The organism is Kitasatospora sp. NPDC050463 (genome assembly GCF_040655255.1).
Classification (GTDB): domain Bacteria; phylum Actinomycetota; class Actinomycetes; order Streptomycetales; family Streptomycetaceae; genus Kitasatospora.
Genome location: NZ_JBFAJO010000061.1, coordinates 1 through 55,940 on the forward strand (window position 1 = coordinate 1; position 55,940 = coordinate 55,940).

The following is a 55,940-nucleotide window of genomic DNA, read 5'->3' on the forward strand; positions in this document are numbered from 1 at the left end:
CCGGACACCGGTACGTCCTCCCAGGTCCCGATCCGATCGGGCGGGCGCCGCTTCGTGGGCGCGGTGCGGCGCCTGGGGTCAGCGCTCCTCGCGGAAGTCGACGTGCCGGCGCGCGGCCGGGTCGTACTTGCGCAGCACCAGCCGGTCCGCGTCGGTGCGGCGGTTCTTGCGGGTCACGTACGTGAAGCCCGTCCCGGCCGTGGACCTCAGCTTGACGACGGGGCGCAGTTCGCTGCGAGCCATGGGTCCTCCTCATGGAAAGGGCGGCCCGGCGGGGCCGGCCCGGTGCCAGGCCGAAGCCGTGCACCGAAATGGAAGTCGTTTTCGTGTCATCCCAACGCGGTCGCCGTCCGGCCCATTCCCGGGACGCCACGGATCCGGCCGCAGGCCGTCGGCCGTGCGCGACCGCGCACGCGCCGGGGCTCGCGATGCGCCACCGGCTCCGATCGCCCGCTCGGCGGCGCGCCCGCCCGGCCCCAGCCCGCCGGGCGCCCGGTCGGATCCGCTCGGCGGGCGGATCGTGGAGCGGCTCCGTAGGCTCGACGCATGTCTGATGCGTACGCGGGCCGGCGGGAGCGTCTGAGGGAGCACTGCAGTGCGACCGGGGCCGATGCGGCGCTGATCACCCGGGCGGCGAACGTGCGGTACCTGACCGGGTGCCCGCCGTGCGGCGCGACGTTGCTGCTCACCCGGGAGCGGGTGCTGCTGGCGCTGCCGGACGACCTGCCGCCGGACGACACCGGTGAGCACCTGATCGCCGACGACGTCACCCGGGTACCGGTGGCGGCGGGGGCGGACACCGCGCTGGCGGCCGCCGCGGCCGCGGCCCGGTCGGGGGTGGCCGACCTGGCGGTGGAGGAGCACGACCTGACCGTCACCCGGCACCGGGCGGTGGCGGGTCTGGCGGAGGGTGTCCGGCTGACCGACCTCAGCCGGGCGGTCGAACGGCTGCGGGTGGTCAAGGACGAGCACGAGATCGCCGACCTGCGGATCGCGGCCGAGATCGCCGACCAGGCGCTCGGCGAACTGCTGGAGTCGATCCTGGTCGGCCGGACCGAGCGGCACCTGGCGATGGAGCTGGAGCGCCGGATGATCGACCACGGTGCGGACCGGGCGGCCTTCCCGGTCTCGGTCGGGACCGGCAGCCACTCCGGCCAGCAGTCCCACCAGCCCACCGACCGGCGGGTGGAGGAGGGGGACTTCCTCACCGTCGTCCTCGGCGCCCAGTACCGCGGGTACGGCGTGTCCACCGCCCGGACCTTCGTGATCGGCGCGGCCCCCGCGCCCTGGCAGGTCGAGCTGCACCGGCTGGTGTTCCGGGCGCAGCGGGCCGGGCGGGAGGCCCTCGGCCCGGGCGTCGAGCAGTACGTGCCCGACCAGGCCGCGCGGGAGATCCTCCACGCGGCCGGGCACACCGAGAGCTCGCCGCACCCCGTCGGGCACGGCATCGGGCTGGAGATCCGGGAGGCCCCGCGCCTCGGGCCGTCGGACATGGGTAAACTGGACAGCCGCGTGCCGGTCACCGTCGGCCCAGGGGTTCACCTCCCGGGCAGGGGCGGTGTCCGGATCGAGGACACGCTCGTGGTGCGCCCCCTCGAAGAGGGCGGGCCCGAGCTGCTCACCATCACCACCAAGGAGCTCCTCGCCCTGTGACCCGCGGCTGCCCGGAGGCGGCCGCAGGCGGCAGGACGCACCCCTTGGTTCCTTGACAGCTATATCCAGGAGTAAGTGCGCCCGTGGCTTCCACGAACGATCTCAAGAACGGCATGGTTCTCAAGCTGGAGGGCGGCAAGCTCTGGTCCGTCGTCGAGTTCCAGCACGTCAAGCCCGGCAAGGGCCCGGCCTTCGTGCGCACCAAGCTCAAGGAGGTCCTGACGGGCAAGGTCGTCGACAAGACCTTCAACGCCGGCACCAAGGTCGAGACCGCCAACGTCGACAAGCGCGGCATGCAGTTCTCGTACAAGGACGGCGAGAACTTCGTGTTCATGGACACGGACACGTACGACCAGACCACGATCGAGCCCGCCGTCGTCGGCGACGCCGCGAAGTACCTGCTGGAGGGCTTCGAGGCCCTGGTCGCCATGTACGAGGGCGCCCCGCTGTACATCGAGCTCCCGGCCTCGGTCGAGCTGACCATCTCCCACACGGAGCCGGGCGTCCAGGGCGACCGCTCCACCGGTGGCTCCAAGCCGGCCACCCTGGAGACCGGCGCCGAGATCGCCGTCCCGCTGTTCATCGTGACCGGTGAGAAGATCAAGGTCGACACCCGCGACGGCAGCTACCTCGGCCGGGTGAAGTAAGTCCGTGTCGGCCGCACGCAGCAAGGCCCGTACGCGAGCCTTCCAGATCCTCTTCGAGGCCGACCACCGCGGGGTCGACCCGCAGCGGGTCCTCGCCGACTGGGTGGCCCGCGCCCGGGAGCCCAAGCCGGACGAGGGCACCCCTCAGGTCGGCGAGTACACCATGGAGCTGATCGAGGGGTACGTCCAGCACGCCCGCCGGATCGACGACCTCATCTCCCAGTACGCGGTGGGCTGGACGCTCGACCGGATGCCGATCGTGGACCGCAACGTCCTGCGGCTCGGTGCGTACGAGCTGATCTGGGAGGACGGCGTCCCGGACGCGGTCGTCCTGGACGAGGCCGTCGAGATCGCCAAGGAGTTCTCCACGGACGACTCCCCGGCCTTCGTCAACGGCCTGCTCGCCCGCTTCCTGGAGCTCAAGCCGAGCATCCGCCGGTAGCAGCACTCCGACGTACGGCCGCCGGATCCCGTCAGGGGTCCGGCGGCCGTCGTGCGTTCGGGCCCGGGGCGGTATGTTGGGGGCCTACTCGCCAGTAACCTGGTGCGCCGGTGACCCCGCTCGCCGGCGACCCCGCAGCGAAGGGCAGGCCACCCCCCATGACCACGGCGATCCGCAGCGAGTTCGACCAGGGCATCGCGCTCACCCGGCACCCGGCCGAGCCGGGCCGCTACGACGGCGACCTGGGCGCCGGCTGGCAGATCGGCGGCGGCGTCAACGGCGGGCTGCTGCTCGCCATGGCGGGCCACGCCCTCTCCCTGGAGCACGGCGAGCACGCCGACCCGGTCTCGATCAGCGGTTACTACCTCTCCGCCTCCCACCCCGGCCCGGCCACCGTCCGCACCGAGGTGCTCCGCACCGGCCGTTCGCTCTCCACCGGCACCGCCTCGCTCAGCCAGGACGGCGTGGAGCGGCTGCGGGTGGTCGCCACCCACGGCGACCTCGCCGACGCCGACGCCGGCGGCGACGTGCGCACCACCGCGCAGCCGCCGCAGCTGCCGCCGCCGGACCAGTGCATCGGCGTCGAGCACGCCCCCAAGGAACTGATCGCGCAGGCCGCCCTGCTGGAGCGGTTCGACCTGCGGCTCGACCCGGCCACCATCGGCTGGGCGCTCGGGCAGCCCTCCGGCCACGGCCGGATCCAGGGCTGGTTCCGGCTCGCCGACGGTCGCGAGCCCGACCCGCTGCTGCTTCTGCTGGTCGCCGACGCGCTGCCGCCGGTCACCTTCGATCTCGGCATGCCCGGCTGGGCCCCGACCGTCGAGCTGACCGTCCACCTGCGGGCGAAGCCGGTGCCGGGCTGGCTGCGCGTCACCCACGCCACCCGCAACGTCGCCGGCGGCTACTTCGAGGAGGACGCCGAGGTCTGGGACGAGTCCGGCCGCCTCGTCGCGCAGTCCCGCCAGCTCGCCCGGGTCCCGCGCCCGGTGTGACCGACGCGCCCGGTGTGACCGACGCGCCCGGTGTGACCGACGCGCCCTGACGGGACCTGCCCGTCAGGGCGCGGTCTGGCGCTGCGGCGGCGCGACACGCCCGCCTCACGGTCGGTTACATTCCTGTGACACGCCGTACGTGTGCGACACGCGGGGCTGGGGAGGACAACGGTCGACGGCACCCCCGCCGCCGACCGCCACCGCCCCAGGAGCCTCCGATGAGCCGCAACGGCCGCGCCCGCCGCACCCCCGACTGCACCGCCGCCGGCCCCCGCCCGCGCACGCGGTCGCGGCACGAGCGGCGCCGGGCGGACAGCGCCGACCAGGCCTTCGTCATCGGTGTCCTGACCAGCGCCGCCGACTTCGAGCGTGCCGGAGCCTGGCGCCTCTCCGACGCGCCGGACTTCGAGAGCTACCTGCGGGACACCGCCGAGCTGCTCGACGAGGCCCGGCGCGGCTTCGACACCGTCCGGGTCCGGATGTTCCACCCGCAGGACTTCGAGGAGTTCTGCCTGCTGCACGGCCTCGACCCGGCCGAGCCGGGCGCCCGCGACCGCTACCTGGTCAACCCGCCGCTGCAGACCCAGCTCCTCGCCTACCAGGGCGAGGAGCTGATCGGGGACTTCGTGCCCCGGCTGGTCCGGGCCCGGGATAACGGGCTGACGCTGCGCCACGCGGACCTGCTGCTGGACGGCGGGCTCTACGAGGAGCACGGCCGCGCGGTGCGGGAGACCTACCAGCGCGGCGCCGAGGTGTTCCGGCGGATGCTGGTCGGCGCCGGCAGCGGGGTGTACGAGCTGCGCCTCGCGGTGGACGCCCCGGGCGGCCGGCTGACGGCCACCGCCCGGGTGCTCCAGTGGGAGGACGGCGTGGTGCGGGTCAACGACGAGGACCTGGAGCTGATCTGCGCGGTGCTCTGCGCGGGCCTGGCCCGGGAGCTGCCGGCCCTGGCGGTGCTGCACGGCACGCGGGGTTCGGCGGTGGCCGGCGCCGGCGGGCCCCGCGACGGCGCCGCCGACCAGTGCTTCCACCGGGCGGCGTGGGCCTGGGCCAGCGGCGGGCGGGACTGGGCGCCGACTGCGGCGCCGGTGCGGCTGGACGGCGTGGCGGCGGAGCCCGGCTACAGCCTGGGCACGGTCCGCTGAACCGCCCGGGAATCCCTCGGCCCGGCGCCCGCGGCGCCACGCGCGACGGCGCGGCCCCCGGACCGGGGGTCGCGCCGTGACGTTTCTGCTGGGCCCTGCCTGTTCCTGCTGAGGGAGCCGGTGCGGGCGAGCCTCAGCTCGCCTCCTCCTCGCGCACCGCACGGCGCGCGTCGGGGTTGAGGACACCCCAGGAGATCAGCTGCTCGGTCAGGATCGACGGCGACTGGTCGTAGATCACGGCCAGGGTGCGCAGGTCGTCCTGGCGGATCGAGAGCACCTTGCCGTTGTAGTCACCGCGCTGGCTCTGGATGGTCGCCGCGTAGCGCTGCAGCGGCCCGGCCTTCTCGGAGGGGACCTGGGTCAGTCTCTCCAGGTCCAGGACGAGGCGCGGCGGCGGCTCGGCCGCACCACCGGGCGTGCCGCCGGGCAGCAGCTCCTGCACCGGGACGCCGTAGAACTCCGCCAGCTCGGCCAGCCGCTGCACGGTGACCGCACGGTCACCGCGCTCGTACGAACCGACGACGACTGCCTTCCAGCGCCCCTGGGACTTCTCCTCGACACCGTGCAGGGAGAGCCCCTGCTGAGTGCGGATCGCTCGGAGTTTGCCTCCGAGTTGCTTCGCGTAGTCGCTGGACATTGATCTCCCCGGACGAGATTGCTTCGCGTTCAGTGGTGGGTCACGGGCGATTGTCGCCGCCGTTACCGGTGGGTTCGACGTCAGTCTCGTAACTCACTGTGAGGTTACGTAGAGTGAGGTAGCTGCGTCAAGCCGAATGGGGCAGTCGTGCGAATGGCCCGCATCGGCGGTGCGTCGAGGACGTTAACCCGGTGAAGCGGAATTATGGACGCCGGTTTGCCCTCGGCCACGCTGGTACGATGACCGGAGCCCGCGCCGCGTCGGCGGGGGCGTTCCAGGCATCCTTTAAGGCCCGTCCAGTGAGGCGGGGAAGGAGGTCCGCTTCGGCATGACCACACATCACGAACCGACGCCGCGCCCGCCGCACCAGGTGCTGGACGGCACGGACATCGCCCGGGTGATCACCCGGATAGCGCACGAGATCGTCGAGCGCGCCAAGGGCGCGGAGGACGTCGTGCTGCTCGGCATCCACACCAGGGGTGTGCACCTCGCCCGCCGCCTGCGCGACCGGCTGGCCCAGATCACCGGCCGGGAGATCCCGTTCGGGACCCTGGACATCACCATGTACCGGGACGACCTGCGGCTGAAGCCCGCCCGCGCCCTGGAACACACCGAGATCCCCGCCGGCGGCATCGACGGCAGGCTCGTCATCCTCGTCGACGACGTGCTCTTCTCGGGCCGCACCATCCGCGCCGCGCTCGACGCGCTCAGCGACATCGGCCGCCCGCGCGCCGTCCAGCTCGCCGTCCTGGTCGACCGCGGCCACCGCGAGCTGCCGATCCGCGCCGACTACGTGGGCAAGAACCTGCCCACCTCGCTGCGCGAGGCCGTCCAGGTCCGCCTCGCCGACAGCGACGGCGTGGACGCCGTCCTGGTCGGCGACCGCGACACCGCGGCCGCGTCGCGGCCCCCGCGCAGTGAGCGCAGCTCGCAGGCCCTGGCCTCCCGGCCGTCCGAACCGCACCTCCCGGAGTAACCCGCGTGAAGCGCCACCTCGTCTCCGCCGCCGATCTCTCCCGCGACGACGCGCTGCTGATCCTGGACACCGCCGAGGAGCTGGCCCAGCTCTCCGGCCGGGCCGTCAAGAAGCTGCCTACGCTCCGTGGTCGAACAGTCGTCAACCTCTTCTTCGAGGACTCCACCCGGACCAAGACCTCCTTCGAGGTCGCCGAGAAGCGGCTCTCCGCCGACGTCATCAACTTCTCCGCCAAGGGCTCCTCGGTCTCCAAGGGCGAGAGCCTCAAGGACACCGCGCTCACGCTGCAGGCCATGGGCGCCGACGCGGTCGTCATCCGGCACCACGCCTCCGGCGCGCCGGCCCGGCTCGCCCAGTCCGACTGGCTGCACGGCAGCGTCATCAACGCCGGTGACGGCACCCACGAGCACCCCACCCAGGCGCTGCTCGACGCCTTCACCATGCGCCGCCACCTCAACGCGGGCCTCGGCCGCGACCTCGCCGGTCGGCGGGTGACCATCGTCGGCGACGTCCTGCACAGCCGGGTGGCCCGCTCCAACGTCCACCTGCTCACCACCCTCGGCGCCCAGGTCACCTTCGTGGCCCCGCCGACGCTGCTGCCGATCGGTATCGACAACTGGCCCTGCGAGGTCAGCTACGACCTGGAGCGCGTGCTCCCCAAGACCGACGCGCTGATGATGCTCCGGGTCCAGCGCGAGCGGATGAACGCCGCCTTCTTCCCGACCGAGCGCGAGTACAGCCGCCGCTACGGCCTGGACGGCAACCGGATGGCGCAGCTGCCCGAGCACGCCATCGTGATGCACCCGGGCCCGATGGTCCGCGGCATGGAGATCACCGCCGAGGTCGCCGACTCGCCGCGCTGCACCGTGGTCGAGCAGGTCGCCAACGGCGTCTCCGTCCGGATGGCCGTCCTGTACCTGCTGCTCGGCGGCGCCACGCTCGCCGACGCCGCCCCCCGCACCGACTCCGTGGAGACCGCTCAGTGACCACCTACCTGATCCGCAACGCCCAGATCCTCGGCGGCGCCCCGCAGGACCTCCACCTCGCCGACGGCGTGGTCAAGGAGATCGGCACCGCCCTCGCGGTCGAGGCGGACATCGAGATCGACGCCACCGGCCTGATCGTCCTGCCCGGCCTGGTCGACCTGCACACCCACCTGCGCGAGCCCGGCCGCGAGGACGCCGAGACGGTGCTCACCGGCACCCAGGCCGCCGCGATGGGCGGCTTCACCGCCGTGCACGCGATGGCCAACACCTTCCCGGTGGCGGACACCGCCGGTGTGGTCGAGCAGGTCTGGCGGCTCGGCCAGGAGTCCGGCTACTGCGACGTGCGGCCGGTCGGCGCCGTCACCGTCGGCCTGGAGGGCAAGAAGCTCGCCGAGCTGGGCGCGATGCACGACTCGGCCGCCGAGGTGCGGGTCTTCTCCGACGACGGCAAGTGCGTGGACGACGCGGTGATCATGCGTCGGGCGCTGGAGTACGTGAAGGCCTTCGACGGGGTCGTCGCCCAGCACGCCCAGGAGCCGCGGCTCACCGAGGGCGCCCAGATGAACGAGGGCCAGGTCTCCGGCGAGCTCGGGCTCGGCGGCTGGCCGGCCGTCGCCGAGGAGGCGATCATCGCCCGTGACGTGCTGCTCGCCGCGCACGTCGGCTCCCGCCTGCACGTCTGCCACGTCTCGACGGCCGGCTCGGTGGAGATCATCCGTTGGGCCAAGGCCAAGGGCTGGAACGTCACGGCCGAGGTCACCCCGCACCACCTGCTGCTCACCGACGAGCTGGTCCGCTCGTACGACCCGGTGTACAAGGTGAACCCGCCGCTGCGCACCGCGGCCGACGTCCAGGCGCTGCGCAAGGCGCTCGCGGACGGCACCATCGACGCCGTGGCGACCGACCACGCGCCGCACCCGTCCGAGGACAAGGACTGCGAGTGGGCGGTGGCCGCGATGGGCATGGTCGGCCTGGAGACCGCGCTCTCCGTGGTGCAGCAGACCATGGTCGACACCGGCCTGTTGAACTGGGAGGGCGTCGCCGACCGGATGTCGCACCGCCCGGCCCGGATCGGCCGTCTCGGCGGCCACGGGCGACCCGTCTCGGTCGGTGAGCCGGCGAACCTGGTGCTGTTCGATCCCGCGTACCGTGGTGCCGTGAATCCCGACAGCTTCGCCACCCGCAGCCGCAACACCCCCTACCGCGGTCTGGACCTGCCCGGACGGGTGCACGCCACCTTCCTGCGCGGCACCGCCACCGTGCTGGCCGGCGAGCTGGTCGAGCAGGGCGGGCTCGCGTGAGCGCCTTCGCCCTGCTCGCCCAGGAGAAGGCCAAGGTCACCGACTGGCCCGCCTACATCGGCTGGGCCGTCGGCCTGCTGCTGGTCATCGGGCTGGTCTACTGGCTGATGCGCCAGGGCTGGAACTGGCGGCGCACCCTGCAGTCCGGCATCCCGCCGCTGCCCGCCGTGCCGGCTCGCGCCGGCCGGACCATCCTGGAGACCAGCGGCCGGTACCACGGCACCACCACCGCCGGGAACTGGCTGGACCGGGTCGTCGCGCACGGCCTGGGCACCCGCAGCCGCGCCGACCTGACCCTCGGCGCGGACGGCCTGCTGGTGCAGCGCCCCGGCGACGTCGACTTCTGGATCCCGGCCGAGCACCTGACCGGTGCCCGGACGGACTCCGGGATCGCCGGCAAGGTCGTGCCGTCCGGACTGCTCGTCGTCACCTGGACGCACGAGGGCACCGCGCTGGACTCCGGCTTCCGGGCCGACCACCCCGACGAGCACGCCGCCTGGGTCGAGGCGATCGCTCACCTTGCAACACGTACGCAGACGAAGACGGAAGAGGCCGCTCAATGACCGCACCTGCCCCCACCACGCAGCGCCAACGGCGGGACCGCGTCCCCGCCGTGCTCGTCCTGGAGGACGGCCGGACCTTCCGCGGCCAGGCCTACGGCGCGATCGGCGAGACCTTCGGCGAGGCCGTCTTCAACACCGGCATGTCCGGCTACCAGGAGACCCTGACCGACCCGTCGTACCACCGCCAGGTGGTCGCGATGACCGCCCCGCAGATCGGCAACACCGGCTGGAACGACGAGGACGACGAGTCCCGCCGGATCTGGGTCGCCGGCTACATCGTCCGCGACCCCGCCCGCGTCGCGTCCAACTGGCGCTCGCGCCGCTCGCTCGACGAGGAGCTCGTCAACCAGGGCGTCGTCGGCATCAGCGGCATCGACACCCGCGCCCTCACCCGCCACCTGCGCGAGCGCGGCGCGATGCGCTGCGGCATCTTCTCCGGCCCGGCGCTGGCGGACGACGCCGCCCTGCTGGCCAGGGTGCAGCAGTCGCCCGAGATGAAGGGCGCCGACCTCTGCCCCGAGGTCGCCACCACCGAGGCGTACGTGGTGCCCGCCATCGGTGAGAAGAAGTTCACCGTGGCCGCGCTGGACCTCGGCATCAAGGCGATGACCCCGCAGCGGATGGCCGAGCGCGGCATCGAGGTGCACGTGCTGCCGGCGAACTCCACGCTGGAGGACGTCTACGCCGTCAACCCGGACGGCGTCTTCTTCTCCAACGGCCCGGGCGACCCGGCCACCGCCGACCACCAGGTCGCCGTGGCGCAGGGCGTGCTGGAGCGCAGGACCCCGTTCTTCGGGATCTGCTTCGGCAACCAGATCCTCGGCCGCGCGCTGGGCTTCGGAACCTACAAGCTCAAGTACGGCCACCGCGGCATCAACCAGCCGGTGCAGGACCGCACCACCGGCAAGGTCGAGGTCACCGCGCACAATCACGGCTTCGCCGTGAACGCACCGCTGGACAAGGTGAGCGACACGCCCTTCGGCCGGGTCGAGGTCTCCCACGTCTGCCTCAACGACGACGTGGTCGAGGGCCTCCAGGCGCTGGACGTGCCCGCCTTCAGCGTGCAGTACCACCCCGAAGCGGCAGCCGGCCCGCACGACGCGGCCTACCTCTTCGACCGGTTCGTCGCGCTCATGCGGGGCGACGACAAGCACAGTGTTGAGCTCATGGAGGGCCAGCGTGCCTAAGCGCACCGACATCAAGTCCGTCCTGGTCATCGGGTCCGGCCCGATCGTGATCGGCCAGGCCGCCGAGTTCGACTACTCGGGCACGCAGGCCTGCCGGGTGCTCAAGGCCGAGGGCCTGCGGGTCATCCTGGTCAACTCCAACCCGGCCACGATCATGACCGACCCGGAGATCGCCGACGCCACCTACGTCGAGCCGATCACCCCGGAGTTCGTCGAGAAGATCATCGCCAAGGAGCGCCCCGACGCCCTGCTGCCGACCCTCGGCGGGCAGACCGCGCTCAACACGGCGATCTCGCTGGACGCCAACGGCGTGCTCGCCAAGTACAACGTCGAGCTGATCGGCGCCAAGGTCGACTCGATCCACAAGGGCGAGGACCGCGAGCTCTTCAAGGGCGTCGTCGAGGCCGTCAACGCCAAGATCGGCCACGGCGAGTCCGCTCGCTCGGTGATCTGCCACACCATGGACGAGGTGCTGGCCGGCGTCGACACGCTCGGCGGCTACCCGGTCGTGGTCCGGCCCTCCTTCACCATGGGCGGCGCCGGCTCCGGCTTCGCCCACGACGAGGACGAGCTGCGGCGCATCGCCGGCCAGGGCCTGACCCTGTCGCCGACCACCGAGGTGCTCCTGGAGGAGTCCATCCTCGGCTGGAAGGAGTACGAGCTGGAGCTGATGCGCGACAAGAACGACAACGTCGTGGTCGTCTGCTCCATCGAGAACTTCGACCCGATGGGCGTGCACACCGGTGACTCGATCACCGTCGCCCCGGCGATGACGCTGACCGACCGCGAGTACCAGATCCTGCGCGACGTCGGCATCGAGGTCATCCGCGAGGTCGGGGTCGACACCGGCGGCTGCAACATCCAGTTCGCGGTCAACCCCGAGGACGGCCGGGTCATCGTCATCGAGATGAACCCGCGCGTCTCGCGCTCCTCGGCGCTGGCCTCGAAGGCGACCGGCTTCCCGATCGCCAAGATCGCGGCGAAGCTCGCCGTGGGCTACACCCTGGACGAGATCCCCAACGACATCACCGAGCAGACGCCGGCGTCGTTCGAGCCGACCCTCGACTACGTCGTGGTGAAGGTCCCGCGGTTCGCGTTCGAGAAGTTCCCGAGCGCCGACGCGACGCTGACCACCACCATGAAGTCGGTCGGCGAGGCCATGGCCATGGGCCGCAACTTCCCCGAGGCGCTCAACAAGGCGCTCCGCTCGCTGGAGAAGAAGGGCTCCCAGTTCACCTGGGCCGGCCCCGTCGGCGACAAGGCCGCGCTGCTGGAGAAGGCCGTGGTGCCCACCGACGGCCGGATCAACACCGTCATGGAGGCCATCCGGGCCGGCGCCACCGCGGAGGAGGTGTTCGAGGCCACCAAGATCGACCCGTGGTTCGTCGACCAGCTCTTCCTGCTGGACGAGATCGCCGCCGAGCTGACCGAGGCCGGCGAGCTCACCCCCGAGCTGCTGCGCCACGCCAAGCGGCACGGCTTCTCCGACCAGCAGATCGGCGAGATCCGCGGCCTGCGGTCCGACGTGGTCCGCGAGGTCCGGCACGCGCTCGGCATCCGTCCGGTGTTCAAGACCGTCGACACCTGCGCCGCCGAGTTCGCCGCCAGGACCCCGTACTTCTACTCGTCCTACGACGAGGAGAACGAGGTCGCCCCGCGCACCAAGCCCGCGGTGATCATCCTCGGCTCGGGCCCCAACCGCATCGGCCAGGGCATCGAGTTCGACTACTCCTGCGTCCACGCCTCCTTCGCGCTGGCCGAGGCCGGGTACGAGACCGTGATGGTCAACTGCAACCCGGAGACCGTCTCCACCGACTACGACACCTCCGACCGGCTCTACTTCGAGCCGCTCACCCTGGAGGACGTGCTGGAGATCGTCCACGCCGAGCAGCAGGCCGGACCGCTGGCCGGCGTGATCGTCCAGCTCGGCGGCCAGACCCCGCTGGGCCTGGCCCAGGCGCTCAAGGACAACGGCGTGCCGATCGTCGGCACCCAGCCCGAGGCGATCGACCTCGCCGAGGAGCGCGGCGCCTTCGGCCGCGTGCTGCGCGACGCCGGCCTGCCGGCCCCCAAGCACGGCACCGCCTTCTCCTTCGAGGAGGCCAAGGCGATCGCCGACGAGATCGGCTACCCCGTGCTGGCCCGCCCGTCCTACGTGCTCGGCGGCCGCGGCATGGAGATCGTCTACGACGAGCCCTCGCTCGCGTCCTACCTGGAGCGGCACGCCGGTCTGATCTCCGAGCACCCGGTGCTGATCGACCGCTTCCTCGACGACGCGGTGGAGATCGACGTCGACGCGCTCTACGACGGCACCGAGCTCTACCTCGGCGGCGTCATGGAGCACATCGAGGAGGCCGGCATCCACTCCGGCGACTCCGCCTGCGCGCTGCCCCCGATCACCCTCGGCGGCTACGACATCAAGCGGCTGCGCGCCTCCACCGAGGCGATCGCCCGCGGAGTCGGCGTCCGCGGTCTGATCAACATCCAGTTCGCCCTCTCCGGCGACATCCTGTACGTGCTGGAGGCCAACCCGCGCGCCTCCCGCACCGTGCCGTTCACCTCCAAGGCCACGGCGGTGCCGCTGGCCAAGGCCGCCGCCCGGATCTCGCTCGGCGCCACCGTCGCCGAGCTGCGCGCCGAGGGCCTGCTCCCGGCCGAGGGCGACGGCGGCACCCTGCCCGCCGACTGCCCGATCTCCGTCAAGGAGGCCGTGATGCCGTGGAGCCGCTTCCGCGACATCTACGGCCGCGGCGTGGACACCGTGCTCGGCCCGGAGATGCGCTCCACCGGCGAGGTCATGGGCATCGACAAGGTCTTCGGCACGGCGTACGCCAAGTCGCAGGCCGGTGCCTACGGCGCGCTGCCGACCAAGGGCAAGGTCTTCGTTTCCGTCGCCAACCGCGACAAGCGCAACCTGGTCTTCCCGGCCCGCGCGCTGGTCGGCCTCGGCTTCGAGCTGCTCGCCACCGCCGGCACCGCCGAGGTGCTGCAGCGCGGCGGCATCCCCGCCACCGTGGTGCGCAAGCACAGCGAGGGCGAGGGCCCGAACGGCGAGCGGACCATCGTCCAGCTGATCCACGACGGTGAGGTCGACCTCATCATCAACACGCCGTACGGCACCGGTGGCCGCCTCGACGGCTACGAGATCCGCACCGCCGCCGTCGCGCGCGCCGTGCCCTGCCTGACCACCGTCCAGGCCATGGGCGCCGCCGTCCAGGGCATCGACGCGCTGCTGCGCGACGAGGTCGGGGTGATGTCGCTCCAGGAGCACGCCCAGCTGATCAACGCCGGCCGCACGAAGTAGCACCACCGCAGTGGGGGGCACCGAACCGCCGGGTGCCCCCCACTGCCATGCCCACCCACCTCCGGCCTCCGGCCGGGGGACGCCAAGGCCCGCCACCGCCACCCCGCCGACGGGCTGCGCCCGCACCCTTTGGAGGCCCGTTTTGTACAAGCTCCTGTTCGACCACGTGTTCAAGAAGATGGACCCCGAGAAGGCCCACCACCTGGCCTTCTTCTGGGTCCGGCTGGCCTCCTCGGTGCCCGGCCTGCGCACCCTCGTGCGGCTGGTGCTTGCACCGCGCGACCGGGCGCTGCGCACCACCGCCCTCGGCCTCGACCTGCCCGGCCCGTTCGGCCTGGCGGCCGGCTTCGACAAGAACGGCGTCGGCATCGACGGTCTGTCGATGCTCGGCTTCGACTACGTCGAGATCGGCACCGTCACCGGTGAGCCGCAGCCCGGCAACCCGGCCCCGCGGCTGTTCCGCCTGGTCGAGGACCGCGCGCTGATCAACCGGATGGGCTTCAACAACCAGGGCTCGGCCCGGGTCGCCGCCCGCCTCGCCCAGCGCCCGCACACCAGCTCCACCCCGGTGGTCGGCATCAACATCGGCAAGACCAAGGTGGTCGAGGAGGCCGATGCGGTCGCCGACTACGTGAAGTCCACCGAGCGGCTCGCCAAGTACGCCGACTACCTGGTGGTCAACGTCAGCTCGCCGAACACCCCGGGGCTGCGCAACCTCCAGGCCGTCTCGCACCTCGGCCCGCTGCTCGCCGCCGTCCGCGAGGCCGCCGACCGCTCCACCGCGCACCACGTGCCGCTGCTGGTCAAGATCGCCCCCGACCTGGCCGACGAGGACGTGGACGCGGTCGCCGACCTGGCCCTGGAGCTGGGCCTGGACGGCATCATCGCCACCAACACCACGATCGGCCGCGAGGGCCTGCGCGAGAGCGCCGCCCGGATCGAGGAGATCGGCATGGGCGGCCTCTCCGGCGCCCCGCTCAAGGCCCGTGCGCTGGATGTGCTGCAGCGCCTGCGCGCCCGCACCGAGGGCCGGCTCACCCTGGTCTCGGTCGGCGGCATCGAGACCGCCGAGGACGCCTGGCAGCGCATCGTCCACGGCGCCGACCTGGTCCAGGGCTACAGCGCCTTCGTCTACCAGGGCCCGTTCTGGTGCCGGCGCATCCACCAGGGCCTCTCCGCCCGCGTCCGGGCCGGCGGCTTCCGCGACCTGGCCGCCGCCGTCGGCAGCGCCAAGGCCTCCTGACCGCGCCGAGGCCTCCTGAACCGGCGCAGCGGGCCGCCGCAGCGCCCGAATCCCCCCACCCACGCCGTACGCCCTGGAAGGACGTCATGACCCTCGCCCCCTTCGGTGCCCGCCTGCGCCACGCCCTCGACACCCGTGGCCAGCTCTGCGTCGGCATCGACCCGCACGCCGCCCTGCTCGCCGCCTGGGGGCTGGAGGACTCCGTGGCGGGCCTGGAGACCTTCAGCCGCACCGTGGTCGAGGCCCTCGCCGACCGGGTCGCCGTGCTCAAGCCCCAGGCCGCCTTCTTCGAGCGCTTCGGCTCCAGGGGCGTCGCGGTGCTGGAGAAGTCCGTCGAGGAGGCCCGTGCGGCCGGCGCGCTGGTCCTGATGGACGCCAAGCGCGGCGACATCGGCTCCACCATGGCCGCCTACGCCGAGGCCTTCCTCGCACCGGGCAGCCCGCTCTTCTCGGACGCCGTCACCGTCAGCCCCTACCTGGGCTTCGGTTCGCTGCGCCCGGCGCTCGACCTGGCCGCGCGGAGCGGCGCGGGGGTGTTCGCGCTGGCGCTCACCTCCAACCCGGAGGGCGCCGAGGTGCAGCGCGCGACCGGCGCGGACGGCGAGTCCGTGGCGGCCTCCGTGCTGCGCCAGCTGGCCGCCGAGAACGCGGGTGCCGAGCCGCTCGGCTCCTTCGGTGCGGTGGTCGGCGCGACGCTGGCCGACGCCGGCGTCGACCTGGACGTCAACGGGCCGCTGCTGGCCCCGGGAATCGGTGCCCAGGGCGCCACGATGGCGGACCTGCCGCGGGTCTTCGGCGCCTCGGTGCGCAACGTGGTGCCGAGCGTCAGCCGGGACGTCCTGCGGCACGGCCCGTCGCTGCCGGCCCTGCGGGAGGCGGCGGAGCGCTTCGTCCAGGAGTACGCGGACGCCGTGAAGTAGCGGGCGCCGGAACGCCGTCGGAGGTCGCGGAACGGCCACCCGAGACGTGGCGTGATGTGCTGCGATGGCGCGACGGGGTGGCGCGGGACCTCACGACGTGACGTGAGCGCGGTCACATCGGTGGCGTCAAAGGTCCGCAATCGCGGTCATTTTGCCCGGGAAAGTCCTGGTCGGCCTTGGCTGACCAGGACTTTTCGTGTTCTTTTCCTGACGTGGCGCCGCAATCCGGGTAGTGTCCGGCGATAGGTCATCGAAGAGCGGCGATTCCCGTTGCTCTCGCAGGTCAGAGCCATGAGGTTCCCCTGCGGCCGGTGTCCTGGGAACCAAACCAGTCATAGCTCAATCCCTTCCTTCCACACCCTGAGGTGAACGGCGTGGCTCTTCCGCCCCTTACCCCTGAACAGCGCACCGCCGCGCTCGCCAAGGCCGCCGAGGCTCGCCGGGAGCGCGCCGAGGTCAAGAACCGGCTCAAGCACTCCGGCGCCTCCCTGCACGAGGTGATCAAGGCCGGCAAGGCCGACAACGACGTGATCGGCAAGATGAAGGTCTCCGCACTGCTGGAGTCCCTCCCGGGCGTGGGCAAGGTTCGCGCCAAGCAGATCATGGAGCGCCTCGGCATCAGTGAGAGCCGTCGCGTCCGTGGCCTCGGTACGAACCAGATCGCCTCCCTGGAGCGGGAGTTCGGCGGCGGTGCCGCCTGACCGTGCCCCCGTGGTCCCGGAAGCGTCCGCGATCCGGGATAATCGGTGCATGAGTGAGCGTCCGCGGCTGACCGTGCTCTCCGGCCCCTCGGGGGTCGGCAAGAGCACGGTCGTCGCTCATATGAGGAAGCAGCACCCCGAGGTCTGGCTGTCGGTGTCGGCGACGACCCGCCACCCGAGGCCGGGCGAGCAGCACGGGGTCCAGTACCACTTCGTCGACAACGACGAGTTCGAGAAGCTGATCGCCAACGGCGAGCTGCTGGAGTGGGCCGTGTTCGCGGGCAACCGCTACGGCACCCCGCGCCAGGCCGTACTGGAGAAGCTGGAAGCCGGCGTGCCGGTCCTGCTGGAGATCGACCTGCAGGGCGCCCGCCAGGTGCGCGAGTCGATGCCCGAGGCGCAGCTGGTCTTCCTGGCTCCGCCGAGCTGGGACGAGCTGGTGCGCCGGCTCACCGGCCGGGGCACCGAGCCGCAGGACGTGATCGAGAAGCGGCTGGACGCGGCCAAGGTCGAGCTGGCCGCCGAGCCGGAGTTCGACACGAGTCTTGTCAACACCTCGGTCGAGCAGGTAGCGGCCGAACTGCTAGCCTTGCTCGGTGTAGCCTGACCTGTCTGTCTTTTCCACCTTTCGGAAGGTTTTCGCGTGTCCTCTTCCATGACCGCGCCCGAGGGCATCATCAACCCGCCGATCGATGAGCTGCTTGAGGCCACCGACTCCAAGTACAGCCTCGTGATCTACGCCGCCAAGCGCGCGCGCCAGATCAACGCGTACTACTCGCAGCTCGGTGAGGGCCTGCTGGAGTACGTCGGCCCGCTGGTCGACACCCACGTGCACGAGAAGCCGCTGTCGATCGCGCTGCGCGAGATCAACGCCGGCATGCTCACCGCGGAGGCGATCGAGGCGGCCTGAGCCGGTCACCTCTCGTTCTGTCGAACTGTCGAAGGGCCCGTCGGATTCGTTCCGGCGGGCCCTTCGGCTTTCCCCGGAGCCGTGCGCCCCGCCCGGGCGGGTGGCCCCGGGTGGGGTGGGGTGCACCGTGCCGCCGGCCGGCGGGGGGCCGTAGGGTGAGCACGTCCCGAGCGAGGAGAGAGTGGGAAGCATGAGCGCGAGCACGGACCGGGCCGACGCCCCCCGCGTCGTCCTCGGCGTCAGCGGCGGCATCGCCGCCTACAAGGCGTGCGAGGTGCTGCGGCGGTTCACCGAATCCGGTCACCAGGTCACCGTGGTGCCCACCGAGGCCGCGCTGCACTTCGTCGGCGAGGCCACCTGGGCCGCGCTGTCCGGCCGGCCGGCCGCCACCGAGACCTGGGAACGGGTCCACGAGGTGCCGCACGTGCGGATCGGGCAGAGCGCCGACCTCGTCGTGGTCGCCCCCGCGACCGCGGACCTGATGGCGAAGGCGGCCCACGGGCTGGCCGACGACCTGCTCACCAACACCCTGCTCACCGCGCGCTGCCCGGTCGTCCTGGCACCCGCGATGCACACCGAGATGTGGGAGCACCCGGCGACCCGGGAGAACGTGGCCACGCTGCGCCGCCGGGGCGTCGTCGTGCTGGAGCCCGCCGTCGGGCGGCTGACCGGCAAGGACACCGGCAAGGGGCGGTTGCCCGAGCCGTCCGCGATCTTCGACGCCTGCCGGGCGCTGCTGCGCCGGGGCACCGCCGTCGCCGATCTGGCCGGCCGGCACGTGGTGGTCTCGGCCGGCGGCACCCGTGAGCCGCTGGACCCGGTGCGCTACCTCGGCAACCGCTCCTCCGGCAAGCAGGGCTACGCGCTCGCCGCCACCGCCGCCGCCCGCGGTGCCCGGGTGACGCTGCTCTCGGCCAACGCGGAGCTGCCCGACCCGGCCGGGGTGGACGTGGTGCACGTCTCGACCGCGCTGGAGCTGCGGGAGGCCGCGATCAAGGCGGCGGCCGACGCCGACGTGGTGGTGATGGCCGCCGCGGTGGCCGACTTCCGGCCGGCCGAGTACGCCGGCGGCAAGATCAAGAAGGTCGACGGGGTCGAGCCGGCCCCGGTCGCGCTGGTCCGCAACCCGGACATCCTGGCCGAGCTCTCCACGCACCGACCCCGTTCGGGTCAGCTGGTGGTGGGTTTCGCGGCGGAGACCGACGACGTGCTCGCGAACGGTCGCGCCAAGCTCGCCCGCAAGGGCTGCGACCTGCTGGTGGTGAACGAGGTCGGCAACGGCAAGGCGTTCGGTACGGACGTCAACGAGGCCGTGGTGCTGGGCTCGGACGGCAGTGAGACGGCGGTGCCGGTGGGCCCCAAGGAGGCGCTCGCCGACGTGGTGTGGGACCTGGTCGCGAAGCGGTGGCAACCGGTCGCGGAGTGATCTCAAGGGGCGAGTATCCGGTCTCCTTTTCCGGAATCGAGTCCCGATAGCCGGTAGCTGACCGTTACACTCCAGGAATCAAGTCTTTCCGGATGTCCCCGGTCCGCCGGGGGCCTTCAGTCAGCAGCCGCTGCAACCCCAGGGAGCGCTGTGTCTCGCCGCCTGTTCACCTCGGAATCCGTGACCGAGGGACACCCCGACAAGATCGCTGACCAGATCAGCGACACCATCCTTGACGCTCTCCTCCGAGAGGACCCGACCTCCCGGGTCGCCGTGGAGACGCTCATCACCACCGGCCAGGTGCACGTGGCCGGCGAGGTGACCACCAAGGCGTACGCGCCGATCGCCCAGCTCGTCCGGGAGAAGATCCTGGAGATCGGCTACGACAGCTCCAAGAAGGGCTTCGACGGCGCCTCCTGCGGCGTGTCGGTGTCCATCGGTGCCCAGTCGCCCGACATCGCACAGGGTGTCGACACGGCGTACGAGGCCCGGGTGGAGGGTGACGAGGACGACCTGGACAAGCAGGGCGCCGGTGACCAGGGCCTGATGTTCGGCTACGCGTCCGACGAGACGCCCGAGCTCATGCCGCTGCCGATCACCCTGGCGCACCGCCTGTCGCGGCGCCTCTCCGAGGTCCGCAAGAACGGGACCATCCCGTACCTGCGCCCCGACGGCAAGACCCAGGTCACCATCGAGTACGACGGCGACAAGGCCGTCCGCCTCGACACGGTGGTCGTCTCCTCGCAGCACGCGAGCGACATCGACCTCGACTCGCTGCTCACCCCGGACATCCGCGAGTTCGTCGTGGAGCCGGAGCTCAAGGCGCTCGCCGAGCAGGGCATCAAGCTGGTCACCGACGGCTACCGCCTGCTGGTCAACCCGACCGGGCGCTTCGAGATCGGCGGCCCGATGGGCGACGCCGGCCTCACCGGCCGCAAGATCATCATCGATACCTACGGCGGCTTCGCCCGCCACGGTGGCGGTGCCTTCTCCGGCAAGGACCCGTCCAAGGTGGACCGCTCGGCCGCCTACGCGATGCGCTGGGTGGCGAAGAACATCGTCGCCGCCGGCCTCGCCAGCCGCGCCGAGGTGCAGGTCGCGTACGCGATCGGCAAGGCCGAGCCGGTCGGCCTCTTCGTGGAGACATTCGGCACCGAGACCGTGCCGGTGCTCGCCATCCAGAAGGCCGTCACCGAGGTGTTCGACCTTCGCCCGGCCGCGATCATCCGCGACCTGGACCTGCTCCGCCCGATCTACTCGCAGACCGCCGCGTACGGCCACTTCGGCCGTGAGCTGCCGGACTTCACCTGGGAGCGGACGGACCGGGTCGAGCAGCTGAAGAAGGCCGTGCAGGACTGACCTGCGGTCGGCTGATGTGATCGGACCGCAGGCGGCGGTCGCCCCGGCACAGGGGCGACCGCCGCCTGCGGCGTTGTGGGGCTCTCCCGGCGCCGTGGGCGCCGCGGCGCGTCCTGTCGGTGTGACCTGGTAGTACTGGGAGCGATGAGCAGCACGCAGGGGAGTGACGAGGCCGGGGCGGCGCCGGAGCAGCTTGCCTTCATCCGGGAGACGGTCCGCCGGGCCAAGCCCCGGACGTGGCACGGCGCCAAGCGGGCCGAGCACCTGCCGGTGGCCCGGGTGGTCGTCGACAAGGGCGTCCTGACCATCGACAAGTTCTTCGACTACGAGGTGCCCGCCACGATGGCGCAGGACGCTCAGCCCGGCGTCCGGGTGCGGGTGCGCTTCGGGGCGCGGGTGGTGAAGGGCCAGCGCGAGGGCGGGGAGCTGCACGACGGGTTCATCGTCGAGCGCCTGGAGAAGAGCGACTTCGCCGGTCCGCTGGCACCGCTCGCCCAGGTCCTCTCGCCCGAACCGGTGCTCACCCCGCAGCTGCTGCGGCTCTGCCGCACCGTCGCCGACCGGTACGCGGGCACCCTGGCGGACGTCCTGCAGCTGGCCGTTCCGCCCCGGCACGCCAAGGCCGAGGCCGAGCCCTCGCCGCCGCCCGGCCCGCCGCCCCCGGCGCCGCAGGCCGGCGGCTGGTCCCGCTACCCCGCCGGGCCCGACTTCCTCACCTCGCTGGCCGCCGGTGGCTCGCCGCGCGCGGTCTGGACGGCACTGCCCGGCCCCGGCTGGCCGTACGAGATCGCCCGGGCCGTCGCCGCCACGCTGGCGAGCGGGCGCGGCGCACTGGTCGTCCTGCCGGAGGGGCGGTCGGTGGCGCGGGTGGACCAGGCGCTCACCGAGCTGCTGGGCGAGGGCATGCACGCGACCCTGGCCGCCGAGCTCGGCCCGCGCGAGCGCTACCGGCGCTGGCTGACGGTGAGCCGCGGCTCGGTGCGCGCCGCCATCGGCACCCGCGCCGCCATGTTTGCGCCGGTGCACGACCTCGGGCTGGTGGTCGTCTGGTCCGACGGTGACGGCAGCCACAGCGATCCGCGCAGCCCGCACCCGCACGTGCGGGAGGTCGCGCTGTTGCGCGCGGCCGAGGAGGGCGCGGGCGTCCTGCTCGGCGGGCACGCCGTCACGGTCGAGGGCGCGCAGTTGGTCAGCACCGGCTGGGCCCGGCCGCTGGTGGCCGACCGGGAGACCGTCCGGCAGGTGGCGCCGAGGGTCCGTACCGTCACCGACCAGGACCAGCACCGGGACGCGGCGGCCCAGGCCGCCCGGCTGCCCTCGGTGGCCTGGGAGGTGGCGCGGGAGGCGCTGGCGAGCGGCGGCCCGGTGCTCATCCAGGTGCCGCGCCGCGGCTACGTGCCCCGGCTGTCCTGCGGGAACTGCCGCACCCCCGCGCGCTGCCGCCGCTGCGAGGGCCCGCTGGAGGCGTCGTCCGCCGACGCGCCACTGCAGTGCGGGTGGTGCGGGGAGGCCGCGGCCGACTGGCACTGCCAGGAGTGCGGTTCGTTCCGGCTGCGGGCCCAGGTGGTCGGCGCCCGGCGGACGGCGGAGGAGCTCGGCAAGGCATTCCCGCGCATCCCGGTCCGCACCTCCGGGCGGGACGCGGTGCTGACGACCGTCCCGGCGGAGCCCGCCCTGGTGATCTCCACCCCGGGCGCCGAGCCGGTGGTGGAGGGCGGCAGCGGCTACGCGGCCGCGCTGCTGCTGGACGGCTGGGCGCTGCTCGGCCGCCCCGACCTGCGGGCCGGTGAGGAGACGCTGCGGCTCTGGCTGACCGCCGCCGCACTGGTGAAGCCGTCGACGGAGGGCGGCACGGTGGTCGTGGTGGCCGAGCCGACGGCACGGCCGGTGCAGGCGCTGGTCCGGTGGGATCCGCTCGGCCACGCCGGGCTGGAGCTGGAGGAGCGGGCGCACCTGCACTTCCCCCCGGTGTCGCGGATGGCCTCGGTCAGTGGCAGTCCGGCGGCGGTGGCGGACCTGCTCGGGCTGATCCGGCTGCCCTCCGAGGCGGACGTGCTGGGGCCGGTGCCGACGACGGCGCTGCGGGGGGAGGAGCAGGAGCGGGCGCTGCTGCGGGTGCCGCCCGGGCAGGGCGCGGCGCTCGCGGCGGCGCTGAAGGCGGCGCAGATCGCGCGGATCGCCCTGCGGACGCCGGAGGCGGTGAAGGTGCGGATCGATCCGACGGACATCGGCTGAGCGGGGTGGTCGGTGAGGGTGGTGGGTGAGGCTCGCGGACGGGTCGGGTGGAGCGTGCGGGCTGCCGGGCGGTGGCCGTGGGCCCGAGGGCCCGAGGGCCCGTGCGGTTCGGCCCGCTCGGCCGGACCGCACGGACCCCAGGGGGCTCAGCCGCGCAGGGGGATGCCGGGGCGGTCCAGGGCGCCCCGGTCGTGGGTAGGGCGGTCGTGTGCGGACCGCTCCAGTACGGCCCGGTCCAGGGCGCTGCGGTCCAGGCCGCCCTGGCGGGCCGCCGGGACGGTCGCGGCCAGCCCGGTCGGGGCGGACGCGGCGGCCGGCAGCTCCTCGGAGCGGTCCGGCCGGCTCGGCCCCGGCACCCCCGGGACGCCGCCGGCCGGCACCCCGCCGGCCGCCAGCAGCTCGCTGGTCGGCCGGCGCATCCCGTAGCGCCGGTGCACCGCCTGCTTGGTGACCCCGAGGGCCGAGCCCACCGAGTCCCAGGAGAAGCCCAGCGCGCGGTCGAACTCGACCGCCGCCGCCACCAGCGTCTCCACGCTCTCGCGCAGCTCCTGCGCCAGACGCACCGTCGGCGCGGGCGCCCGCCCGTACACCACGAACCCGGCCGAGGTACTGGGGCGGCGCGGACGGTAGACGTTGCCCAACTGGGCGGTGAGCGTCCGCAGTGCATCGACCTGCCGCCGCACCCGCTCGATGTCCCGCACCAGCAGGTGCAGGCTCGCCCGCGCCCGGGCGTCGTGATTGATCTGCTCGGCCATGGCCTACGTGCCACCTTCCGTACGGTTCAGCTCGGCCGGAACGCGGTGTCCCGCGCGTCCCGGCCCCGGTCAATCTCACTTGACCAACGCCGGACCGGCCGCCGGGGTCACGCAGCCGGGCCGACTCGGGATATGCCAGAACACGATGCCGGGAGCCGAAGACCTGCACGGGAGCGGTGCGGTGGGGGCGGACGGCGCCCGGATCCGATTGCATAGACTTGACCGGTGGCCGGCCCGTGCGGGGTCCGTGGTCCGGTGGGCCCGGCCTCCCGGACGTCCGGACTCCGGAGGTCCGGACCCTGCACGCCTGGACCCCGGGGCTCCGCACGCCGAACCCCCGCACGCCGAACCCCCGCACGCCGAACCTCCGCACACACCGAACTCCCGACGGACAGGAGCCCGTACGCCGTGGCGATCCAGCCGATCCGCATCTTCGGTGACCCCGTCCTGCGGGCCACCGCCCAGCCGGTGACGACCTTCGACAAGGAACTGCGCACCCTCGTCCGGGACCTCACCGAGACCATGCTCGACGCCCCCGGCGCCGGGCTGGCTGCTCCCCAACTCGGAGTCTCCCTCCGGGTGTTCACCTATCACGTGGACGGCGTCACCGGGCACCTGATCAACCCCGACCTGTCGCTGACCGAAGAGGAGCAGGACGGCCCGGAGGGCTGCCTCTCGCTCCCCGGCCTGCGCTACGACACCAAGCGCGCGTACGGCGTGGTCGCCAGGGGCTTCACCATGTACGGCGATCCGATCACCGTCGAGGGCACCCAACTGCTCGCCCGCTGCATCCAGCACGAGACCGACCACCTCGACGGCATCATCTTCATCGACCGCCTCGACCGCGAGCGGCGCAAGGAAGCGCTGAAGGCGATCCGCGAGGCGGACTGGGGCGGCGGCCCCGCGCCCGTCGTCAGGGTCTCCCCGCACAGCACCTTCGGCTCCGCGCGCTGACCGCCGCCGCCGCGCCACCACTACTGAATTACCGCTACCAGAAAGGCCCTTGATGCGCCTCGTGTTCGCCGGCACCCCCGAGGTCGCCGTTCCCGCCCTGGACGCCCTGCTCGCCAGTGACCAGCACGAGGTCGTCGCGGTGGTCACCCGCCCCGACGCCCCCGCCGGGCGCGGCCGCAAGCTGGTCGCCAGCCCCGTCGCCCAGCGCGCCGAGGAGGCCGGGATCGAGGTCCTCAAGCCGGCGAAGCCCAGCGACCCGGAGTTCATCGCCCGTCTCACCGAACTCGCCCCCGACTGCTGCCCGGTGGTCGCTTACGGCGCACTGCTGCGCCCCGGCGCGCTGGAGATCCCCAAGCACGGCTGGGTCAACCTGCACTTCTCGCTGCTCCCGGCCTGGCGCGGCGCGGCACCAGTGCAGCACGCGGTGCTGGCCGGCGACGAGGTCACCGGCGCGTCCACCTTCCTGATCGAGCAGGGCCTGGACTCCGGCCCGGTCTACGGCGTCATCACCGAGGAGATCCGCCCGGCCGACACCAGCGGCGAGCTGCTCGACCGCCTCGCGCACTCCGGCGCCCGACTGCTGGCCGCCACCATGGACGGCATCGCCGAAGGCTCCCTGCACGCCGTCCCGCAGCCCGCCGACGGCATCACGCTGGCGCCGAAGATCACCGTCGAGGACGCCCGGATCGACTGGGCCCACCCGGCGCTGCGGATCGACCGGGTGGTGCGCGGGTGCGCCCCCGCCCCCGGCGCCTGGACGCTCTTCCGCGGCGAGCGGCTCAAGGTCTCCGGCCCGGTGAAGCTGGTGACGGACGCCTCCGCGCTCGCCCCCGGTGAGCTGGCCGTCGGCAAGAACAGCGTCCGCGTCGGCACCGGCAGCCACGAGATCGAGCTGGGCGAGGTGCAGCCGCAGGGCAAGAAGCCGATGCGCGCCGCCGACTGGGCCCGGGGGGCGCGCATCGAGTCCGGCGAGCGCTTCGAGGACGCCGCGCGCTGATGCCCGCCGAGGGGCGGCGCGCTGCGCCGGGCCCGTGCCCGGCCCCGCGTCGCCCGGGCGTCGAGGACGGGCCCCGGTCGCAGGCCGGGTGTACCTTCGGAGACGCGTCCCCGGGACATGGGGAATACTGTTCGTTCGATAACCACCGCAGCACTTTGAGGCACCTGTGAGCACACCCAGCGCCGCCCGCGCGCCCCGTCCGCACCGTCGTCCCAAGAAGGACCCGGCGCGCATCGTCGCCTTCCGCGCCCTGCGGGCCGTCGACGAGCGCGACGCCTACGCCAACCTGATCCTGCCCTCGCTCCTGCGCGAAGCCGAGCAGAAGGGCATGGACCGGCGCGACGCGGCACTCGCCACCGAGCTGGTCTACGGCACCCTGCGCCTGCAGGGCACCTACGACGCGGTCATCGCCGCCTGCATCGACCGCCCGCTCAGCAAGGTCGACCCGCCGGTCCTGGACGTCCTCTCGCTCGGCGCCCACCAGCTGCTCACCACCCGCATCCCCAGCCACGCCGCCGTCTCGGCCACCGTCGAGCTGGCCCGGGTGGTCCTGGGCGACGGCAAGGCCAAGTTCGTCAACGCCGTCCTGCGCCGGATCAGCGCCCACGACCTCGACGCCTGGATCGCCAAGGTCGCCCCGCCCTACGAGAAGGACGCCGAGGACCACCTCGCCGTCGTCCACTCCCACCCCCGCTGGGTCGTCGCGGCCCTGTGGGACTCCCTCGGCCGCTGGCAACCCGACGCCTCCGGCCGCACCGCGATCGAGGACCTGCTGCGCGCCGACAACGACCGGCCCGAGGTCACCCTGGTCGCCCGGCCGGGCCGGATCGCCGTCGGCGACCTCGCCGACGCGCTGCCCGAGGCCGAGCCCGGCCGCTGGTCCCCGTTCGCGCTCCGGCTCGCCGAGGGCGGCGACCCGGGCACGCTTCCGGCCGTCCAGGACAACAGCGCCGGCGTCCAGGACGAGGGCAGCCAGCTGGTCGCGCTCGCGCTCGCCGCGGCCCCGCTGGACGGTCCGGACCGGCTCTGGCTGGACGGCTGCGCCGGCCCCGGCGGCAAGGCCGCGCTGCTCGCCGCCCTGGCCGCCGAGCGCGGCGCCGCCCTGGTGGCCAGTGAGAAGCAGCCGCACCGGGCCCGGCTGGTCGCCCGCGCCCTGGAGGGCAACCCCGGCCCGTACACCGTGATCGCCGCCGACGGCACCCGCCCCGCGTGGCGCGCCGGCGGCTTCGACCGGGTCCTCGTGGACGTCCCCTGCTCCGGCCTCGGCGCCCTGCGCCGGCGCCCGGAGGCGCGTTGGCGCCGCCGCCCGCAGGACGTCGCCGCCTTCGCGCCGCTCCAGCGCGACCTGCTGCGCGGGGCCATCGACGCCACCCGGGTCGGCGGGGTCGTCGGCTACGCGACCTGCTCGCCGCACCTGGCCGAGACCCGGGCCGTCGTGGACGACGTGCTGCGCGAGCAGGGCGGCCGGGTCGAGTGGATCGACGCCCGCCCGCTGCTGCCCGGGGTGCCCGCCCTGGGCGACGGCCCGGACGTCCAGCTCTGGCCGCACCTGCACGGCACGGACGCGATGTACCTGGCGCTGCTGCGGCGCGCCGCCTGACGCACGGGGCACCGGGGCGTCCGGGCCGGCCAGCCGGGGGAGCTCCCCCGGTGGCGGCCCGGGCGCCCCTCGTCGTTGTCGGGGCGGTTCCACGTGGACGAGTGTCCGGCGGTCAGCTGCGTCGCGGGTGGCCCGACGGCCTGCGTCAAGTCCGTTGACCGGCCTGGTTCCTGGCGCGTTGTGCGATGGCGGCGGCGAGGCTGTCGCGGCTGATGAGGGTGCGGGGGTGGGTGTCGCCGAGGACCTGTTCGAGCTGGGCGAGGACGGTTTCCAGGAGATGGATGGCGCGCTCCAGATCGCCTGTCCCGTGGTACGCGGTGGCGAGGTTGTTGCGGCTGGTCAGGGTGTCGGGGTGGGTGCTGCCGAGGGTCAGCTCGCGTTGGGCGAGGGTGGCTTCGAGCAGGGGGACGGCGCGGTCGAGGTCGCCCGCCTCGTGGTACGCGGTGGCGAGGCTGTTGCGGCCGGTCAGGGTGTCGGGGTGGGTGTCGCCGAGGACCAGCTCCTGCTGGGCGACGGTGGCTTCCAGGAGGAGGATGGCGCGGTCCAGGTCGCCCGCCTCGCGGTAGGCGAATGCCAGGTTGTTGCGGCTGGCGAGGGTGTGGGGGTGGGTGCTGCCGAGGATCCGCTCCTTCTGGGCGACGGTGGCTTCGGACAGGGGGATGGCGCGGTCGAGGTCGCCCGCCTCGCGGTAGGCGGCCGCCAGATTGCCGCGGCTGCTCAGGGTGTCGGGGTGCGTGTCACCGAGGGCCAGCTCCAGAGCGGTGAGGGTTGCTTCGAGCAAGGGGATGGCCTGCCCGAGGCCTCCGGCCGATTTGTGGGCGATGGCCAGGTTGTTGCGGATGGTCAGGACGTAGGGGTGAGTGTCGCCGAGGGTTCGCTCGCGCTGGGTCAGGGCGGCGAGGAGCAGCGGAATCGTGCGGATGCTGTGGCCCTGGAGGTAGAGGTACTGGGCGCCCGTCTCGTAGCGGTCGGACGTGAGGGTGTCGTGGTGGTCGGCCGGGGCCGTGGTGGCGAGGGCGACGAGGTGGGGGATCACGCCTTCCCAGGCGGCGCAGGGGGCGGTGCCGGGCTCGGGGAGGGCGTCGAACGCGTGGGCGACGGCGTGTTCGGCTTCTGCGCGGCCGCGGTGGTCGGGTGTGGTGCGCAGGACGGTCTGGACGAGGCGGTGGATGCCGACGGTGGTCGGGGTGAGGGTGACCATGCTGTACGAGGCGAGGGTGCCGAGGGCTTCGGCGATCTCGTCCTCATCTTCGGCGAGCCGGTTCAGGAGGGTGACGGATATGTCGTCGGGGGCCAGCCAGGCAAGGGTGTGCAGGACGGTGACGGCGAGCGGGTCTCGGCCGGCGAGGGCTTCGAGGGTCTGCGTCCAGACGCGCGCGATGGTGCGCCCGGCGTCGATGCCGTCGGCGGCCTTGTCGAGCTTGGCGCCCAGCTTGCGGCGGTAGGCGGCGATGCCGACCGTGCGGTTCTGGTCGAGGTAGGCGCGGGCCTGGTCGAGGGCGAGAGGGAGGTGCCCGAGCTCGGCGGCGAGCAGTCGGGCCTCGCGGAGTTCGTGCGGGTCGGGGTCGGGGTCGCAGAGGAGGGCGGCGGCCTCGTCGGGGGCGAGGACGCCGAGGGCGTGGGTGGGGGTGCCGCGGGGCCAGCCGGTGGCTCGGCGGGTGGTGATGAGGAGGTGGCCGCCGATGAGGGAGCCGAGGTAGGGGTGCAGGTCGCGTGGGTCTTCGGCGTTGTCGAGGACGAGGAGCCAGCCCTGGTGCCAGTACAGCCAGTTGAGTGCCCAGGTGGCCCGTTCCTGTTCCGAGGAGTTCGCGGCCCAGGTCGGGGCGAGGCGCGTGGCGAGTGCTGCGAGCGACTGTTCGATGCGCGCCGGGGACTCCGCGTTGATCCACCAGCGGAGGGAGTAGCTGTGGCGGTGCAGATGGGCGTAGGACAGGGCGAGGGTGGTCTTGCCGATTCCGCCGAGGCCGTGGACGGTCGGCGACTGGGTGACGGCGGAGCTGCCGTCGCTGTCCAGCACGCGGCGCAGCCAGGCGAGTTCGTCCTCGCGGCCGACGCAGACCGGTCGTGGACCGAGGTTGTTGCACCCGGGCGGCGCCGGTGTCTCCCGGGCGGAGGCGAGGGCGACGGGGGGCAGCAGGATGTCGCCGGTGACGGCGATGCCGACGGTGTGGGCGGCGATCGACCGCGGGCCGGCGGCGGTGCCGAGGGGGTCGGGGTCGGTCACGAGCCGGTGTGGTGCCCGTCGCCGGTGATGGCGGTGCCGATGGTGTGGGCGGCGATGGAGCGTTCGCCGAGGGCGGTGATCGTGATCGCGCTTGCGGTCTGACCGGCGATCAGATCGGTGATCTCGCTGCGGAGTTCGGCGTCCTCGTGCAGGGCGGCGCGCAGGTGCAGGCGCAGTGCGGCGGTGGCCGACGCGAGGTCCGTCTCCGCGTCCGCCACGGCCTCCTCCAGCTCCGCGCGCTCGGCCGCGTCGCCGCGTCGCCAGACGCGCTGGAGCAGGCGGCGGCCGGTGTTGGCGGTGGCGTCGGCCGCGGCGTCCTCGGCGCGGGTGAGGACGGCGGTGCCGTAGGCGCCGAGCGCCCCGGTCAGGAAGGGGCCTGCCTGGGTGAGCAGTTCGGCGATCTCGGTGCTCAACGGATCCATCCCGGGGAGAGGTCGGTCGGCTGTCGGCGACCATTCTCGCACCCGGTGGCAGCGGCGGTGGTGCCGTTCGGCTTTCGCCGGTCGGGGGCGGGCGCGGAGGCGGCGGAGCGTGCGGGTGTCCTCGAAGTCGACGGCGTCGGCGGTGGATTCGGGCGTCGTGCCGGCTCCGGACACGGCACGGTCCGGTCGGCTGTGCGCGGTCACCGGTCACCGGTCACCGGTCGGGGGCGGAGGCGGGGCGGTCGGTGAGTCCGGTGCCGCCTATGCGGGTGGTCAGACCGGCCAACAGGGCGATGTCGTCGGGGCTCCAGGAGGGCGCGGCGAACACCTCGTCGGCGACGCGTTCGGCGGTGGCGCGCATGTCCCGGAGCAGGGTGCGGCCCGTGTCGGTGAGTGCCGCGTAGGCGACCCGGGCGTCCCGGGGGTCCGGCTCGCGGGTCACCAGGCCGATGCGTTCCAGTGGGGCGAGCCCGCGGGTGACGCCGGAGGGGGTGAGGCCGAGCGCCTCGGCGAGGTCCACCCGGCGCATCCGGCCGCCGGGTGCCTGGCCGAGCCGGAGCAGCAGGGTGAAGTCCGCGAGGCTGACGCCGTGCAGCCCGCTGAGGCTCGCGTCGAACCGCCGTACCAGGGCCGTCTGGGCCCGGACCAGGCGCAGGGCCGCGTCCAGCGTGGAACTCATTGCCACCTCCTTGACTGCTCAAGTATAGCTGTGGACTGAGCCGCCGAGGAGGTGGCGGAGCGGGGGGTGCGGAGTCAGGCGGTAAGGGGCCGGGCGGTGTGGATCAGGCGGTGCGGGCGGCGCGGCGTTGGCGCTTGCCGACGGCGGCCTGGGAGAGGTCCTCGGCCTGGGAGCGGAGGTTCCTGTAGCCGTAACCGCGCTCGTCGAGCCAGGATTTCGCTGCCGCCTCGGCGCGGTCGGCGGCCGCCAGGATGTCCTCCTCGGCCTCGCCCGCGTCCAGGAAGCGGAAGGTGAAGGCGGGGCGGGCGGCGAGCTCGTAGCTGAGGTGGCCCTCGGGCGTGAACGACGCGTACAGGACGTCGTGTTCGGCGGCGCGGGCGAGGAGTTCGGCGTGCTGGTCGGCGTCGAGGCCGTCGAAGACGCCGCGGACGGTGATGCGGAAGGTGCGAGTGGTCATCCCTCGACCCTAGCCAGCGCGGCCGGTCCGGTTCCACCGTGTTTTCGTCGCCGGCCCGGTGGGACTGGGCCTGGTGGCGGGCGCGCGTCGGGCCCCACCCGGCGACGAGGTGGGGCCCGACGGGTTCGACGGCGTCCCGGGCGGGGCTCAGGCTTCGCGCAGCGCGGCCTCGTTCGGCGCGGCCTCGTTCGGCGCGGTACCGGTCGGAGCCGGCTCCGCGTCATGCCGCGCGCCGTCCTTCCCGCCCAGGGCCGGCCAGGTGATCCGGGTGGCGCAGAGGGAGACGACGGCGGCGGACGCGGCCACCGCCGCCATGCCCCAGACCAGGCTGCTGGAGTCGGCGATGAATCCGATCACTGCCGGTCCGGCGAGCAGGCCCGTCGTTCCGGTGGCGGCGACCAGCGCCAGCGCGTCCGAGCCCTGTCGGGCCGCGGCCACGTAGATGCACGGGGTCACGGCCGCGACGCCCAGCCCCACGCAGGCGAACCCGAGCAGTGTCGGCACCACGCCGCCCGCCAGCAGCGCGAGGGCCAGGCCGACGCCGGCCAGCAGGCTGCCGATCCGCACGATCCGCCCGTCGCCGAAGCGGGTGCGCCAGCCGTCGGCGAAGATCCGGGCCGCGACCATCATGACCGAGACGACCGCGATGCCCAGCGGTGCCAGCTCGGGCGCCGCGTTGACGACGTCCTTCAGGTAGAGGGCCGACCAGTCGTTCATGGCGCCCTCGGTGACGGTGCCGAACACCATCGCCAGACCCATCCAGACCGTCACCCGGGAGGGCAGGGTCAGCCCGCGCTTCTTCTTTGGCTGCGGCTGCTGTTCCGTGGTCTCCCGCGCCGCGTCCTCGGCCGTCCGGTCGTCCGTGAGCATGCCGGTCCGGGCGAGTCCGAGCAGCAGCAGGAGGACGACGGCGGCCAGGGCGAAGTGCACGGAGAGGGTGGTGGTGAAGGCGTTGACGCCGGAGGCGAGCAGCGCGGCGAGCAGCGATCCGGCGCTGAACGTGGCGTGCAGCCTGGACATCGCCGTCCGCCGGTACCTGACCTCCAGGGCGGCGCCCTGCGCGTTCATCGCGACGTTGAGGCAGCCGACGGCGATGCCGTCGAAGCAGGCGACGGCCAGGGTCACCGGGTAGTTCGGCGCGACGGTCAGCCCGAGCAGCACCAGGCCCAGGCAGATCGCCGACAGCGTGGCGAGCAGCCGCGAGCCCAGCCGTTTCATCAGCGCCGCGACCAGCGGGAAGGAGACCGCCGCACCCACGCCGCACACCATCAGCAGCAGGCCCAGTTCGGCCTCGCTGAGGTCGAGCCGGCTCTTGAGCGCGGGCAGGCGGGAGACCCACGTCGCGTACTGGAAGCCGAGGAAGCAGAACAGGCCGGCGATGGCCAGTTGTGCTCGGCGGTAGTCATCGCGGAGGCGGAGCATGTTCAACGGACCATCTCGTCTTTCAGGCGCGACCCGGGGAGTGGGTCGTGGGGGTGCGGCGGCGCCCCGGAGCGGGTGGTGAGGGGAGCCGTGGGGGCGGGTGTCGCTCGGAGGCGCATGGACATGTAGACCGCTCGCGCGCCGTAGCTCTCCGGGAGCTCGACCTCCGGGTCGGCGCGGTATCCCAGCGGGGCCCAGAAGGCCTCGCTGCCCCCGACGGCCACCAGGGAGACGGTCTCGAACTGCCGCACCCGTGCCGTCTCCGCGAGGTGGCCGTGCATCAGGGGCGCCAGCCCCCGGCCGCGCAGCTCCTCGGTGATCACCACGTCGTGCAGGTGCAGGTTCGTCGTGCGGAAGCCGGACGCCTCCGCTCGGCCGAGGTCCGGGTACCGGTGGAGCGGGTAGGGCAGGGCGAGCAGGTAGCCGCCGAAGCGCCCCCGGTGCTCCAGCACGAAGCAGGTGGTGGGCGAGGCCCGGCCCCTGGACTCCAGCGACGCCCGCCCCTCGGACAGGCCGCTCGCACCGTAGGTACGGGCCTCCAGGGCCTCGACCTCGTCCCAGTCCTCGGCGGCCAGCAGTCGCACGCGGACGCCCTCGGCGATCTCGTCGGCCGTCATCGGGACCCACCCTCGGCGACGTCGGCACCGCGGACGCAGGTGTAGGGGAGCGGATCGAACCCGTTGAAGCCCTGGGTGGTGTACGCGGTGGCGTAGGCGCCGCAGGAGAAGATCCAGACCGGATCCCCGGAGGCGGCGGCCGCCGGCACCGGGACGAGGCCGTCCTCGTCGGCGTACGCGTCGTCGCTGTCGCAGGTCGGGCCGGCGACCACGGCCGGGACGTACGCCCCGTCGGGGTGGGCGGGGCCCGGGTGGGACGGGAACTCCATCCGGTACTGCAACTCGTCCATCTCGTACAGGCCGTTGAACTTGCCGCAGCCCAGGTAGAGCCAGCGCTGGCGCTCGCCGTCGAGCTGCTCCCGGGAGGTCAGCCGGGCCACGTGGGTCCGGATCGCGCCGTGGTCCGCGACCAGGTGGCGCCCCGGCTCCAGGAGGAAGTCCAGGGGCGACGCCGACACCTCCTGGAGCTGCTGCATGCCCTCCCGGATCACGGCGAACATCTTGTCCACCGGCGGATCGAGCGGCCGCCCCCGCTTGTCGAGGACGCCCAGGGCGGGCAGACCGCCGCCGAGGTTGACGTGGTCCAGCCGGATCCCCCGCCGCTCCAGCTCCTCGATGACGGTGGCCAGCGAGTCCAGCGCGCTCTGCCAGGCGTCGGAGGTCATCTGCTGCGACCCGACGTGGACGGACAGGCCCGACGGCGTCAGGCCCGCCGCGCGCGCCGCCTCCAGGACCAGGACCGCGTCCGCGGCCGAGCAGCCGAACTTCCGGCTCAGGCCCCAGAGCGCGCCGTCCCCGGTGGTCGCGACCCGGCAGAACACGCGGGCGCCGGGGGCGTGGACGGCGAGCGCCGCCACGTCCTCCAGGCTGTCCGTCGCGAAGTCCCGGACGCCGAGCCGGTGGACCTCGGCGATGTTGCGGTCGGACTTGATGGTGTTGCCGTAGTGGATCCGCTCGACCGGTACGCCGGTGCGCAGCGCCTGCGCGACCTCCTGCGGACCGGCCGCGTCGAAGCCGGCGCCCGCCTCCGCCAGGCAGGCGAGGACTTCGTCCACCGGGCACGCCTTCATGGCGAAGCGGACCGCCACGCCCGGCAGTTCGCGCAGCAGCGCGGTGTACTGGCCCTCGATCCCGTCCAGGTCGTAGATGATCCGGTCGTCGGTCGCGGCCGCCAGGGCGGTGCGCAGGGGTGTGTTCTCAGACATCGTCGATAGCTCCAGGCCCGGCTAGCGGACCAACTGCTCGGCGCCGGCGGCCTTGCCCGCCCGCACCAGCGGGCCCCAAGCCTCGATCAGCAGGGCGAAGTCCTCGGTGTCCGCCTGTGCCTCGTCGAGCAGGCGGTCCCGCAGGGTGACCAGGTGGTCGGCGAACTCGGCGTACCTGCCGCCGAGTTGCCGGTAGGCGCGGTCGATGACGGCCAGTCGGCGGACGTTCTCCGCGCGGTCCGTCCCGATGCTGCGCCGGACGGAGTCGGCGATCACGGCGACCCGCACGCGGTGCTCGTCGTCGAGCAGCGCACCGCCGGCCGCCTCCATGTCGAAGTACACCGGGTAGAGGTAGAGCATCGACAGCAGGAACTTGGTGAACCGCAGTTGGTAGGCGGTGAATCCGGGGCCGGTCCGCCGTTCGGGGGTGTAGTAGTTCACGATGTGGCGGTTGTGCACCACGCCGGGCAGGGTGGCGTCGCGCACCACGTGCAGCAGGAAGTAGTCGCTGCCGATGGTGTCGGTCGCGGACGGCAACGGCAGGCGTTCGTACACCTCGTGGTCGATGCCGATGTTGCACATGTCGATCCGGAAGATGTCCGGGACGTCCAGGACGGCGCGGTCGAGGGTGAACGGGTCGGTGCCGCCGCCGACGAAGGAGTCGTCGACCAGCTCCCGTCGCTCCCGCTCCGACGCCCCGGTCGGCGCCCAGAGGCCGACGACCTCCTCGTACACGGCCGGGTCCAGCTCGCGTATCTCGCCGATGTCGACGGAGAGTTCACCGACGAAGGAGCCGCCGACCAGTGCCACCGGCTTCTCGGCATGCGCCGGGTCCAGTGCGTTCTCGGTGACGCCGGCCGCCGCGTCGGCCGCCCGCCTCCCGAGGGAGAGCAGCTCGTGGTGGATCGGGAAGACCGGGCTCCCGTCCAGGACCTGGTAGTGGCTGTCGGAGTCGCGGCGGTGGACGGAGCGGCAGCCGAGGGCGGCGGCGATCAGGAACGCCCGGTTGGTGCAGGCGCCGTAGGAGACGGCGGCCGGGAGCATCAGATCCAGCACCCGCGCCGGCTCGGCGACACCGGAGTCCTCGATCACCCGCCGCAGGAACTCCCGCTGCCGGGCCTCGTCGAGATGGTGCACGAACACGCCCGTCGTCGCGGGGAGTTCGCCGACCGCCTTGGCGTGCACGGCGAACGTCGGCTCGTCCGAGGAGTCCAGGACCAGCAGGTGCACCTCGACGCCGAAGTGCCCGGCGGCGTACGCCGCCTCCTCGCCGATCGACGCGATGGTGTCGGCGCAGGCCCGGTTGGTCGGCAGGGTCAGGCAGATCCGGTCCGCGCCGGTGGGCCGGGTCACGCGTCGCCGTCCCGGCCGCCGTGCCAGGACTCCAGCCCCAGCAGCTTCGCGCCGAGGTCACTCAGATCGGCCTTGCCGTAGCGGAGCGACTCGTGCTTTCGCGGGTCGCCGACCAGCGTCCTGTTCCAGGTCGGGGTGGAGAGGTCGCGCCAGGAGGCGATCCGGGAGGCCTTCAACTCCTCGTGCTCCTCCAGCGCCGGCATCATCGAGAGGTACTGGACGGCCCGGACGCCGCGCTCGGAGGTGTTGCGGGCCACCCCGTGGGCGAGCATGCCGTTCCAGATCAGCAGGTCACCGGCGCTCAGGTCGGGCCGGACCACCGGGAACTCCGTGCGGTCGACGGCGGGCCGGATCGGGTCGCGGTCGGCCGGCTGGGTGGCCTGCCACCGGTTGAACTGCCGGAACAGCTCGGGGTCGCACTGGAAGCCCCCGTGGTCCGGCCGGGTGTCGTTGAGCGCGATGATCCCCTGGACGCGCTGCGGCAGGTTGCCGAGCGTGGTGTCGACGTCCCAGTGGAGCTCGATGTCGAAGCCGGTGTCCGTCGGCTCGATCAGGGCGCGGTCACGGTTCCCGACGTTCGGCGGGTTGAGGTTGAGCCGGTCCAGCGTCACCCAGAGTTCTTCGCAGTCCCAGACGTCGACGAACGCGTCGTAGACCCGCTGCGCCTGGCGGCTGTCCCAGATCAGCTGGTGCTGGTAGGCCTCGACGAAGCCGTAGATGTGCAGGTGCTGGGCCAGTTCGTCGGCGAAGTCCCGCTCCTCGTACCAGGTTTCCGGCCGCTGCGGGTCGAGGCCCTGGAAGTCCCAGGCGAAGTCCAGCAGACGCTTCGCCGCCTCGGCGGGGATCGCCTCCTTGACGACGACGTACCCGTACGTCTGCCAGAAGGTGTAGTCCTCCTCGGAGAGCACGCGCAGGGGCCGCGACTTCTCGATGTCCTTCAGCGGGGTCCGGGCGAGGTAGGTCTCGCCGTCGTTGCTGAAGTACGGGATGTCGGAGGCGGCCCGATACAGGTATCCGTCAGGCTTCGGCATGCAATCACTCCAGAGGTCGGGAAACTACTGCGACCGGGTCGAACCACCGTTTCACGGGTGGCTCCTGACTCCCGCTCGCTCCGCTGCTCCCGTGCCGTGCCACGCGCGGAGGCATCGCCGCGGACCGGCGTCGCAGGACGGCCGACCGGCGGCAACGGGTGCCCGGGCGCGGACGGTTCGGGGCGCGGTGGCCACGAACGGCCGGTGGGGGGAAGGGCTGCTGGAAGCGCGCAGCCGAAGGCGCCGGTCGGGGTGAGGGTGAAGGTGAAGAGGACGAGGGGTGGGCGATCACGCGATCAGGTCGTGGGGGCTAAGGGGCTCGGGCGGCGGGGAGGTTGAGGTTCTCACGGTTCCCGGCGGCGTTGCGCCCACTGCTCGCGCGGTTCCTGCGGGACGCGTGGCCCCTGGGGGGCCTTCAGGGCATTCGGGTCCATGGACGGACTGCCCGTGTCCCGCGAGGACAAGGCCGGGATTCCTTCCTCCTTCTTGTGCTCGGAGCCCCGCACAGGTCGTTGACTCCTCGGTGGACACGCGGTGGCGCGGGCCAACTCACGTGCCCGGCAGAGGGCCTCGCCAGGACTTCCCACCTCGTCAAACTTGCTTTCCCCTACGGTGGACTAGACCAACTTGCGGTGTCAACCCTTCTCGGGGAGCGGGTGGAGGGCGCCGTGGCGCTCGGCGGACCGGCGGTGACCAGGGCGGGAGCGGCGGCGCCGGAACGGCCGCCGCGGCCGGCGGCGGAGCCTGCTCGAACGGGCATCCTTCCCGCCCTTTCGGGCAGGGCGACACGGGCGGCCGTCGGATGGCCGTCGCGTGGCCGTCGGGCGGTGCCGATGTCCGCCTGGCGCGCAGGCGCTCGGGCGCGACCCGGGAGGCCGTCCGCTGCGCTACCGGAGGCGGTTCTCGGGTCGGGCGACGGCGGGAGCGGTGCCGGTCGGCGAGGCCCCGGCGGCGCCCCGGTCCTCCTGGCGCTCCTGATCCTGCCGGCTTTCCGGGGCCGTCCAGGCGAGCAGCAGCCGCAGGGCGTCCTCGGACGGGCTGCCGGGCTCGGGCGCGTAGGTGATCAGCGCCTGGGTGGGGTCGTCGGCGGCGCGCAGCGTCTCGTAGGACAGTTCGAGCGTGCCGACCACCGGGTGGTGGAACCGCTTGACCCCGGACGTCTTGTCGCGCACCGGGTGCTCGGCCCACCAGCTGCGGAACTCCTGGCTCTTCACGGCGAGTTCGCCGATCAGCGCGCGCAGCCGGGGGTCGTCGGGCCGGCGGCCGGCCTCCATCCTCAGGTAGGCCACGTTCTCGCGTGCGCACGCCTCCCAATCCGCGTACAGCGAGCGGGACCCGGGGTGCAGGAAGGTGATCCTGGCGATATTGCGCGCGGCGGGCTCCAGGGCGTCGAAGTCGCCGAGCAGTGCGCTCGCGGCCCGGTTCCAGGCCAGGACGTCCATCCGCTGCCCCATCACCAGGGCCGGCAGCTCCGGCAGCGAGCGCAGCAGGGTCCTCAGCATCGGCCGGACGCCCTGCGGATGCGCCGCCGACCCCGATCCGCCGCCGCGCCGGGTGGAGCCGGACGGGCGCGCGATCCGGTGCAGGTGCCCGGTCTCCTGTTCCTCCAGGCGCAGTGCGCGGGCCAGCGCGTCGAGCACCGCGGGCGAGGCGTTGCGGACCCGCCCCTGTTCCATCCGGGTGTAGTAGTCGACGCTGACGCCGGCGAGTTCGGCGATCTCCTCGCGGCGCAGACCCGCGACCCGTCGCCGGCTGCCCGCGCCGGGCAGGCCGACCTCCTGGGGCAGCAGCCGGGCGCGTCGGGAACGCAGGAAATCGCCGAGGGCGGTCGGGGAACTCATGCTCCGATTCTGGCCGATGCCGCGGAGGCCGTGCCTGGCCCTGTCAGGACCAGGCAGGGCGGCGGGGCTGGAGGCGGCCCGGTGGCGCCGGGCCGACGGTTGGTCCCCCCGCCGGCCGGGGGTTTTCCCCCGGTCGGGATCGGAGGACGGCCCCAGCGCGGAACACCCCTGCCCCCCGCCATGATCGTTTCAGTGGCCGGGGGGTACATCGAATCGAGGAGTGATCAGCATGAGCGAGCAGAGGAACGCGATCGGCCGACGAGGGCTGCTCGCCGCGACGGCGGCGCTCGTGGCGACCGCCCTGGTGGCTCCGGCGGCCTCCGCCGCACCTGCGGCCGACCCCGCATCCGCCGGCGCCGCATCCACCACCGCGGGTGCCACGGCCGCCGACGGGCGGCAGGACGCCGCGGTGCGCGCCCTGGAGCGCGCCGCCCACCCCCTCCGGTCGACCGAACCCGGTGGTCGCACCGCCGACCTGCGGGCGCTGGGCGCGATGATCGGCGACGCCGAGGTGGTCGGGTTGGGAGAGGCCACGCACGGCTCGCACGAGTTCTTCGCGATGAAGGAACGCGTCTTCCGCTACCTGGTGGAGGAGAAGGGCTTCACCACCTTCGCGCTGGAGATGAGCTGGACGGCGGGCCTGCGGATCGACGAGTTCGTCCAGGGCGGGGCCGGCGACGCCCGGCGGATCGCGAAGGAGGAGCTTGCCGGATCCCCTTGGGAGCGCGAGGAGTTCGTCAGTCTCATCGCCTGGATGCGGTGGTACAACGATCGGCACCCCCAACGGAGGGTCCATTTCATGGGCAACGACGTCGGGGCGCCCAGGCTCGGCGACGCCGCCTTCGACCGGGTGACCTCCCACGTCCGCGCGACCCGTCCGCAGGACCTCGCGCGCCTCGAAGGGCTGTACTCGGGCCTGCGCCCCATGGACGACGTCTTCGCCTACCTGGGCCGGCCGGTCGCCGAACGCCGTCACAACGCGACCGTCGCCCAGCAGGCGCTCGACCTGGTCGTCGCGAACAAGGGAGCCGGCGGCGACGCCTACGAGTGGGCCGAGCAGCACGCCCGCAACATCGCCCAGACCTTCGCCTTCGCCTCCCTCGACCTGTCCGATCCGGAGTCGGTGTCCGCCGCGGAGCACCTTCGTGACCGGGTCATGGCCGACAACACCACCTGGTGGCACCGCCGTACCGGCGGCAGGGTGCTGCTGTCGGCGCACAACGGCCATGTGGGCTACCTGTCCTCGGACCCGGTGATGTACCCCACGACGCAGGGTGTCTACCTGCGCAATGCCCTCGGCCGGAGCTACGTCGCCGTCGGCTTCACCTTCGACCGCGGGTCCTTCCTCACCGGGACCACCCTCGGCGGGGACTGGAACAAGGTCACCGTCCCCGCGGCCACCCGCGAGATGCAGGAGTACACCCTGGACCGGGTCCGCCACCGCGACTACTACCTCGACCTGCGCACCCTGCCGGCCGCGGGCCGCAGCTGGCTCGACACCCCGCGCCCCGTCTACGAGGCCGGTTCGAGCTTCAGGAGCGACCCGCTGCCCGTCCTCGCCGTCGGTCGGGCCCACGACATCCTCGTCCACCTGCACGAGGTCCACGAGGCCGGCAAGATCTGATCACCCGCCTGCCGCCGCACCCGTGAGGCGCGGGGTCCCAAGCCCCTAGCGGTCGGCGACCCGCAGGACGATCTTGCCCTGGAGGTGGCCCTGCTCGGCGCGGCGGTGGGCGGCGGCGGCCTCCCGGAGGGGGAAGACGCTGTCGATGCCGACCCGGACCTTCCCGGCGTCGAGCAGGCCGGCCAGGGCGGCGAGGTCGCTGCCGCTGGAGCGGACCTGCCACATGGTGTCGCTGATCGCGATGCCGAGCGCGGTGGCGCGCTCGCGGTGGTAGTCGCCGAGGAAGACGGGGGCGATCCGGCCGCCGCGTCGGACGGTCGGCAGGAGGCGGTGGGCGTCGGGGCCGCCGACGGTGTCGATCAGCAGGTCGGCGTCGCGGACGACGTCCTCGGCGGGGGTGCGGGTGTAGTCGACGAAGCGGTCCACACCGAGGCCGCGCAGGAAATCCTCGTGGCGGCCGGAGGCGACGCCGATCACCTCCTCCGCACCGGCCGCCTTGACGAGTTGGAGGGCGAAGTGACCGACCCCGCCGGCGGCCCCGTTGACCAGGACGGTACGCCCCGGCCGCGACCGCAGGTGGCCGAAGACGAACTGATAGGCGGTCAGGCCCGCCATCGGGACGGCGGCGGCCTCGATGTGCCCGAGGGTGGTCGGCCGGCGCGCCAGGTGGGCGGCGGGCGCGACCGCGTACTCGGCGTAACCCGAGGGGAGGCCGGGGAAGTCGACCAGCCCGAAGACCTCGTCCCCGGGCTGCCACGCGGTGACGCCCTCGCCGAGGGCCGCGACGACACCCGAGATGTCGCTGCCCAGGATCAGTGGCGGTGCCCACGCGGGCCGAAACTCGACCGGGAAGTTCACGAACCCCCGGCGCGCGTACCAGTCGGGCGGGTTGACGCCCGCCGCGTGGACGCGCACCAGCACCTGCCCCGGCCCCGGTTCGGGCCGGGGCACCTCCTCGTACACCAGCTCCTCGGGCTCGCCGAAGGCGTGCAGCCGGACGGCGTGCATCGTTGCCGTACCCATGGTTCTCCCCACTGACCGGGCCGACCGCTCCGGGTAGAATCCGGAGCGCTGCTCCGGAAAGGAAACCGGAGCGGTGCTCCAGTTGTCAACGGGGAGGATCCGCATGCCCATCGAGCCAACCCCGGGAGCGGCGCGGGCTCCGCGCGCCGACGCCCGGCGCAACCGTGACCGCGTCCTCGAAGCGGCGGCCGAGGTCGTCGCCGAGCAGGGCACCCAGGCCTCGCTGCGGGATGTCGCCCGCCGGGCCGAGGTCGGACTCGGCACGCTCTACCGGCACTTCCCGACCAGGGACGCCCTGCTGGAGGCGCTGCTGCACCGCCGCTTCGAGCTGCTCGCCGAACGGGCCGACGCGCTCGCGGCCGCCGGCCCGCCCGAGCGTGCACTGGCCGACTGGCTGTACGAGTTCACCCTGGGCGCCGCCGCGTACCACGGCCTCCCGGCCACCCTGATGGCCACCCTGAGCGACCTCGAATCGCCCCTGCACGCCGCCTGTCTGGCGATGCGTCAGGCCGGCGGGCGGTTGCTGGAGGCCGCTCAGGGGACCGGTGACATCCGCCCGGACGTGGCCGCTGTCGACCTGTTCGCCCTGGTCAACGCCCTCGGATGGATCGCCGACCAGGCCCCGAGCCTCGCCGAGCGCCGGGAGCACCTCTTCGGTCTGGTGATGGACGGCCTGCGCCCCCGGGAGTAGGGCGGGATGCGGCGGCGGGTGGCGGCGGGCGGCGGCACCGGGGGGTCGGAATCGCGCGCGAGGGGCCGGTATCCGGATCCGAATCTGTCAATTCCCCCGATGGTGCCCGATCCGGACATTCGTGGGCGCATTTCGGCCTGGCCCTCGGGGGCCTGATTGCCAGATAAAGCAGCCCTGCCGGATCGTAGTTGGTGTAAGCACGAAGTAGGACGAGGTGATTCTTGCACCGCGGGGGTCATCGGATTCCTGTTCGATGCTGCGCCGCCCACGGTGGTGGCAAAGTGAGCTTCCGGTTCGACTGTCGAAGCAGGGGGAAACCTGTGATTTCGAGGACGAAGAAGACCGTGCGTTCCGTATCGAAATCCTGTGACGGATCGACGGGCCGGTTTCCTGCTCCGGGATATCTCCGGACATCCCGAATTCCAGGCGGGCATTCGATTTCCGCGACATGGATTCTGAGCGCCCCGGTCCATTGATGCCGGCCACGCCTTTCCCGGGGTGGTCGGCATCGGCTTTGTTATCGGTCAGCTGTCCGTTCGGCCGTTCGTTTCCGGACGTCCGGAAGTCCGTCGTCGGACATCGGACCCGGCCGGGTCGGCCCCGTCGGCCCACGGCGCCTCGGCCGGGTGACCCTCGCCCGTCCGCCCGTCGGCCCAGGTGAGGGTGGAGACGAGGGAGCGGAAGGCCGTCCGGTAGGTACGCGGGCTGGTGCCCGTGTGGTGCAGGAAGTGGTGGCGCAGGTTGGCGGGCGTACCCAGTCCGGTGCGGGCAGCGATGCGTTCGACCGGCTCGTCGCCGCGCTCCAGCAGGCGCTGTGCCCGCTGGACGCGGGCACGGAGGAGGTACTGGAGCGGGGGGAGTCCGGTCTCGGTCCGGAACCGCCTGGTCAGGCCGCGGACGGTCAGGCCCGCGTGGTCGGCGAGGTCGTGCACGGTCAGCGGGCGGTCGAGGTGCGCCTCCATCCACCGGATCGTGGGTCCGAGGCGCGAGCCGCCCCGGGCCGCCGTACCGACGGCGGCGGCGACCGGTGTGGCGGGTTCGGCGGGTTCGGCGGGCTCGTGGAGCTGGAGGAAGACCTGTCGCTCCGTCTCGACGGCGACCGCCTCGCCGTGGTCCAGAGTGATCAGCCGCAGACAGAGGTCGACCCCGCCGAGCACCCCCGCCGCGCTGAAGAACGGCGCCGCGTCCATCACCGAGCCCTCCGGGTCGACCTCGACCCGGGGGTGGCGCTCCGCCAGTTCCGCGGCGTACCGGCGGCCGGTCGCGGCCCGCCGGCCGTCGAGCAGCCCGGTGGCGGCGAGCGTGAACGTCCCCGTCCCGATCGCGCCGATCCGGCTGCCCCGGCCCGCGGCGGCCCGCAGCGCGTCGACGACCCCGGGCGGCGGCTCGGCACGGAAACCGTCGTGACCGGGGAGCAGCACGGTGTCCGCGTCCGCCAGACCCTCCAGGCCCCAGGGCGTGTCGAGCCGGAAGGGCGCCGGCGAACCCGTCGCGCGGAAGCCGGGGCCCGCGCAGTACCGCACCTCGTACGCGATGTGCGGGTGGTGCCGTACGGCGGTGCCGAAGGAGACCCCCGGTCCGGTGAGCTGGTGGCCCGGTACTCCGTCGAGGGCGGGGACTGCGATCACTGGCATGTCCGGAATTTAGCCGAGGGTGACATCGGGGCCACTGTTCCGGGCGCGGCGCGGTGCGCAGGATGGGCGGTACGCGGCGCCGGAAGCGAGGGGACGCCCGGGCCGCCACCGTCGGCGCGGCCGTAGTCCCCGCTGTCCGCACACGTCGAAGCGCCGTTTCGCGCCGCCGGGTGCCCCGGGCACCCCGGTGTACCTCTCATGCCTCCGAAGGAAGGGACCTTCCATGTCCGACATCAGCTCTCTGGCGCGCCGGGCGGCGCGTGTCGCCACCGTTGCCCTGGCCGCGACGGTGTGCGCCACCGCCATGACCGGCAGTGCCGGCGCCATCGTCAACGGGCAGGACGCCACCGGGCGTTACCCCTTCATGGCCTCGATCCCGATGACGGCTCCGACGGCGGGTCTGCTCGACGGCGTCTGCGGGGCGACCCTGATCCACCCGCAGTGGGTGCTGACGGCAGGCCACTGCGTCGACACCCGGCCCGAGGTCGGCGTGGTCCTGGACGGGACCGTCCGCATCGGCTCGGAGCACCGCAAGTCCGGCGGCACCGTCCGCGCCATCGAGCGGACGGTCACCCACCCCGGCTACGCGATCGGCGCGGGCGGGGGCGGCGCCAACAAGGACGATCTCGCGCTGATCAGGCTGGACCGGCCGGTGACCGAGCAGCCCGTCAAGATCGCCGACCGGGCGGCCCCGCCCGGCACCCCGACCCGGCTGCTCGGCTTCGGCAGCGTCGCCGACGTGGACGTCCCGCAGAACGCCGAGTTCGCCGACCGGCTCCAGCAACTGGAGACCCGTCGGGGAGCCGTCGACGAGTGCGCCCCCGGTCGCGCGGGGTGGCTGCGCCTCTGCACGGTCAGCCAGGTGCCGGGCGCCATGGCCTGCTTCGGGGACTCGGGCGGCCCGCAGCTCCAGAAGGGCAGGGGCGGACGCTGGGAGCTGGTCGGCGCCACCTCGGGCGACGGGGACACGGACCCGACCTGTTCGACGGGCCCCGGTCTCTACACCAGCGTCCCCGCGTACGCGAGCTGGATCTGGAGGACGATCCACCAGGGCGACTGACGACGGGCGACTGACGGCGGACGGCGGGCGGCGGGTCGCGCCCCGGTCCGGCCCTCGCTCCGGTGGGGGCGGGACCGGGGTCCTGAGCCCGCTTTCGACTACATTCCGGGTATGTCGGTAATCGCCGTTCTCGTGCCCGACGGGCTGCCCGGACACCACCTCACCACCCCGGGGCTGGTGTTCGGGACGGCCGCGCGCGAGCACCCGGGCGTCGCCTACGAGGTACGGCTGTGCGCCGGCCCCGGCCCCCTGGGGATCGGGCTGCCGGCGCCGCTGCCCATTGCCGTCCCGCACGGGCTGGAGGGCCTCGCCGACGCCGGCATCGTGCTGGTGCCGGGTCACGGCGGATCCCGGGCGCAGCCGCCGCCCGGGATCGTCGACGCGCTGCGGGCCGCCGCTGCCCGGGGCAGCCGGATCGGCGCGGTCGGCACGGGGGTGTTCACGCTCGCCGCCACCGGTCTGCTCGACGGCCGGCGTGCCACGACCGGCTGGCGTCACACCGAGGAACTGGCGCGGCTGCACCCCCGGATCGAGGTCGACCCGGCCGGGGCGGTGGTGGCCGACGGCCCCTTCCTCACCTCCGCCGGGATCTTCGGCGGCATGGACGTCTGCCTGCGCCTGCTGGCGCAGGACCACGGCGAACGGACGGCCGGTGAGACGTCCAGGGAGCTCCTCACGCCGCTGCTCCGGCACGCGGACCGCGTCCAGGAGGACATCGACCGCGAACTCGCGGGCAGTGCGGGCATCGAACCGACCCTGCGCTGGCTGAAGGCCCGCCTCCACCTCCCGCTGACCCCCGCCGACATCGCCGCGCACGCCGGGATCAGCGTCAGCAGCCTCAACCGCCGCTTCCGCGCCCAGGCCGGTGTCAGCCCGCCGCGCTACCTGCTGCGCCTGCGGCTGGACCGGGCCCGCGAGTTGCTCAGCGAGACCGACGAGCCGGTGGAGCGGGTGGCGGCCCTGGCCGGGTTCACGTCGGCCGCGAGCCTGCGGCAGCACTTCTCCCGGTCCACCGGCACCACGCCCCGCGCCTACCGCGCGCGACACCGGTCGGTCACGTCCCCGGCGGGGTGACCCGGGGGGAGCTGATCACGAATTCGGTCAGGCGGGGAGCCTGCGCTCCAGCCCTGTGGACCGTCGTGGTGCCGGATCAGCCCGACTGGACGGGTGTGTTCCCCCGCCGTCGCCACCAGCGGCGCGGGACGCGGCTCGCGTCGTGCCGGGCCCGTGCGGCGACCAGCCTGTCCCTGCCGGCCAAGGTGTCCGGGTGGGTGGGGCCGAGGAGCTGTTCGGCCACGGTGAGAGCGGCGGCGAGGAGCGGGATCGCGCGTTCGAGGTCGCCGGCCGAGGTGTACGCGTGGGCGAGGTCGTTGCGGGTGGTGAGGATCAGGCGGTGGGTGGGGTTCAGGGTCTCTTCGGCCAGGGCGAGGGTGTTTTCGTAGAGCGGGATGGCGCGTTCGAGGTCGCGGGCCGAGGTGTACGCGTGGGCGAGGTTGTTGCGGGTGGTGAGGGTGTGGGGGTGGGTGTCTCCGAGGAGTTGTTCGCGTTGGGCGAGGGTGTTTTCGTAGAGCGGGATGGCGCGTTCGAGGTCGCCGGCTGTGGCGTACGCGTGGGCGAGGTCGTTGCGACTCGTGAGGGTGTGGGGGTGGAGCTGGCCGAGCACCTTCTCGCGGCGGGCAAGTGTGGATTCCAGGAGTGGGACGGCACGTGCGAGATACCCGGCGGAGGCGTACGCGCGGGCGAGGTTGTTGCGGGTGGTGAGGGTGTGGGGGTGGGTGTCTCCGTGGAGTTGCTCGCGTTGGACGAGAGTGGCTTCGAGAAGGATGACGGCCTGTTGAAGGTCACCTGCCGCCTGGTAGGCGGTCGCGAGGTTGTTGCGGCTGGTCAGCGTGTCGGGGTGGGTGTCGCCGAGGGCTTCCTCGGATTGCCGGAGCGCCTCTTCCAGCAGCGGGACGGCATGGTCGAGATTGCCCGCTGCCTGATGGGCGATGCCGAGGTTGTTGCGGTAGGTCAGAGTGTGCGGGTGGGTGCGGCCGAGTCCCTGTTCGGACAGGGCGAGGTTCGTTTGGTGCAGGATGACCGCGCGTTGGAGGTCGCCCGCTACCTGGTAGGCGGTGGCGAGGTTGTTGCGGCTGCTCAGAACGTCGGGATGGTCGGCTTCTGAGGCCCGCTCGGACTCGCTGAGTGCGACCTCGAAGAGCGGGACGGCACGTTTGAGGTCTCCTGTCTCCAGGTAGGCGAAAGCGAGGTTGCTGCGGCTGGTCAGCGTGTCGGCGTGGGTGCTGCCGAGAGCCTGCGTCCGCCGGGCGAGGGTGGATTCGTGGATGGGGATGGCGTGGGCGAGGTTGCCGGCCGCGTGGTAAGCGGTGGCGAGGTCGTTGCGGCTGGTCAGCGTGTCGGGGTGGCTGGTTCCGAGAATCCGCTGGCGGTGAACGACGGCCGCCTCCAACAGGGGTATGGCGTCGGCTTCGCGGCCCGATCGACGCAAGTAGCCTGCCGCGGTGTCGTAGTGACCACTTGCCGGGTCGTCGCGGTGGCGGTGGGGAGGGGTGGTGGCGGCCAGGGCTGACAAGTGGGGTATCAGCGCGTCCCAGTCGGGGGCGGGGGTGTCCCCGGGGTCGGCGAGCGCGTCGAAGGCCCTGCTGAGGGCGAGTTCGGCTTCGGCGCGGCCGGGATGGTCGGGGGCCGTGCGCAGAACGGTCTGCACGAGGCGGTGGACGCTGACGCTCTCGCGGGTGAGGGTGATCATGCTGTAGGTACGGAGCAGCGCGAGCGCGTCGTGCAGGGCCTCCTCCTCGTCGACGGAGTGTCGGAGGAGTGCGACGGGGATGCCGTCGGGTGCCAGCCACGCGAGGGTGCTCAGAAGGGTGACGGCGAGCGGGTTGCGATTGTGGAGGGTCTGTACCGTGCGGGCCCAGATCCTGGCGATGGTGCGTTCGGGGTCCGTCCCGTCCGCGGCCTTGTGGAGCTTGGTGTCGAGGCTTCGGCGATACGCGTCGATGGTGACGGTCGGGTGTTCGGCGAGGTAGGCGCCGGCCTGGTCCAGGGCGAGCGGCAGGTAGCCGAACTCGGCGGCGAGAGTCGCGGCGTCGTGCCGTTCACGGGGGCCGGGTGTGCGGTCTCCCATCGAGAGAGTGAGGAGGAGTTCGGCGGCTCGGTCGGGGGCGAGCGCACCGAGTTCGTAGGTGGGGATGGAGCGTGGCCAGCCGGTGGTGCGGCGGGTGGTGATGAGGTGGTGGCCACCGGCGAGCGCGCCGATGTAGGGGTCGAGGTCTCGCGGGGCTTCGGCGTTGTCGAAGACGAGCAGCCAGCGCGGGTGCCAGTGGAGCCAGGCTGTGGCCCAGGCGACGCACTCCTTCTCGGTGGCCTTGCCGGCCCAGGAGGGATAGAGAAGGACGGAGAGGGCGGCGAGGGACTGTTCGATCCGGTTGGGGGATTCGGCGTTGACCCACCAGATGAGCGCGTAGTCCTGGCGGTGCCGGTGGGCGTACATCAGGGCGAGGGTGGTCTTGCCGATGCCCCCGAGGCCGTGGACGGTCGGTGGTTGGCTGACGGCCGTGCCGCCGTCGGTCGTGAGGACGCGGCGCAGCCACGTGAGCTCGTCGTCGCGGCCGATGCAGATCGGCCGGGGTGCGAGGTTGCCGGCACCGGGCGGTGCGACGATGTCCCGGGCGGCGTTGAGGACATCGGCGGGCAGTGCGACGTGCACGTCGCCGCTGAAGGCCGCACCGATGGACTCGGCCGCAACTGCGCGGTGGCCCGAAGCGGTGATCGGTCGATTCGGTTCGGTCACGACGCGCTCGCCGTGACGACCGCTCGTGCGGCGCTCAACAGTTCCACCCCGAGGAGAAGTCGGCCGAAGCTTGGCGGCCATTGTCGCACCCGGTGCGGTCGTTCGACGCCCGAACTCGGTCGAGTAGCTTGAGTGGTGGCGGGGTTCAGCGGGTTCAGCGGGGACATGGGCGGCGTGCGGCGGTGGACAGGGGGCCGGTCGTCGCGGCGGGGGAGGGTTCAAGGCTGTCCCGGTTTCCCCGTTCGGCTGGTGACGGTCGGATTCCCGGGCGTTCCGGCCGGGTTGGGCGTTGGCGTGCGGCTATGACCGAGCTTGTCCGCCGGGCCGGGGCGCCGGGGCCACCGGAAGTGGGGTCCGTCGGGGAGATCAGCCCAGGGAGACGGCCTCGACCTCGCGGCGCCCGTTGGTGAAGTAGAGGACCCCGTCGAGCAGCGCGGGCGTGCCGTTCGGGCCCAGGCTCATGGGGTAGGACGGGCACAGTGCTCGCCCGGTCGCCGCGTTCCTGGTCGTCAGACCGGTGTGCCCGATGGTGTGGACGGTTCCGTCCGTGACGAAGGGCGCGACGAGCAGGGTCCCCTTCTTCGGTCTGTCGGGCCACACCCTGTGCCCGGTGGCCGGCTCCACCGCGGTGAGCGTGTTCGCGTGCGCGACCAGGAGGGCGAGGCCCTCCGCCACGGTCGGCGGGCAGGTGATGTCGGGGGCGCTCCATCTGGTCCGGCCGTCCTCGGCCGCCACGGCGTGCAGTTGACGGTCCTCGGTGCGCAGGAAGACCGTGTCACCCGCGACCGTGAGGTCCGCGGGTGCGCCCTCGAACCACGCGGATCTCCATCGCAGGGAGCCGGTCGCCGCGTCGACGGCGGCGAGGCGGAGGTGTGGCGACACCGTCTCGATCACGTGGACGGTCCGGGTGGACACCGACCACACCTTGGACAGCGGTGCGGCCGTCGGGTACAGCCAGTGCCCGCTCCCGTCCTCCTCGTGCAGTGCCGCCAGGCAGTCCGGGCCGCGTCCGGTACCGGGCGCCCTGGACCCAAGCGCGTAGACGTGACCAGCCGCTGCTCGTGGCGCGGAGACGATGTGACAGGCCATTCCCGTCATGGTCCAGCGCCGTTCCCTTCGGCGCAGGTCCATCGCCACGACGAGGCCGTCCGGGCCGACCGTGAGGACGGTCCCGCCGGCGACGCTCGTCCTGCCGTCGTGGAGCGTGAGGTGGGGGCTCCAGCGATGCTGCCGTCTGGTGTGCAGATCGACCGTGTTGACCTGCCGGTTCAGTCCCTGGAAGCAGAGTTGTCCCGTGCCCAGGTGGGGGCTGGAGTCGGTCGCGGCCATGACGAGGGACCGCCGGTGCCCGTCGCCGGAGTCGAGGACGTGGAGACGGGTTCCCTCACGCACCACGAGGGAGCCGTCCAGGATCAACGGCTGGTGGACCGGGGGCAGTTCGGACCTGTCCTGGCCCGCCCGGGTGCCGATGGGGACCGGCCCCCACGCCCGTGCGGGGCGCTTGCGGCCGGGCTCCTTCCGGCTCCCCACGGGGGCCTTGCGCGATGCCGGCCGTGGTACGTGGTCGGGCCCTGGCGGGTGCGGCGACGAGATGACCGGCTCGGGGTCAAGGCCTGTACCCGGCCCCGGGCCGACCACGGTGACGCTGATGTGCTGGGCCTGGAACACGTGGCCGTGCACGGTCGCGTGGCCGGAGACCCGGTTGGTCACCGGGGTCGGGTTCGCACGCTTTCCCGTACTGCCCATCGGCGGATGCTCCCCGTGCCCTGCGTAGTGCGACCATCGGACACCCACACCTACTCGATCCGGCCCGGTGCCCGCCAATCCACCGGTGCCCCGACCGGCGTCGCTCTGCCGCAGCGTCACCGGCCGTTCGCCGGCGGTCCGGCAGACCCGCAGGTCGGAAGGGCGAGACGGCGTCGTCGAGGTCCGGTCGGGCCTCGACATCCAGTTCGATCACCGTTCGTCGGTCCGGTCGTCAGGCTTGCCGAGGGGCCCGACACGACGCGGGCGGGCGTCGACCTGTCGCGGCCGGGACCGGCCCGCACCGGTTCGGGTCCCGGCTGTCGACCCCGAGTGCTGCCGTCGGCGAGTGGCGTGCGTCCGGCGATCGGTCCGGCGTGACGACGGGGCGGCTGTTCCCGTCGAATGCCTTGCCTGCCAAGGGATGTGGCGTTCTCGGATCCTCGGCACGGCACTACAGTGAGACGATGACATCTCTGCCGGAAGACCTGCCGCGACGGATCGGCGAAGGCGACCGTGACGCGGGCGTGCGGCGTCTTCAGGAGGCCTATGCCGAAGGGCATCTCTCGCACGAGGAGATGGATGCGCGCTTGCATCAGGCCCTCACCGCCACCACGCACGGCGAACTCGTCGAGGCCCTCGGCTCGCTCCCGGCGGAGCCCGCGGGAACCGCGTCCACGATCGGTGCCGTCAGTGGGCGGATCAAGCGGCGCGGTGTGTGGCGGGTGCCTCGGTTCCTCAAGGTCGAATCCGCACTCGGCCGGGTGCATCTGGACCTCTCCCGGGCGGTGATCGAGCATCCGGTTGTCGACATCGAGCTGCAACTCGGCACCGGCAGGGCCAGGATCACGGTTCCTCGGGACTCGACCGTCGAGTTCGAGGCGCTGCGCGCCGGGTGGAAGGACACGCGGTACCGGCGGCCCGGGCGGCGCTCCGGCCCGGCGGCGGTCGGCGGGCCGACGATCCGGATCTCCGGGGCGATGGGGATGGGACGGTTGAAGATCCGCCACGCGTGGCGTTGAGGCCCCTGCCCGGTTCCGCCGGGCCCCGTTCGGCCCCGGAGACCGGTGGCGACAGGGGCGGCCGCAGCGGGCAGGATGGGCGGGTGGACACGGTGACCATCAGCGACGAAGACCGGCGACTTCTCGGAGCCTGGGCGGCCGACTGTGCCGAGCGGGTGCTGCCGTTGTTCGAGGCGAAGTCCCCGGCCGACCCCCGCCCCCGTGAGGCCGTCGAGGGCATCCGGGTCTTCACCCGCGACGGGAGGCGGACGGCCGGGCTGCGTTCGGTCGCCGTCGCGGCCCTCGCGGCCGCCCGGGAGGTGGGCGACCCGGTCGCCACGGCGGCCGCCCGCGCCGCGGGCTACGCGGCGGCGAGCCCCTACATCCACCCGATCGCCACCCCGCACCAGGCGAAGCACGCGCTCGCGCCGGCGATGTACGCGGCGCTCGCCCGTGAGCTGGCGGCGGACGGCGACACCGGCGTGGGGGACGAGGAGCTCCGGCTGGCGATCGAGCACGCGCCGCAGGCGGTCGCGGACATCGTGCGGCAGATGCCGGTCTTCGTCCCCGGCCGCAGCAGGCTGGACGCGTTCCGCGACCGGCTCGAAACCGCGCTGCGGGGCTGAGCGGGCAAGCGGAGAGGGCGTCCCGAGCCGGTCCCGGTCCCGCTCCCGGTCCCGGCCGCGCCCCACAGGCCGCTGCTCCCGCTGACGCTGACTCGGATCGCTCCCGCTGAAAGGGGGTTGGGTGCGGCGGCTCCCAGGGGCCCGACGCCGCGCAAACCTCCACATCCGCCCCTGTGGCGCAGATCACTTCAGATGCAGAACCTGCGCGCCGGATCCGTCGTCTGGCTGGTGTGAGATCACGCAGGAGAGCACTGGACCAGCTGGACGAGGAACGCCTCCTCCGGCTGGTCGCCAAGGGTGACCGCGGGGCGTTCGACGAGCTGTACCGGCGCACGTCGCCGTGGCTGGCGGTGCGGCTGCGCCGTCGCTGCGCGGACGAGCAGATCGTCGCCGAGGTCATGCAGGAGACCTATCTGGCGGTGTGGCGCGCGGCCGGCGCGTTCGCCGGGAGTGCGGTCGGCGGGTCGGCCGTCGGGTGGCTGTGGACGATCGCGGCGCGCCGCCTCGTCGACGCGTTCCGGCGCCGCGCCCACCACGCCGAACCGCCGGTCGCCGCCGCCGGGTCGGCCGTGGTGCCCGCGGCGGAGGACGAGGTGCTCGCGCGGACCGTCGGCGGCGACGTCGGCGACGCCCTGCGGCAACTGGCGCCGGAACTGCGACAGGTGCTGCAGGCCATGGTGCTCGACGGGCTCTCCGTCCGGGAGACGGCCATCCTGCTCAAACTGCCCGAAGGCACGGTCAAGACCCGTGCCCGACGGGCCCGGATCGCGATGCGGGAGGCGATGGCATGAGCGCGGACCATGCGTCGATGCGGTTGATCGACGAGTACGCACGCGGTGACACGACGATGGCCGCGGACACGGTGTGGGCGCTGGAGGCCCATCTGGAGACCTGCGCGACGTGCCGCGGCCGCCTGTCGACGGCCGTGGAGACCGGGGTGCCCGGCATCGCCGCGCTCGTCGACACCGTCCGGGCCGGCCTGGAACCGCAGCTGGACGCCGCCGTCAGGGCGCCCGCGCGGCGGTACCGCCCGAGGTGGGTGTCGGCCTGGATGACACCGGCGATGGCCCCGTGGCTGGCCATGATCGTCACGGTGGTCGTGGTGGCGCTGGTGCTGGACGTGGCCGGTCCGCCGTCGCTCTTCGGTGACGCCTCGCCCGTGCTGCTGGTCGCGCCCGTGCTGCCGCTGTGCGGTGTCGCCGCCTCGTGGTCGCGGGGCCTGGATCCGATGTACGAACTGACGGCCTCGACCGCCCGGGCCGGTCTGCCCCTGCTGCTCCGACGCACCACGGCGGTCCTCCTCGTGGCCCTGCCCGGACTCCTGGTGGAGGGGTGGCTGACCGGTGCCATGACGGCCGCCCAGTGGTTGCTGCCCTCGCTGGTCTTCACCTCCACGGCCCTCGCACTGGGCAGCGTCGTCGGCGTGAGCCGCGCCGCCGCCGCGCTGGTGGCCGTCTGGGGCGCCGTCATCGTCGGACCGGCCTGGGCCACCGGTCGCGTCCCCCTCGCCCTGGAGCCGGACCGGTTGCCCCTGTGGGGACTGCTCCTCGCCCTCGGTGTCGGCGCCGTGATCGCCCGCAGAAACGCGTACTCGACGCTGTGAGGACCCGGCGCGACGCCGCAAAGCCCAGCGCAATGCTTCGAAACCCATGTTGACCCTCGGAAGGACCCACCGCATGACACCCACGACGAGCGCGGTCGACACCGCGCCGAAGACCTACGCCTGGGAGGTCCGGGCCGCCGGCCTGAGGGTCCGGGCCGGGCGGAAGATGGCCGTCGACGGGCTCGACCTCTCCCTGGGCACCGGAACCCACGGCCTCCTGGGGCCCAACGGTGCGGGCAAGACCACCCTGATCCGGGCGCTGGCCACCGTGCTGCGCCCCGCCGGGGGCGAACTGGAGCTGCTCGGCAGCTCCGCGGGCGGGATCGGCGACCACCGGGCGCTGCGCCGCCGGATCGGCTACCTGCCGCAGGAGTTCGGCTACTACAAGCGCTTCACGGTGCGCGAGTTCGTCGAGTACATGGCCTGGTTGAAGGAGGTCCCGAAGGCGGACATCCCCGCGGCCGTCCAGCGGGCCGTGGAACGGGTGGGCCTGGCGGACCGCGCCGACCAGCGGATGAAGACCCTGTCCGGCGGCATGGTGCGACGGGCCGGCATAGCCCAGGCCATCGTCAACGACCCCGTGCTGCTGCTGCTGGACGAGCCGACGGTCGGCCTGGACCCGGCACAGCGGCTGCGCTTCCGTGAGCTGCTCCAGGAGTTGGGCCGCGACACCTGTGTGGTCGTCTCCACCCACCTGGTCGAGGACGTCGCGGCCGCCTGTTCCGACGTGGTGCTCTTCGCGGACGGCCGGCTCGTCTTCCAGGGCCCACCGGAGGTCCTGGCCGCGGCGGGCACCTCCGAGTACCCGGGCGACAGCCCTCTGGAGCGCGGCTACTCGGCGCTGCTCAGCAACTCCGAGCGGCCGGGGGGCACCTGGTGAACGGACGTGTGCTGCGGACCGAGCTGAGGCGCTCGGCCGCCCCGTGGGGAGGCATCCTCGTCCTGGGGTGCAGTCTGGCGGTCCTCTGTCTGATCAACGGGGTCTGGTGGCAGGGCACCACGGGGTGGACGGCCCAGTGGACCCCCATGGCCCTGTGGACCCGGTACCTGCTGGGCTTCTGGTGGCCGCTGGTGGTGGGCCTCGGGGCGCTGTACGGGCTGCGCGACTCCCGTTCGCGGATGGGTGAACTGCTGATGACCACGCCGCGCCCGGCCTGGCGCCGTGCGGCACTGCCGGCCGGTGCGACGGCGCTCGCGCTGGTGGCGGGTTTCGGCCTCCTCGTCCTCGTGGGCGGCATCCAGGTGGCCCTCGGTGACACCACCTACCTGCCCTTCGGCTGGCTGCCGATCTCGCTGGTGGCGGTGCTGGCCCTGGTCGCGGGCGCCGTGTTCGGGATGGGCGTCGCGCGGGCCCTGCCCTTCGCGCTCACCCCGCCGGCCCTGGTGCTGGTCGTCCTCGTGGTGCTGAACGGCCTGCTGCGGACGGTCGTCGAGGGGGAACGGCCGGCCAGCCGAGCGCCGAACCGGCTCGCCCTGCTGTCACCCGTGCCCCCGGAACCGCGGGAGATGCTGCTGACCCTGTCCGGCTCCGTGCACGTCGGTCAGGCGCTCTGGCTGCTCGGTCTGCTCGCCACCGGCTTCGCGCTGCTGGTGGCCGCGACCCGCCGGACCCGTCTGCTCGCGCTGGCACCCGTCCTGGCCGGCGCGGCCCTGGCCCTGCTGGTCCTGCCGGCCCAGCCGCGCGACACCTACGTCGTCGACCGGGCCGCCGCGACCCTGGTCTGCGATGGCCCGGTGTGCGTGACGGAGGCGAACCGGTACCGCCTGCCGGAGCTGGCGCCGCACGGCAAGGAGGCGTTGCGCCTCTTGCACGAGGCCTTGGGCGACAAGGCGCCGGGCTCGGTGCGGGAGGACACCGCACTGCGTGCGCTCGGCGAGAACCGCCCGCTCTCCGCCGACGTGGTGCTGGTCGACTTCGACGAGACACTGATGGGCCGTGCGACGGGCAAGGACCTGACCCGCGTCCTGGTCGCCCAGGGCCTGGCACCGAACTGCTACGGACACAACGCCCGGGAGGGTGGGGGACTGGGCGATGTCGCCGCCCAGAGCCTCGCCGCGAGCTGGGCCCTCGGTGAGCCCCGCCTCGAACCGCTGGAGCCGAAGGAGGCCGACGAGTACTCGCGCAGGGCATGGGCGAGGGCCGATGCGGCCTGGGAGAAGCTGACGGCGCTGTCGCCGGCCGAGCAACGCGCGCGGATGGCCGAGGTGCACGCCGACTCCCTCTCCTGCGTGCCGGGTGACCCGTTCTCGGCCCTGGTGGGAGAGGCGTCCTGATGAGATGGCTGACGCTGTACGCACGTTCACGCCAGGTGCCCGTGTCGGCCGCCGTGGTCACGCTCACCGCACTGGTCCTGTGGTCCCTCGCGCCGGGCAGCGGCGAGGGCCCGATGGACCTGTCGACCGTGGTCCTGGTGCTCACCGCGAACGTGGCGGCCGCCGCCCTGGGGCTCGGCGGGCAGGACGCCGCGTTGGACCGGACGGCCGCGATCCGGTGGATACCCCGCCGGGCCGCGCACGTACTGCTGATCGGCACGGTCGCCGGTGCGGCGCTGCTGGCGGTCCAGGCGGCCGGCCCTGAGCTCGCTCCCGCCGCGGTCGTCGCCCGGGACAGCGCCGGCATGGTCGGCCTGGCCGCGCTCGGGGCGACGGTGTGCGGGGCGCAGTACGCGTGGGCCCTGCCGACCGGCTGGCTCGGGATCATCCTCTTCGGCACGGTGCCGGCCGGCCGGGTGGGAGAGGTGCTGGGGTGGATGCTCATGCCGCCCGGCACCACGGTGGCCACCTGGACGGCGCTGAGCCTGCTGGTGACCGGCACCGTGCTGTACGCCGTGGTGGGATCGCGACGGTAACGGCCGCCCGCGCCGCCGCGAGCGCCCCGGCCCGCCCCGACCCCCGGCCCGCTCCTCGATCGAGGAGCGGGCCGGGGGGGGTGGGTAGGTGCCCGCGGGCGCGCGCGGC

The 55,940-nt window shown here is 73.1% G+C and carries 50 protein-coding genes; 33 read left to right on the forward strand and 17 right to left on the reverse strand.

Annotated features, from left to right (window positions below; genetic code table 11):
- Nucleotides 1–78: 78 nt before the first annotated feature.
- Complete coding sequence (rpmG, locus tag AB0J08_RS30420) at nucleotides 79–243, reverse strand: 50S ribosomal protein L33 (RefSeq protein WP_360641067.1); 165 nt, start codon at nucleotides 241–243, stop codon at nucleotides 79–81.
- 303 nt (nucleotides 244–546) lie between these two features.
- Between rpmG and AB0J08_RS30425 the strand changes: the two genes are divergently transcribed.
- From AB0J08_RS30425 to AB0J08_RS30445, 5 genes are all read left to right on the forward strand, one after another.
- Nucleotides 547–1,653 carry an aminopeptidase P family protein gene (locus AB0J08_RS30425; RefSeq protein ID WP_360641068.1) on the forward strand — a complete coding sequence of 369 codons (1,107 nt, stop codon included), beginning with the start codon at nucleotides 547–549 and terminating at the stop codon, nucleotides 1,651–1,653.
- Nucleotides 1,654–1,736: 83 nt separating this feature from the next.
- Complete coding sequence (gene efp / locus AB0J08_RS30430) at nucleotides 1,737–2,300, forward strand: elongation factor P (RefSeq protein WP_329486783.1); 564 nt, start codon at nucleotides 1,737–1,739, stop codon at nucleotides 2,298–2,300.
- A gap of 4 nt (nucleotides 2,301–2,304) precedes the next feature.
- The gene (nusB, locus tag AB0J08_RS30435) at nucleotides 2,305–2,742 is read left to right on the forward strand and encodes a transcription antitermination factor NusB (RefSeq protein ID WP_063346766.1); all 438 of its coding nucleotides are present in this window, start codon (nucleotides 2,305–2,307) and stop codon (nucleotides 2,740–2,742) included.
- Between the two features lie 158 nt (nucleotides 2,743–2,900).
- Nucleotides 2,901–3,734, forward strand: coding sequence for a thioesterase family protein (locus AB0J08_RS30440; RefSeq protein WP_360641069.1), 834 nt, complete (start codon nucleotides 2,901–2,903; stop codon nucleotides 3,732–3,734).
- Between the two features lie 218 nt (nucleotides 3,735–3,952).
- A complete protein-coding gene (locus tag AB0J08_RS30445) occupies nucleotides 3,953–4,879 on the forward strand; it encodes a hypothetical protein (protein WP_360641070.1) in 927 nt (308 codons plus the stop codon).
- A gap of 133 nt (nucleotides 4,880–5,012) precedes the next feature.
- Here AB0J08_RS30445 and AB0J08_RS30450 read toward each other — a convergent pair whose 3' ends face one another.
- Nucleotides 5,013–5,516, reverse strand: coding sequence for a transcriptional regulator (locus AB0J08_RS30450; protein ID WP_031072501.1), 504 nt, complete (start codon nucleotides 5,514–5,516; stop codon nucleotides 5,013–5,015).
- 328 nt (nucleotides 5,517–5,844) lie between these two features.
- Here AB0J08_RS30450 and pyrR point away from each other — a divergent pair, with 328 nt between their 5' ends.
- From pyrR to AB0J08_RS30520, 14 genes are all read left to right on the forward strand, one after another.
- Complete coding sequence (pyrR, locus tag AB0J08_RS30455; RefSeq protein WP_360641071.1) at nucleotides 5,845–6,492, forward strand: bifunctional pyr operon transcriptional regulator/uracil phosphoribosyltransferase PyrR; 648 nt, start codon at nucleotides 5,845–5,847, stop codon at nucleotides 6,490–6,492.
- Nucleotides 6,493–6,497: 5 nt separating this feature from the next.
- A complete protein-coding gene (locus AB0J08_RS30460) occupies nucleotides 6,498–7,478 on the forward strand; it encodes an aspartate carbamoyltransferase catalytic subunit (protein WP_360641072.1) in 981 nt (326 codons plus the stop codon).
- Nucleotides 7,475–8,779 (forward strand): dihydroorotase, encoded by a 1,305-nt coding sequence (locus AB0J08_RS30465; RefSeq protein ID WP_360641073.1) that lies wholly within the window; start codon nucleotides 7,475–7,477, stop codon nucleotides 8,777–8,779. The genes AB0J08_RS30460 and AB0J08_RS30465 overlap by 4 nt, the downstream gene beginning before the upstream one ends.
- Nucleotides 8,776–9,342, forward strand: coding sequence for a hypothetical protein (locus AB0J08_RS30470; RefSeq protein ID WP_360641074.1), 567 nt, complete (start codon nucleotides 8,776–8,778; stop codon nucleotides 9,340–9,342). Before AB0J08_RS30465 ends, AB0J08_RS30470 begins: the two co-directional genes overlap by 4 nt.
- Nucleotides 9,339–10,529, forward strand: coding sequence for a glutamine-hydrolyzing carbamoyl-phosphate synthase small subunit (gene carA, locus AB0J08_RS30475; protein WP_360641075.1), 1,191 nt, complete (start codon nucleotides 9,339–9,341; stop codon nucleotides 10,527–10,529). The genes AB0J08_RS30470 and carA overlap by 4 nt, the downstream gene beginning before the upstream one ends.
- A complete protein-coding gene (carB, locus tag AB0J08_RS30480) occupies nucleotides 10,522–13,833 on the forward strand; it encodes a carbamoyl-phosphate synthase large subunit (RefSeq protein ID WP_360641076.1) in 3,312 nt (1,103 codons plus the stop codon). The genes carA and carB overlap by 8 nt, the downstream gene beginning before the upstream one ends.
- A 142-nt stretch (nucleotides 13,834–13,975) precedes the next feature.
- Nucleotides 13,976–15,076: a quinone-dependent dihydroorotate dehydrogenase gene (locus AB0J08_RS30485; RefSeq protein ID WP_360641077.1), complete on the forward strand. Its 1,101-nt coding sequence runs from the start codon at nucleotides 13,976–13,978 to the stop codon at nucleotides 15,074–15,076.
- 86 nt (nucleotides 15,077–15,162) lie between these two features.
- The gene (gene pyrF / locus AB0J08_RS30490) at nucleotides 15,163–15,996 is read left to right on the forward strand and encodes an orotidine-5'-phosphate decarboxylase (protein ID WP_360641078.1); all 834 of its coding nucleotides are present in this window, start codon (nucleotides 15,163–15,165) and stop codon (nucleotides 15,994–15,996) included.
- Between the two features lie 374 nt (nucleotides 15,997–16,370).
- Nucleotides 16,371–16,697: an integration host factor, actinobacterial type gene (gene mihF, locus AB0J08_RS30495; RefSeq protein WP_030056187.1), complete on the forward strand. Its 327-nt coding sequence runs from the start codon at nucleotides 16,371–16,373 to the stop codon at nucleotides 16,695–16,697.
- Nucleotides 16,698–16,746: 49 nt separating this feature from the next.
- On the forward strand, nucleotides 16,747–17,304 hold the full coding sequence (gene gmk, locus AB0J08_RS30500) for a guanylate kinase (protein WP_360641079.1): 558 nt from the start codon (nucleotides 16,747–16,749) through the stop codon (nucleotides 17,302–17,304).
- A gap of 36 nt (nucleotides 17,305–17,340) precedes the next feature.
- The gene (rpoZ, locus tag AB0J08_RS30505) at nucleotides 17,341–17,607 is read left to right on the forward strand and encodes a DNA-directed RNA polymerase subunit omega (protein WP_030240625.1); all 267 of its coding nucleotides are present in this window, start codon (nucleotides 17,341–17,343) and stop codon (nucleotides 17,605–17,607) included.
- Between the two features lie 190 nt (nucleotides 17,608–17,797).
- Entirely contained in the window at nucleotides 17,798–19,033 is a 1,236-nt protein-coding gene (gene coaBC, locus AB0J08_RS30510) for a bifunctional phosphopantothenoylcysteine decarboxylase/phosphopantothenate--cysteine ligase CoaBC (RefSeq protein WP_360641080.1), read from the forward strand.
- Between the two features lie 150 nt (nucleotides 19,034–19,183).
- On the forward strand, nucleotides 19,184–20,392 hold the full coding sequence (gene metK, locus AB0J08_RS30515) for a methionine adenosyltransferase (RefSeq protein ID WP_360641081.1): 1,209 nt from the start codon (nucleotides 19,184–19,186) through the stop codon (nucleotides 20,390–20,392).
- A gap of 144 nt (nucleotides 20,393–20,536) precedes the next feature.
- Nucleotides 20,537–22,627, forward strand: coding sequence for a primosomal protein N' (locus tag AB0J08_RS30520; protein ID WP_360641082.1), 2,091 nt, complete (start codon nucleotides 20,537–20,539; stop codon nucleotides 22,625–22,627).
- A gap of 146 nt (nucleotides 22,628–22,773) precedes the next feature.
- Here the strand turns inward: AB0J08_RS30520 and AB0J08_RS30525 are convergent, their stop codons facing one another.
- Nucleotides 22,774–23,382, reverse strand: a complete 609-nt coding sequence (locus AB0J08_RS30525; RefSeq protein ID WP_360641083.1) for a hypothetical protein — start codon at nucleotides 23,380–23,382, stop codon at nucleotides 22,774–22,776.
- 408 nt (nucleotides 23,383–23,790) lie between these two features.
- Here AB0J08_RS30525 and def point away from each other — a divergent pair, with 408 nt between their 5' ends.
- The 3 genes from def (at nucleotide 23,791) to AB0J08_RS30540 (ending at nucleotide 26,933) form a co-directional block, all read left to right on the forward strand.
- Nucleotides 23,791–24,336 (forward strand): peptide deformylase, encoded by a 546-nt coding sequence (gene def / locus AB0J08_RS30530; protein ID WP_360641084.1) that lies wholly within the window; start codon nucleotides 23,791–23,793, stop codon nucleotides 24,334–24,336.
- A 52-nt stretch (nucleotides 24,337–24,388) separates the two neighbouring features.
- Entirely contained in the window at nucleotides 24,389–25,333 is a 945-nt protein-coding gene (gene fmt, locus AB0J08_RS30535; protein ID WP_360641085.1) for a methionyl-tRNA formyltransferase, read from the forward strand.
- Between the two features lie 166 nt (nucleotides 25,334–25,499).
- Complete coding sequence (locus tag AB0J08_RS30540) at nucleotides 25,500–26,933, forward strand: transcription antitermination factor NusB (RefSeq protein WP_360641086.1); 1,434 nt, start codon at nucleotides 25,500–25,502, stop codon at nucleotides 26,931–26,933.
- A 145-nt stretch (nucleotides 26,934–27,078) separates the two neighbouring features.
- Here AB0J08_RS30540 and AB0J08_RS30545 read toward each other — a convergent pair whose 3' ends face one another.
- The 10 genes from AB0J08_RS30545 to AB0J08_RS30590 form a co-directional block, all read right to left on the reverse strand.
- Nucleotides 27,079–29,157, reverse strand: a complete 2,079-nt coding sequence (locus tag AB0J08_RS30545) for a tetratricopeptide repeat protein (protein WP_360641087.1) — start codon at nucleotides 29,155–29,157, stop codon at nucleotides 27,079–27,081.
- On the reverse strand, nucleotides 29,154–29,570 hold the full coding sequence (locus AB0J08_RS30550; RefSeq protein WP_360641088.1) for a hypothetical protein: 417 nt from the start codon (nucleotides 29,568–29,570) through the stop codon (nucleotides 29,154–29,156). The genes AB0J08_RS30545 and AB0J08_RS30550 overlap by 4 nt, the downstream gene beginning before the upstream one ends.
- Before the next feature lie 223 nt (nucleotides 29,571–29,793).
- Complete coding sequence (locus tag AB0J08_RS30555; protein ID WP_360641089.1) at nucleotides 29,794–30,258, reverse strand: MarR family transcriptional regulator; 465 nt, start codon at nucleotides 30,256–30,258, stop codon at nucleotides 29,794–29,796.
- A 103-nt stretch (nucleotides 30,259–30,361) separates the two neighbouring features.
- A complete protein-coding gene (locus AB0J08_RS30560; protein ID WP_360641090.1) occupies nucleotides 30,362–30,715 on the reverse strand; it encodes a DUF6204 family protein in 354 nt (117 codons plus the stop codon).
- A gap of 147 nt (nucleotides 30,716–30,862) precedes the next feature.
- Nucleotides 30,863–32,137: an MFS transporter gene (locus AB0J08_RS30565; protein WP_360641091.1), complete on the reverse strand. Its 1,275-nt coding sequence runs from the start codon at nucleotides 32,135–32,137 to the stop codon at nucleotides 30,863–30,865.
- Between the two features lie 2 nt (nucleotides 32,138–32,139).
- Entirely contained in the window at nucleotides 32,140–32,754 is a 615-nt protein-coding gene (locus AB0J08_RS30570) for a GNAT family N-acetyltransferase (protein ID WP_360641092.1), read from the reverse strand.
- On the reverse strand, nucleotides 32,751–33,959 hold the full coding sequence (locus AB0J08_RS30575) for a type III PLP-dependent enzyme (RefSeq protein ID WP_360641093.1): 1,209 nt from the start codon (nucleotides 33,957–33,959) through the stop codon (nucleotides 32,751–32,753). Before AB0J08_RS30575 ends, AB0J08_RS30570 begins: the two co-directional genes overlap by 4 nt.
- Nucleotides 33,960–33,980: 21 nt before the next feature.
- A complete protein-coding gene (locus tag AB0J08_RS30580) occupies nucleotides 33,981–35,312 on the reverse strand; it encodes a DUF6271 family protein (RefSeq protein WP_360641094.1) in 1,332 nt (443 codons plus the stop codon).
- Nucleotides 35,309–36,343 (reverse strand): phytanoyl-CoA dioxygenase family protein, encoded by a 1,035-nt coding sequence (locus AB0J08_RS30585; protein WP_360641095.1) that lies wholly within the window; start codon nucleotides 36,341–36,343, stop codon nucleotides 35,309–35,311. Before AB0J08_RS30585 ends, AB0J08_RS30580 begins: the two co-directional genes overlap by 4 nt.
- Before the next feature lie 887 nt (nucleotides 36,344–37,230).
- Complete coding sequence (locus AB0J08_RS30590) at nucleotides 37,231–38,184, reverse strand: helix-turn-helix transcriptional regulator (RefSeq protein ID WP_360641096.1); 954 nt, start codon at nucleotides 38,182–38,184, stop codon at nucleotides 37,231–37,233.
- 229 nt (nucleotides 38,185–38,413) lie between these two features.
- Here AB0J08_RS30590 and AB0J08_RS30595 point away from each other — a divergent pair, with 229 nt between their 5' ends.
- Nucleotides 38,414–39,808 carry an erythromycin esterase family protein gene (locus AB0J08_RS30595; RefSeq protein WP_360641097.1) on the forward strand — a complete coding sequence of 465 codons (1,395 nt, stop codon included), beginning with the start codon at nucleotides 38,414–38,416 and terminating at the stop codon, nucleotides 39,806–39,808.
- Nucleotides 39,809–39,853: 45 nt separating this feature from the next.
- Here the strand turns inward: AB0J08_RS30595 and AB0J08_RS30600 are convergent, their stop codons facing one another.
- Nucleotides 39,854–40,831, reverse strand: coding sequence for an NADP-dependent oxidoreductase (locus AB0J08_RS30600; RefSeq protein ID WP_360641098.1), 978 nt, complete (start codon nucleotides 40,829–40,831; stop codon nucleotides 39,854–39,856).
- Between the two features lie 103 nt (nucleotides 40,832–40,934).
- Here AB0J08_RS30600 and AB0J08_RS30605 point away from each other — a divergent pair, with 103 nt between their 5' ends.
- Nucleotides 40,935–41,522 (forward strand): helix-turn-helix domain-containing protein, encoded by a 588-nt coding sequence (locus tag AB0J08_RS30605; protein ID WP_360641099.1) that lies wholly within the window; start codon nucleotides 40,935–40,937, stop codon nucleotides 41,520–41,522.
- Nucleotides 41,523–42,046: 524 nt separating this feature from the next.
- On the opposite strand, the gene AB0J08_RS30610 is transcribed toward AB0J08_RS30605, so the two are convergent.
- Nucleotides 42,047–43,156, reverse strand: a complete 1,110-nt coding sequence (locus tag AB0J08_RS30610) for a helix-turn-helix domain-containing protein (RefSeq protein ID WP_360641100.1) — start codon at nucleotides 43,154–43,156, stop codon at nucleotides 42,047–42,049.
- A 223-nt stretch (nucleotides 43,157–43,379) separates the two neighbouring features.
- Here AB0J08_RS30610 and AB0J08_RS30615 point away from each other — a divergent pair, with 223 nt between their 5' ends.
- A complete protein-coding gene (locus AB0J08_RS30615; RefSeq protein ID WP_360641101.1) occupies nucleotides 43,380–44,216 on the forward strand; it encodes a serine protease in 837 nt (278 codons plus the stop codon).
- A gap of 111 nt (nucleotides 44,217–44,327) precedes the next feature.
- Nucleotides 44,328–45,290, forward strand: a complete 963-nt coding sequence (locus AB0J08_RS30620) for a helix-turn-helix domain-containing protein (RefSeq protein WP_360641102.1) — start codon at nucleotides 44,328–44,330, stop codon at nucleotides 45,288–45,290.
- Between the two features lie 76 nt (nucleotides 45,291–45,366).
- Here AB0J08_RS30620 and AB0J08_RS30625 read toward each other — a convergent pair whose 3' ends face one another.
- Together AB0J08_RS30625 and AB0J08_RS30630 are read right to left on the reverse strand one after the other, a co-directional pair.
- Nucleotides 45,367–48,009 (reverse strand): tetratricopeptide repeat protein, encoded by a 2,643-nt coding sequence (locus AB0J08_RS30625; RefSeq protein WP_360641103.1) that lies wholly within the window; start codon nucleotides 48,007–48,009, stop codon nucleotides 45,367–45,369.
- Nucleotides 48,010–48,375: 366 nt separating this feature from the next.
- Nucleotides 48,376–49,755, reverse strand: coding sequence for a PQQ-binding-like beta-propeller repeat protein (locus AB0J08_RS30630; RefSeq protein WP_360641104.1), 1,380 nt, complete (start codon nucleotides 49,753–49,755; stop codon nucleotides 48,376–48,378).
- A 464-nt stretch (nucleotides 49,756–50,219) separates the two neighbouring features.
- On the opposite strand from AB0J08_RS30630, the gene AB0J08_RS30635 reads away from it, so the two are divergent.
- The 7 genes from AB0J08_RS30635 (at nucleotide 50,220) to AB0J08_RS30665 (ending at nucleotide 55,831) form a co-directional block, all read left to right on the forward strand.
- A complete protein-coding gene (locus tag AB0J08_RS30635; protein WP_360641105.1) occupies nucleotides 50,220–50,774 on the forward strand; it encodes a DUF1707 domain-containing protein in 555 nt (184 codons plus the stop codon).
- Nucleotides 50,775–50,857: 83 nt separating this feature from the next.
- On the forward strand, nucleotides 50,858–51,379 hold the full coding sequence (locus AB0J08_RS30640) for a putative immunity protein (RefSeq protein ID WP_360641106.1): 522 nt from the start codon (nucleotides 50,858–50,860) through the stop codon (nucleotides 51,377–51,379).
- Nucleotides 51,380–51,609: 230 nt separating this feature from the next.
- Nucleotides 51,610–52,170 (forward strand): RNA polymerase sigma factor, encoded by a 561-nt coding sequence (locus AB0J08_RS30645; RefSeq protein ID WP_360641107.1) that lies wholly within the window; start codon nucleotides 51,610–51,612, stop codon nucleotides 52,168–52,170.
- A complete protein-coding gene (locus AB0J08_RS30650; RefSeq protein WP_360641108.1) occupies nucleotides 52,167–52,982 on the forward strand; it encodes a zf-HC2 domain-containing protein in 816 nt (271 codons plus the stop codon). Before AB0J08_RS30645 ends, AB0J08_RS30650 begins: the two co-directional genes overlap by 4 nt.
- 73 nt (nucleotides 52,983–53,055) lie before the next feature.
- Nucleotides 53,056–53,862: an ABC transporter ATP-binding protein gene (locus AB0J08_RS30655; protein WP_360641109.1), complete on the forward strand. Its 807-nt coding sequence runs from the start codon at nucleotides 53,056–53,058 to the stop codon at nucleotides 53,860–53,862.
- On the forward strand, nucleotides 53,859–55,256 hold the full coding sequence (locus AB0J08_RS30660) for a hypothetical protein (RefSeq protein ID WP_360641110.1): 1,398 nt from the start codon (nucleotides 53,859–53,861) through the stop codon (nucleotides 55,254–55,256). The genes AB0J08_RS30655 and AB0J08_RS30660 overlap by 4 nt, the downstream gene beginning before the upstream one ends.
- On the forward strand, nucleotides 55,256–55,831 hold the full coding sequence (locus tag AB0J08_RS30665; RefSeq protein ID WP_360641111.1) for a hypothetical protein: 576 nt from the start codon (nucleotides 55,256–55,258) through the stop codon (nucleotides 55,829–55,831). The genes AB0J08_RS30660 and AB0J08_RS30665 overlap by 1 nt, the downstream gene beginning before the upstream one ends.
- Nucleotides 55,832–55,940 lie beyond the last annotated feature (109 nt).

What these genes read in the sequence shown, in the direction of transcription:
- AB0J08_RS30525 (WP_360641083.1), bottom strand. Translation starts at nt 23,382, where the DNA reads ATGGCCGAGCAGATCAATCACGACGCCCGGGCGCGGGCGAGCCTGCAC.
- AB0J08_RS30615 (WP_360641101.1), top strand. Translation starts at nt 43,380, where the DNA reads ATGTCCGACATCAGCTCTCTGGCGCGCCGGGCGGCGCGTGTCGCCACC.
- AB0J08_RS30585 (WP_360641095.1), bottom strand. Translation starts at nt 36,343, where the DNA reads ATGCCGAAGCCTGACGGATACCTGTATCGGGCCGCCTCCGACATCCCG.
- carA (WP_360641075.1), top strand. Translation starts at nt 9,339, where the DNA reads ATGACCGCACCTGCCCCCACCACGCAGCGCCAACGGCGGGACCGCGTC.
- AB0J08_RS30570 (WP_360641092.1), bottom strand. Translation starts at nt 32,754, where the DNA reads ATGACGGCCGACGAGATCGCCGAGGGCGTCCGCGTGCGACTGCTGGCC.
- AB0J08_RS30425 (WP_360641068.1), top strand. Translation starts at nt 547, where the DNA reads ATGTCTGATGCGTACGCGGGCCGGCGGGAGCGTCTGAGGGAGCACTGC.
- AB0J08_RS30555 (WP_360641089.1), bottom strand. Translation starts at nt 30,258, where the DNA reads ATGAGTTCCACGCTGGACGCGGCCCTGCGCCTGGTCCGGGCCCAGACG.
- AB0J08_RS30445 (WP_360641070.1), top strand. Translation starts at nt 3,953, where the DNA reads ATGAGCCGCAACGGCCGCGCCCGCCGCACCCCCGACTGCACCGCCGCC.
- AB0J08_RS30635 (WP_360641105.1), top strand. Translation starts at nt 50,220, where the DNA reads ATGACATCTCTGCCGGAAGACCTGCCGCGACGGATCGGCGAAGGCGAC.
- AB0J08_RS30450 (WP_031072501.1), bottom strand. Translation starts at nt 5,516, where the DNA reads ATGTCCAGCGACTACGCGAAGCAACTCGGAGGCAAACTCCGAGCGATC.
- AB0J08_RS30630 (WP_360641104.1), bottom strand. Translation starts at nt 49,755, where the DNA reads ATGGGCAGTACGGGAAAGCGTGCGAACCCGACCCCGGTGACCAACCGG.
- AB0J08_RS30620 (WP_360641102.1), top strand. Translation starts at nt 44,328, where the DNA reads ATGTCGGTAATCGCCGTTCTCGTGCCCGACGGGCTGCCCGGACACCAC.
- AB0J08_RS30575 (WP_360641093.1), bottom strand. Translation starts at nt 33,959, where the DNA reads ATGTCTGAGAACACACCCCTGCGCACCGCCCTGGCGGCCGCGACCGAC.
- AB0J08_RS30440 (WP_360641069.1), top strand. Translation starts at nt 2,901, where the DNA reads ATGACCACGGCGATCCGCAGCGAGTTCGACCAGGGCATCGCGCTCACC.
- fmt (WP_360641085.1), top strand. Translation starts at nt 24,389, where the DNA reads ATGCGCCTCGTGTTCGCCGGCACCCCCGAGGTCGCCGTTCCCGCCCTG.
- AB0J08_RS30520 (WP_360641082.1), top strand. Translation starts at nt 20,537, where the DNA reads ATGAGCAGCACGCAGGGGAGTGACGAGGCCGGGGCGGCGCCGGAGCAG.
- AB0J08_RS30565 (WP_360641091.1), bottom strand. Translation starts at nt 32,137, where the DNA reads ATGCTCCGCCTCCGCGATGACTACCGCCGAGCACAACTGGCCATCGCC.
- gmk (WP_360641079.1), top strand. Translation starts at nt 16,747, where the DNA reads ATGAGTGAGCGTCCGCGGCTGACCGTGCTCTCCGGCCCCTCGGGGGTC.
- rpmG (WP_360641067.1), bottom strand. Translation starts at nt 243, where the DNA reads ATGGCTCGCAGCGAACTGCGCCCCGTCGTCAAGCTGAGGTCCACGGCC.
- pyrF (WP_360641078.1), top strand. Translation starts at nt 15,163, where the DNA reads ATGACCCTCGCCCCCTTCGGTGCCCGCCTGCGCCACGCCCTCGACACC.
- AB0J08_RS30595 (WP_360641097.1), top strand. Translation starts at nt 38,414, where the DNA reads ATGAGCGAGCAGAGGAACGCGATCGGCCGACGAGGGCTGCTCGCCGCG.
- AB0J08_RS30650 (WP_360641108.1), top strand. Translation starts at nt 52,167, where the DNA reads ATGAGCGCGGACCATGCGTCGATGCGGTTGATCGACGAGTACGCACGC.
- AB0J08_RS30600 (WP_360641098.1), bottom strand. Translation starts at nt 40,831, where the DNA reads ATGGGTACGGCAACGATGCACGCCGTCCGGCTGCACGCCTTCGGCGAG.
- pyrR (WP_360641071.1), top strand. Translation starts at nt 5,845, where the DNA reads ATGACCACACATCACGAACCGACGCCGCGCCCGCCGCACCAGGTGCTG.
- AB0J08_RS30590 (WP_360641096.1), bottom strand. Translation starts at nt 38,184, where the DNA reads ATGAGTTCCCCGACCGCCCTCGGCGATTTCCTGCGTTCCCGACGCGCC.
- coaBC (WP_360641080.1), top strand. Translation starts at nt 17,798, where the DNA reads ATGAGCGCGAGCACGGACCGGGCCGACGCCCCCCGCGTCGTCCTCGGC.
- AB0J08_RS30605 (WP_360641099.1), top strand. Translation starts at nt 40,935, where the DNA reads ATGCCCATCGAGCCAACCCCGGGAGCGGCGCGGGCTCCGCGCGCCGAC.
- AB0J08_RS30665 (WP_360641111.1), top strand. Translation starts at nt 55,256, where the DNA reads ATGAGATGGCTGACGCTGTACGCACGTTCACGCCAGGTGCCCGTGTCG.
- AB0J08_RS30610 (WP_360641100.1), bottom strand. Translation starts at nt 43,156, where the DNA reads ATGCCAGTGATCGCAGTCCCCGCCCTCGACGGAGTACCGGGCCACCAG.
- AB0J08_RS30655 (WP_360641109.1), top strand. Translation starts at nt 53,056, where the DNA reads ATGACACCCACGACGAGCGCGGTCGACACCGCGCCGAAGACCTACGCC.
- AB0J08_RS30560 (WP_360641090.1), bottom strand. Translation starts at nt 30,715, where the DNA reads ATGACCACTCGCACCTTCCGCATCACCGTCCGCGGCGTCTTCGACGGC.